This is a genomic window from Kitasatospora sp. NPDC127116 (assembly GCF_042677365.1).
Classification (GTDB): Bacteria; Actinomycetota; Actinomycetes; order Streptomycetales; family Streptomycetaceae; genus Kitasatospora; species Kitasatospora lactacystinica.
In genome coordinates, this window is sequence record NZ_JBHXTL010000045.1 from 1 (window position 1) to 57,671 (window position 57,671).

The window sequence follows — 57,671 nt, forward strand, 5'->3', positions numbered from 1 at the left end:
GCCGGCGCCCGTCCCCCGGTCACCGGCCGCACGGGCCCGTTCCGCGGCCGGCGCCCGTCCCGGGCGGCCGGCCGTTCTCGTCCGCCGGCCCTCCCCGGCGGGAGTCGAGGGGGAGCCGACGGCGGTCGTGGGGTCAGGTCCGCTTGCGGAACCGGGCGACCGCCAGCGGGGCGAAGATCGCGGTGACGGCGGCCGACCAGACCAGCACGATCGTCACCGGGTGGGCCACCGGGCCCTCGCCGTTGAGCAGGGCGCGGGAGGCGTCGGCCAGTGCCGACAGCGGGTTGACCTCGGTGAAGGACTTCAGCCAGCCGGGCATGGTGTCGGGCCTGGCGAAGATCGAGCTGCCGAACTGCATCGGCATCAGGACCAGCATGGCCACGCCCTGGACGGCCTGGGCGCTGCGCAGGGCCATGCCCAGCAGCATCGAGATCCAGACGATCGACATGCCGAACACCAGGGCCAGGCCGATGGTGGCCAGCACCTCCAGCGGTCCGGTCCGCACCTCGAAGCCGATGCACATCGCGAAGCCGATCAGGATCGCGAAGGAGAGCAGTCCGCGCAGGGTCTCGGCGACGATCTTGGACAGCAGGACCGAGGCCCGGCCGATCGGCAGGGTGCGGAAGCGGTCCATCACGCCGGTCTGGAAGTCGCTGTTGAGGCCGGTGCCGACGGCCATCGCGAGGGTGAGGCCGGTCTGTCCGAGCAGGCCGGGGATCAGGTACTGCTTGTAGTCGTCCTGGTTGCCGGCCATCGCGCCGCCGAAGACGTAGACGAACAGCACGGTGAAGACGATCGGCATCAGCACGGCGTCGAACATCGACTCCGGGTCGGCCTTGATCCGCATCAGGTTGCGCCGGGTCAGCGCGCCGACGTGGCGCAGGGTGCCGGCCAGGCCGATCCGGGAGTCCTCCGCCGGCGGCCGGGTGTCCCGGGCCCGGGAGGGGGTGAGCGTGGCGGTGGTCATGCGACGGGCTCCTTGGCGAGGCTGGGGGCGGGTACCGCGGCGGAGGCGGGCTTGCCGGTGATGGCGAGGAAGACCTCGTCCAGGCTGGGCACCTTGGTGTCGATGCCGGCGACGGCGAAGCCGCGGGTGCCGAGCACCCCGATCACCGCGGTCAGCTGCTCCTCGCCGGTGATCGGCACCGCGAGCAGGCCGGTGTCGGCGGAGAAGGTGGCGTTGAGGATGCCGCTCCCGTGCAGGCAGCGGGCCATCTCCGGCAGCTCGGCCGGGTCGGCCGGGCGGACCTGGAGGGTCTGGCCGCCGACCTTGGCCTTGAGCTCGGAGACGGCGCCGTTGGCGATCACCCGGCCGCGGTCGATGACGGTCAGCTCGTTCGCGAGCTGCTCCGCCTCCTCCATGTACTGGGTGGTCAGCAGCACGGTGCTGCCCTCGGCGACCATGCGCTGCACCTCGTCCCAGACCTCGTTGCGGGTGCGCGGGTCCAGGCCGGTGGTGGGCTCGTCCAGGTAGAGCACCCGGGGGCGGCCCGTCATGCTGGCGGCCAGGTCGAGGCGGCGGCGCATGCCGCCGGAGTAGGTCTTGGCGGTCCGCTTGGCGGCCTCGGTGAGCGAGAAGCGCTCCAGCAGCTCGGTGGCCCGGGCCTTGGCCTCCTTGCGGGGGAGGTCGAGCAGCCGGCCGATGAGGTAGAGGTTCTCGTACCCGGAGAGCAGCTCGTCCACGGAGGCGTACTGGCCGGTGAGGCCGATCGTGCGGCGCAGCTGCTTGGGCTGGCGCAGCACGTCGTAGCCGCCGACGAACGCGGTGCCGGCGTCCGGCTTGATCAGGGTGGAGAGGACGCGCACCAGGGTGGTCTTGCCCGCGCCGTTGGGGCCGAGCAGGGCGAGGACGGTGCCCTCCTCGACGGTGAGGTCGACCCCGTCGAGGGCCTTGGTCTCGCCGTAGTGCTTGACGATGCCGTGCACCTCCACGGCGTTCCGAGAGGTGGTTCCCCGGTCGTTCGGGGCTGTCGCGATTCGTGTCATGCCCCCAGGGTGTCGGCCCGCGCTGTCAGCTCCCTGTCGGCCGGCGCCGTGTGCTGTCAGGCCGCTGTCACCGGCCGCCGCAGGCGCTCCCCGGGCGCCGGACGCGGCCCCGGGTACGGCGGCGGCCGGGGGTACGACAGCGGCCCCCGCCCGGGTACGGCGGCGGCCCCCGGGTACGGCAGCGGCCCCGCTCCGAACCGGAACGGGGCCGCGAGGAGCGGGCGTCAGCGGAAGCTGTGCTCCGCCGCCGGGAAGGCGCCGGAGCGCACGTCCTCGGCGTACGCGCGAGCGGCGTCGCCGAGGACGGTCCGCAGGTCGGCGTACTGCTTGACGAACTTGGGCACCCGGCCGGCCGTCATGCCGGCCATGTCGGTCCAGACCAGCACCTGGGCGTCGGTGTCCGGTCCGCCGCCGATGCCGACGGTCGGGATCGCCAGCTGCTCGGTGGCCTGGGCGGCCAGCTCGGCCGGGACGGCCTCCAGCACCACGGCGAAGGCGCCCGCCTGCTGGACGGCCTTGGCGTCGCGCAGCAGCTGGTGCGCCGCCTCGTCGCCGCGGCCCTGGACGGGGTAGCCGCCGAGGGCGTGCACGGACTGCGGGGTGAGGCCGATGTGGGCCATCACCGGGACGCCGGCCTCGACCAGCAGCTCGATCGAGCGGGCGCTGCGCTCCCCGCCCTCCAGCTTGACCGCGCCGACCCCGGCTTCCTTCATCAGCCGGGCCGCGTTGTGCATGGCCTGCGCGGGGGACTCCTGGTACGAGCCGAACGGCAGGTCGGCGACGATCATCGCCCGTTCGGTGCCGCGGACGACGGCGGCGGAGAGCATCACCATCTGATCCATGGTCACCGGGACGGTGGTCTCGTAGCCGAGGTGGCAGTTGCCCGCCGAGTCGCCGACCAGCAGCACCGGGATGCCGGCCTCGTCGAACACGCCCGCGGTGAGGGCGTCGTAGGCGGTGAGCATCGACCACTTCTCGCCGCGCTGCTTGGCGGCGGCGAGGTCGCGGACGGTGACACGGCGGTTGGTGACCCCGCCGTAGAGGGTGGCGGTCGACGCCTGGTTCTGGGCAGGCGAAGGCGTAGAAGCGTTCATCGAACGGACTCCTGAAGGGTTGTCGTCTCGTGGCGCCGTACGGCGTCCCCGGATCACCTCCATGCTTGCACGCCCCGGCGCCCGCGCAAAGAGGGGTGCGGGCGTCCCGGTGCGATCCAGGACACACCGGGCGCGCGGGTCGTCCCCTGCCGGGGTGCGCGGGCGGCCGCCGAATTTGCCCGCTCTTTACGAAACGGATTCGTCTCGTATCGTATCGCCCGTTACCCTGGTGCGGGGGGTTACGAGACGTATGCGGCTCGGAATGCCCGCCAGTGCCACACCACCACGGACGGGAAACACCCATGACCACCGCAGCCGCGCCACCCCGCGTGCCGGAAGCCATCCACCGTCGGCGCTGGGCGATCCTCGGCACCCTGCTGCTCGCCCTGCTCGTCGTCGTGCTCGACAACTCGATCCTCAACGTCGCGATGAAGACCATCGCGACGCCCGCGCCGGTCGGACTCGGGGCCACCCAGAGCGACCTGGAATGGTCGATCAACTCCTACACCCTGGTCTTCGCCGGGCTGCTGTTCACCTCCGGCCTGCTCGGCGACCGGTTCGGCCGCAAGCGCGCGCTGCTGGCCGGCATGGTGGTCTTCGGCATCGCCTCGCTGCTGTCCGCGCTGGCCGCCTCGCCCGGTGAACTCATCGGCTACCGCGCCCTGATGGGCGTCGGCGGCGCGCTCGCGATGCCCGCCACGCTGGCGATCATCATGAACGTCTTCGAGCGCTCCGAGCAGCCCAAGGCGATCGGGATCTGGGCCGGCGCGGTCGGCCTGGCCATCGCCATCGGCCCGATCACCGGCGGCCTGCTGATCGAGCACTTCTGGTGGGGCTCGGTCTTCCTGATCAACGTCCCGATCGTGGTCGTCGCGGTGATCGCGATGGTGATCCTGGTCCCCGAGTCCAAGGACCCCAGCCCGGGCCGGATGGACCCGATCGGCGTACTGCTGTCGATCGTCGGCCTGGTCGCGCTGATCTACGGCATCATCAAGGGCGGCGAGCTGGCCGACTTCACCGCGGTCGAGGCCTGGGCGCCGACCCTGGTCGGCGTGGTCGCGCTGGTCGCCTTCGTCTGGTTCGAGCGCCGCACCGCGTTCCCCGCGCTGGACGTCACCTGGTTCCGCAACAAGGTGTTCAGCGCGTCCGTGGTGGTCGTCGGCGTGATCTTCTTCGCGCTGATGGGCGTCTCGTTCTTCGGCGTCTTCTACATCCAGAGCGTGCGCGGCTACAGCGCCCTCCAGGCCGGTGTGCTGATGCTGCCGCTGGCCGCCGCCCAGCTGGTGTTCGCCCCGCGGGCCCGGCTGGTGGTCGACCGCTTCGGCGTCGCCGCCACCGCGACCTGCGGCATGCTGCTGGTCGCGGTCGGCTTCGTCGGCTACGTCGTGCTGACCGCCACCACCCCGATCTGGGTGCTGGTCGTGCTCGGCCTGGTGATGGGCGCCGGCATGGCGCACGTCATGCCGCCGGTCACCGTCGCGATCATGGCCTCGCTGCCCCGGGAGAAGGCCGGCGCCGGCTCGGCCGTCAACAACACCTTCCGCCAGGTCGGCGGCTCGCTCGGGGTCGCCGTGCTCGGCGCGGTGCTCTCCACCGTCTACCGCGACGGGATGGCCGACACCCTGACCCACCTGCCCGAGGGCCTGCGCGACAAGGCCGGCGAGTCGCTGGAGGCCACCCTGGCCATCGCCGACCGCATCCCCGGCGGCCAGGCGCTGATCGCCCCGGCGAACGACGCCTTCGTCCACGCCATGCACGTGGTGGCCTCGCTCTCGGCGGGCGTCTCGGTGATCGGCGCCGTCGTCGCCTGGTTCCTGCTGCCGCGCCGCTCGGCCGCCCCCGCCGGCCCGGCCCCCGAACAGCGCGGCCAGGAACGCGAGGCCGCGGCCGCGGAGGCCTGACCAGCGGCCGGGCCCACCGTGACTGAGCGACAATGGCCCTGTCGCCCGGGTGCACCCCGGGCGGCAGGGCCTCGGTCCGGGGCGGGCCCCCGCCGCGGACCCACCGAGGGACACCCCACGGCGCCAGCGCCGCCGGGGAGAGCGAGGGAGAGACAGCGGGGATGAAGACGGACACGCCGACCGCCGACACCGGGCAGCACTGCGCGGAGGTGCGCCGTGGCCGGCCCCGGAGCGAGGCCGCCGAGCAGGCCATCTTCACGGCCGTCGAGGACCTGATGGCCGGCGGCACCGCGCTGTCCGAGCTCACCATCGAGGGCATCGCCGCCGCCGGCGGCGTCGGCAAGGCCACCATCTACCGGCGCTGGTCCAACAAGGAGGCCCTGCTGGTCGACGTGGTCAGCCGGCTGGAGGAGCCGCTGCCGGAGCCCACCGGCGCCGGCGCCCGGGCCGACCTGATCGCCATGGTCGACCACGTCCGCCGGCGCGGCCTGGCCAAGCGCACCCGCTGGGTGCTCAAGGCCGCCCTCGGCCAGATGCAGACCCTGCCCGAGCTGTACTCCGCGTACCGGGAGCGGGTGATCAAGCCGCGCCGGGAGGTCGGGCTCCGCCTGATCCGCCAGGCCGTCGACGAGGGCGTGATCCGCGACGACCTCGACCTGGAACTGCTCAACGACCTCCTGATGGGGCCGATCCTCTACCGCAGCATCCTGTGGGACGACTCCGACCTGGAGGACCCGGACCTGGCCCGCAAGCTGGTCGACTCCGTGCTCGAAGGCCTCGCACCCCGCTGACCCCGCCCGACCCGCGCCCGAACGTGGCCTCGCTCACCAAACCGGGCCGCGCCGGAACCCGCTCAGCGGGACCGACGTCTGTCCCGGCATAGGCTGAGCCGGACAATCGATCAAACCGGCACCGGTCCGGTGAGTGCCCGCCCGACGACGGGCCGGACACCGGAGCGGCGACGGCACGAGCGACGGGAGCCACTTCATGGCGCAGGCGGACAGGACCGAGCGGATCGCGGCCCCCGGGGGCGACGCCGACGGCCCGGCCCCCGCGGTGCGTCGCGGCGGCTTCCTCGGCCTGCGCCACTGGGGCCGGGACGCCCGCGGCAGCGGCACCTGGCGGCGCGGCCTGGTGGTCGCCGCGCTGGCCGTGCTCACCGCCGCGCTGCTCGCCTTCCACGCCGAGGTGCCCAACAGCGTCGGCAACCTCGGCAGCCTGCTGGAGACCTTCCTGCCCTGGCTGGGCCTGGCCGTCCCGGTGCTGCTGGTACCCGCGCTGCTGCGCCGCTCCGCCACCGCGCTGCTGGCCCTGCTGCTGCCCGTCGTGCTCTGGGTCAACCTGTTCGGCGGGCTGCTGTCCGACAAGAGCGGCGGCAAGGGCGACTGGACGGTGGTCAGCCACAACGTCGCCGCCGCCAACACCGACGTGCCGGGCACCGTCCGCACCCTGGTGGACTCCGGCGCCCAGATCGTCGCCCTGCAGGAGCTGGCCGGCCGGCAGCTGCGCTCGTACGAGACCGGGCTCGCCGGCGCCTACCCGTACCACACCGTGGAGGGCACGGTCGGGCTCTGGTCGAAGTACCCGATCGGGGACATCTCCCCGGTGGACCTGAAGATGGGCTGGACCAGGGCCTTCCGGGCCGAGGTCACCACCCCGCAGGGCCCGGTCGCCGTGTACGTGGCGCACCTGCCCTCGGTGCGGCTGAAGGCCGAGGGCGGCTTCACCGTCAACCAGCGGGACCTCAGCGCGCAGGCGCTCGGCAACGCGATCCAGTCCGAGCCGCTGAAGAAGGTCCTGCTGCTCGGCGACCTCAACGGCACCATGAACGACCGCAGCCTGGCGCCGGTCACCTCGCAGATGCGCTCGGCCCAGGGCGCCGCCGGCGACGGCTTCGGCTTCAGCTGGCCGGCCGCCTTCCCGATGGCCCGGATCGACCAGATCATGAGCAAGGGCGGGCTCACGCCGGTGGACTCCCGCACCCTGTCCCGGGACGGCAGCGACCACCTCGCGGTGGCCGCCACCTACCGGTACTCGGCGTAGCGGTCAGCCGCGCCGCCAGCGGTTGGTGATCGGCAGGCGGCGGTCCCGGCCGAAGTTCTTGGCCGAGACCTTCGGGCCCGGCGGGTACTGGCGCCGCTTGTACTCGGCGCTGTCGACCAGCCGGACCACCCGGTCCACCACGGCCGGGTCGAAGCCGTCCGCCACGATCGAGTCCCGGCCCTCGTCGCCCTCGATGTAGCGGGCCAGCACGCCGTCCAGCAGGTCGTAGTCGGGCAGCGAGTCGGTGTCCACCTGGTCCGGCCGCAGCTCGGCGGACGGCGGCTTGGTGATGGTGTGCTCCGGGATCGGCGGCACCTCGCCGCGCCGCACGGCCTCCTCGTTGCGCCAGCGGGCCAGCCGGAACACCAGTGACTTGTAGACGTCCTTGATGGGTCCGTAGGCGCCCACCGAGTCGCCGTACAGCGTCGAGTAGCCGACCGCCAGCTCGCTCTTGTTGCCGGGCGCGAGCACGATGTGCCCCTCCTGGTTGGAGATCGCCATCAGCAGGGTGCCGCGCAGCCGGGACTGGAGGTTCTCCTCGGCGAGGCCGGTCAGCTCGGTCGCCGCCAGGTAGGCGTCGAACATCGGGGCGATGGAGACGGTCCGCAGGGGCAGTCCGGTGCGGCGGGCCAGCTCGGCCGCGTCGTCCCGGGAGTGCTGGGAGGAGTAGCGGCTGGGCATCGAGACGCCGTGCACGTTCCGCGCGCCCACCGCGTCCACCGCGATCGCGGCCACCAGCGCCGAGTCGATGCCGCCGGAGAGGCCGATCAGCACCGACGAGAAGCCGTTCTTGGTCACGTACGCCCGGGTGCCGGAGACCAGCGCGGCCCAGATCTCGGCCTCGTCGGACCGCCGCGGCGCCACCCCGGCGGTGAGCCTCCCGGCGGGCGCGTCCTGCGGTTCGCCGCCCAGCTCGGTGCGGACCAGGTGCAGCCCGTCGCTCAGCAGCAGTCCGTCGGTGTCGTCCCCCGCGGCGGGCGGCAGGTCGAGGTCCAGCACCAGCAGGTGCTCCTCGAACTGCGGGGAGCGGGCCAGGACTTCGCCGCCCGCGCCGACCACGATCGAGTCGCCGTCGAAGACCAGCTCGTCCTGGCCGCCGACCATGTTGACGTACGCCAGGGTGCAGCCCGCCTCGGCCGCCCGGCGGCGCACCAGCTCCAGCCGCTGGTCGTCCTTGTTCCGCTCGTACGGGGAGCCGTTGATCACCAGCAGCAGCCCGGCGCCGGCCTCGCGGGCCGCGGTGACCCGGCCGCCGTCCTGCCAGATGTCCTCGCAGACGGCCAGCGCGACGTCCACCCCGTGCAGCCGCAGCACCGGCAGCTGGTCGCCGGGGACGAACCAGCGGAACTCGTCGAACACGCCGTAGTTGGGCAGGTGGTGCTTGGCGAACCGGGTCACCACCTCGCCCCGGTGCAGCACCGCGGCGCAGTTCTGCGGGGAGCCGGCCGGACGGTTGAAGCGCGGCGAGGCGTGCTCGGAGCGCCCGAGGTAGCCGACGACCACCGGGACCTCGCCCAGCCCCTCCGCGGCCAGGCGGCCGGCCAGCTCGACCAGCGCGGCGCGGGAGGCCTCGATGAAGGAGTGGCGCAGGGCGAGGTCCTCCACCGGGTACCCGGTGAGGGCCATCTCGGGGAAGGCGACCAGCTGCGCGCCGGCCTCCGCGGCCCGCTTGGTCCAGCGCACCACCTCGTCGCCGTTGCGGGCGAGGTCACCGACCCAGGGGTCGATCTGGCTCAGGGCGAGACGGAGATTGGGCATGCCCCGAGTGTAATCGTCCAACTGACGCGATGTCCTGGGCGGGAGCCTGCGGCGGGGGTCGGCGCTGCCGGGCCGGGCGGGGATCGGCCATGATGGGGGCAACCGCTTTACGAGGTCTTTCCACGGCCTCCGGGGCGTAACACGAGCGTAAAGAGCAGAGGTGAGACTGTCCCCATGGGCAAGCAGCAGCAGTTCGTGCTTCGGACGCTCGAAGAGCGTGACATCCGGTTCGTCCGGCTGTGGTTCACCGACGTGCTCGGGTTCCTGAAGTCGGTCGCGGTGGCGCCGGCCGAGCTGGAGCAGGCCTTCGAGGAGGGCATCGGGTTCGACGGCTCGGCGATCGAGGGCTTCGCCCGGGTGTACGAGTCCGACATGATCGCCAAGCCGGACCCGACCACCTTCCAGATCCTGCCGTGGCGCTCGGAGACCCCGGGCACCGCCCGGATGTTCTGCGACATCCTGATGCCGGACGGATCGCCGTCCTACGCCGACCCCCGGTTCGTGCTCAAGCGCACCCTGGAGAAGGCCTCCGAGCAGGGCTTCACCTTCTACACCCACCCGGAGATCGAGTTCTTCCTGCTGAAGAACCTGCCCGGCGACGGCACCCCGCCGATCCCCGCCGACCACTCCGGCTACTTCGACCACACCCCGCGCGGGGTGGGCCACGACTTCCGCCGACAGGCGATCACCATGCTGGAGTCGATGGGCATCTCGGTCGAGTTCTCGCACCACGAGGGCGCCCCCGGCCAGCAGGAGATCGACCTGCGCTACGCCGACGCGCTGTCCACCGCCGACAACATCATGACCTTCCGGCTGGTCATGAAGGAGGTCGCGCTGGAGCAGGGCGTGCACGCGAGCTTCATGCCCAAGCCGTTCTCCGAGCACCCCGGCAGCGGCATGCACACCCACGTCTCGCTGTTCGAGGGCGACCGCAACGCGTTCCACGAGTCCGGCGCCGAGTACCAGCTGTCCAAGGTCGGCCGGTCCTTCATCGCGGGCCTGCTGAAGCACGCCGCGGAGACCGCCGCCGTCACCAACCAGTGGGTGAACTCCTACAAGCGGATCTGGGGCGGCTCCCAGCGCACCGCCGGGGCCGGCGGCGAGGCGCCGTCCTACATCTGCTGGGGCCACAACAACCGCTCGGCGCTGATCCGGGTGCCGATGTACAAGCCGGGCAAGCAGGGCTCCACCCGGATCGAGGTCCGCTCCCTGGACACCGGCTGCAACCCGTACCTCGCCTACGCCGTCACCCTCGCGGCCGGCCTGAAGGGCATCGAGGAGGGCTACGAGCTCCCGCCCGGCGCCGACGACGACGTGTGGGCGCTGTCCGACTCCGAGCGCCGCGCCCTCGGCATCCAGCCGATGCCGCAGAACCTCGGCGAGGCCATCGACCTGATGCAGCGCAGCGAACTCGTCGCCGAGACCCTCGGCGAGCACGTCTTCGACTTCTTCCTGCGCAACAAGCGCCAGGAGTGGGAGGAGTACCGCTCCGAGGTGACGCCGTTCGAACTGCGGAAGAACCTCCAGGTGCTGTGAGCGGGTGACGGCCGCTCAAACCCCCGTCGGCCCGCTGTCGCCCAGGAGGGCGGCAGCGGGCCCTCCTATGGAGTGGACCTGCGACGGAATCGCCGCACCGGTGGCGGAATGTGATGCTTATGTGACGGAGGGTTGTGGTTCGACCGGCCTGCTCGTCCGTCCATCCTGAAAGAGGATCACATGATCTCCTCCGTCAGTCGTGCCTCCGCCACCCGTCTGCTCCTCCGCCGGACCTGCGTCGCGGGCGCCGCTGTCGCCGCCGTCGCCGGCCAGCTGCTGGCCGCCCCGACCATCGCCGACGCCCGCGGATCGGGCACGCCCTCCGGGCCGGAGGCGGGAGTCCAGCACGCACAGCAAGCCCAGCCCGCACAACGCGCGAAGCAGCGGGCCACCACGATCGCCGAGAACCAACTGCCGTTCACCACCCGCTTCGCGGGCGACTTCCGCGGCTCCATCACCCGGATCAGCAACTCGCTGATGACCTGCGACGAGACCAAGGCGCCGCTCGACCCGGAGCAGCCGCCCTGCCTGGACGCCCGCAAGGGCCTCGGCCCCAGGCCGATCAACAACAAGTACGAGATGAAGTACATCAACATCGACCCGGGCTCGGTCGGCCCGCTCGGTGACGCGATCTACTCCGCCAGCTCCGCCGACCTCGGCCTGATCGACGGCTCCCAGGTCAAGTACGCCCGGCTGTACTGGGGCGGCACCCGCGGCATCGACGACGTCGTGCTGCCGGAGAACCAGATCGACGAGGTGTACCTGAAGGTCCCGGGCGAGCCCGAGTACCGCAACATCGCCAACGACCAGCCCTCCATCGGCTACATCACCACCGACGTGGAGAGCAGCTACCAGGCCTCCGCCGACATCACCGACCTGGTCAGGCAGGCCGGCAACGGCACCTACACCGTCGCCAACATGGACTCGGTGGTGAAGCCGCACAGCTGGGGCGGCTGGACGATCGTGGTCGCCTACGAGAACGAGTGCAAGCCCTTCCGGCACGTCCACCTCTGGGACGGCTTCCGGGTCGAGCTGCCCGACAGCCCGCCGCGCGAGTTCGACCTCACCGGGCTGCAGACCCCGGCCGCCGGCCCGGTGGCGGGCAAGCTCGGCTTCGTGGTCTACGACGGCGACCTCAAGTGGACCGGCGACACCCTCGCCATCAAGTCCACCAACGGCCCCCTGGCACTCTTCTCGGACCTCAACCACGCCTCCAACGACGCGTTCAACTCCACCATCGAGGAGCTCACCCCGGCCGACCAGTTCGTCCGCACCCCGTACAACCGCAACAACTTCGGCTACGACTCCAACCGCTGGGACATCTCGCCGTTCCTGCGCAACGGGGACACCGACATCAAGGTGCTGTTCGACACCGACAAGGACGGCTACGACCTCGGCGTCTTCTACGCCTACGTCAACCTGGACGGCTCCACCGAGGGCTGATCCCCCGTCGCACCACGGCGCCGCTGCCGCCCCACCCGCACCGCGCGGGTCGGCAGCGGCGCCGCCGCGTCCCGGCCCCGGTCGGCGCCGCGCAGCAGCCGCTCGCAGGGGCGCTCCACCCAGCGGTACAGCACACCCGCGGCGGCCAGCGAACCGCCGGCCAGCAGCAGCCAGACACCGAACGTCGCGGCCCCCGGCGCCGGGCGGCCCTGGACGGACAGCCAGCAGCGGATGCCGATCTCGTGCACCAGGTACCAGGCGAACGACCACTCGCCGAGCCGGACGGCCGTGCGGCCCGCCAGCGGCCGGGGCGGGCACCCGGCGGCGTCGCGCCGGGCGGCGGCCGCCAGCAGGGCCGCGAACAGCGGCGCGGGGAGCAACTGGGAGGCGCTGTACGGGCCGTACCAGAGGGCGTCCGGGACGGCGGCGTGCCAGGGGACCAGCAGCAGGTGCCAGAGCGCCACGGCGGCGGCCGCCGGCAGGAGCCCCGGCCGCGCCGACCGCACCCGGGGGAGCGCGCCGTGCCGCACGGCCAGGCCGGTGACCACGCCGAGGACGAACTGCGGGGTCCGGGTCAGCGGCAGGTAGTCCAGCAGCCAGCCGCGCACCGCCGGGTCGGCGGGCAGCAGGGCGCCGGCCGCCCAGAGCACCGGGCCGAGCGCGGTGCACAGGGCCGCGAGCGGCAGCCAGGCGCGCCGGCGCGGGGCCAGCAGGCGCAGCAGCGGCGGGAACAGCAGGTAGAACCAGGCCTCGGCGCCCAGCGACCAGGAGGCCGGGTTGCCGCCGTACACGGTGGGCAGCGCCCACGGGTGCACCAGCGCCAGCGACCAGAGCGCGGCCACCACCGGCAGCACCGCGCCGATCGCCGCGTCCGCACCCAGGGACAGCACGGTGGTCAGCAGGTGCAGCGGCCAGATCCGGGCGAAGCGGCGGCGGGCGAAGGTCAGGGCCCCGGCCGGGGTGGACGAGGCCCCGTACGTCCAGGCCAGCACGAAGCCGGAGAGCACGAAGAAGAACGTCACACCCGAACGGCCGTACCAGGCGAGCGGGCCGAGCACCGGAAGCGTGCCCACCTTGTGGGAGAGGTGGTAGAGCACCACCAGCAGGGCCGCCCAGAAGCGCAGCCCGGTGAGCGAGGGCAGGCGGGCGGGGCCGGTCGTGGGCATCGGCGCTCCGGGGGAGGGGGCGGGGCCGCGGGCAGTGCTGCGGCGCCCGGCTGAACGAGCGCGGCCGGGACGAGGTCACGCCTACGGCGGTCGAGGGGCCGGCCGTGTCCACCCGGCGGGCGCGTCCGGCGGCGGACACCGGGGGCGCGTAGCCTGCTAGGGCCCTGAGGACGCGGGTGCGAGGACGGACGGAGGGGTCGATGGCGGTCGAGGAGCAGCGGGCCGGGAGCCGGGTCAGCCGGCCGGAGAACCGGCTGGTCCGGCGCGGGTTCACCGACCCGGCGCGGGCGGTGCGGCTGCTGGAGGGCCCCGGGCTGGAGGGCCTGGCCGACGACCCGCTGCTGCTGGACGCGCTCGGCGCCACCGCCGACCCCGACCTCGCGCTGCTCGGCCTGGCCCGGCTGCTGGAGGCCGCCGACGAGGCCGACCGGCACACCCTGCGCGACACCCTCACCACCTCCAAGCCGCTGCGCGACCGGCTGCTCGGCGTGCTCGGCGTCTCCACCGCGCTCGGCGACCACCTGGCCCGGCACCCGCACGACTGGCACGTGCTGGTCACCTTCGAACTGCGCGACATGCACCCCGGCCCGGAGGACTTCCGCCGCGCCCTCGCCGAAGGCGTCCGGGACGACGCCCTCGGCCCCGCCAACGCGCTGCGCGTCGCCTACCGCCGCTGCCTGCTCGCCATCGCCGCCCGCGACCTCACCGGCACCACCGACCTCGCGCAGACCGCCGCCGAACTCGCCGACCTGGCCGGTGCCACCCTCCAGACCGCCCTGGACCTCGCCGCCGAGCAGGACCCGGAGGCCGCCGCGGCCTGCCGGCTCGCCGTGATCGGCATGGGCAAGTGCGGCGGCCGCGAGCTCAACTACGTCTCGGACGTGGACGTGGTCTTCGTCGCCGAGCCGCGCGAGGGCGTGGACGAGCCGGAGGCGATCAGGGCCGCGACCCGGCTGGCCGCCGCCCTCACCCGGTTGTGCGCGGACACCACCGGCGAGGGCACGATCTGGCCGGTGGACGCCAACCTGCGCCCCGAGGGGCGCAACGGCCCGCTGGTGCGCACCCTCGCCAGCCACCTCGCCTACTACCAGCGCTGGGCCAAGACCTGGGAGTTCCAGGCGCTGCTCAAGGCCCGCCCGGTCGCCGGGGACGCGGAACTCGGCGCCGCGTACGTCGAGGCGCTCGCCCCGATGGTCTGGCAGGCCGCCGCCCGGGAGAACTTCGTCGCCGACGTGCAGCAGATGCGCCGCCGGGTGGTCGACTCCATCCCGGCCACCGAGCTGGACCGCCAGCTCAAGCTCGGCCCGGGCGGGCTGCGCGACGTCGAGTTCTCCGTGCAGCTGCTCCAGCTGGTGCACGGCCGCACCGACCCGGCGCTGCGCAGCGGCAACACCCTGGAGGCGCTGGCCGCCCTCTCCCGGGGCGGGTACGTGGGCCGGGCGGACGCCGCCTCGCTGGACGCCGCGTACCGCTTCCTGCGCTCGCTGGAGCACCGCATCCAGCTGTACCGGCTGCGCCGCACCCACCTGATGCCCACCGCCGACGAGGACCTGCGCCGGCTGGCCCGCTCGCTGGCGGCGCTGATCAACGACGACACCCGCGCCGACCCGGTGGCCGCGCTGCAGCGCGAGTGGAAGCGGCACGCGATGGAGGTCCGGCGGCTGCACGAGAAGCTGTTCTACCGGCCGCTGCTGGACGCCGTCGCCGAACTGCCGCAGGGCGCCACCGGGCTGAGCCCGGACGCGGCCCGGGCCCGGCTGGAGGCGCTGGGCTACGCGGATCCGGCGGCCGCGCTGCGGCACCTCAGCGCGCTCGCCTCCGGGGTGAGCCGCAAGGCCGCGATCCAGCGGACCCTGCTGCCGGTGCTGCTCGGCTGGTTCGCCGAGTCCGCCGATCCGGACGCCGGGCTGCTCAACTTCCGCCAGGTCTCCGACGCGCTCGGCCGCACGCCCTGGTACCTGCGGCTGCTGCGGGACGAGAGCGCCGCCGCCGAGCAGCTGGCCCGGGTGCTGTCGGCCGGCCGGCTCGCCCCCGACCTGCTGCTGCGCGCCCCCGAGGCGGTGGCCATGCTGGGCGATCCGCGCGGCCTGGAGCCGCGCGGCCGGGCGGCGCTGCAGTCGGAGGTGCTGGCCGCCGTCGGCCGGGCCGGGTCCACCCACGCCGCGGTGGCCGCCGCCCGCTCGGTGCGCCGCCGGGAGCTGTTCCGCACCGCCGCGGCGGACGTGCTCGGGCGGCTCGGGGAGGACCCCGCCGAGGCGCTGGACACCGCGGGGGAGGCGCTCACCGCGCTCAACGCCGCCACCCTGGGCGGCGCGCTGCGCGCCTGCGTCGCCGGGTGGGAGGCCGAGCACGGGGACCTGCCGACCCGGATCTCGGTGATCGCGATGGGCCGCTTCGGCGGCCACGAACTGGGCTACGGCTCGGACGCGGACGTGCTCTTCGTCCACGAGCCGCTGCTGGGCTCGCTGGAGGAGGAGGCGGCCCGGGCCGCCCAGGCGGTCTGCCACGAGCTGCGCACCCAGCTGGGCGCGCCCTCCACCGAGCCGCCGCTGCTGGTCGACGCCGACCTGCGGCCGGAGGGCCGCAGCGGCCCGCTGGTGCGCACCCTGGCCTCGTACGCGGCCTACTACCGGCGCTGGTCGCACGCCTGGGAGAGCCAGGCGCTGCTGCGGGCCGAGCCGGTGGCCGGGGACGAGGAGCTGGGCGCGCGGTTCCGGCAGCTGATCGACCCGCTGCGCTACCCCGGTGGCGGGGTGCCGGAGCGGGACCTGGTGGAGATCCGCCGGATCAAGGCGCGGATCGAGGCCGAGCGGCTGCCGCGCGGGGCCGACCCGACCACCCACACCAAGATCGGCCGGGGCGGGCTGGCGGACGTCGAGTGGACGGTGCAGCTGCTGCAGCTCCGGCACGGGCACGAGCTGCCGGCCCTGCGCACCACCCGGACCAGGGCGGCTCTGGCGGCCGCCGCGCGGGCCGGGCTGGTCGGGTCGGAGGACGCCGAGGTGCTGGACGCGGCCTGGGTGCTGGCCTCCCGGGTGCGGGCGGCGGTGATGCTGGTGCGCGGCCGGCCCGGGGACAGCTTCCCGGGGGAGGCCCGGGAGCTGGCCGGGGTGGCCCGCTACCTCGGGTACGGCTCCGGGCACAGCGGCGAGCTGCTGGACGACTACCGGCGGATCACCCGGCGGGCCCGGGGGGCGGTGGACCGGCTGTTCTACGGCTCCGGCTGACGGGCACGCGAAAGGGGCCCCGTGCGGGGCCCCTTCGACGTTCCGGGCGGCCGGCGTGGCGGGCCGGCGCGGCGCCGCTAGCGGCGTGCGCTGCTGACCGCGGGCTCGCTCCACTGCTCGGGCACGGTGACCGGCTGCTCGGCCGCCGTCTCCCGGGCGGGCACCCTGGGGAGTTTGTAGACCCACTCGTGGTAGAGCCAGCGGGCGGCGAGGAAGCCCACCGCCAGGCAGAGCTCGCCGCCGACGGCGTCCATCCAGAAGTGGTTGGCGGTGGAGACGATGACCACCAGGGTGGCGGCGGGGTACAGCAGGCCGAGCACCCGGACCCACGTCCGGCGGGCCAGGAAGAAGATCGCCAGGCCGCACCACATCGACCAGCCGATGTGCATCGAGGGCATGGCCGCGTACTGGTTGGAGACGTGCGCGGCGGGCCCGGAGGCCATCGAGCCCCAGGTCCCGTGGACCTTCACGGTGTCGATGAAGCCGCCGTCGGTCATCAGCCGGGGCGGGGCCAGCGGGAAGAAGTAGAAGCCGACCAGGGCGATCCCGGTGGTCACGAACAGCACGGTGCGGGCCGCGACGTAGCGCCCGGGGTGGCTGCGGTAGAGCCAGACCAGCACGCCGATCGTGATCACGAAGTGCAGTGTCGCGTAGTAGTAGTTCATCCCGGTGATGAGCCACCCGACGCTGTCCACGGCGTGGTTGATCGAGCGCTCGACGGCGATGCCGAGGTGCTGTTCCAGGTCCCAGATCCAGCGCGTGTGCTTCTGGGCTATCGCTTCCTGTTCGGGAACCGCGTTGCGCACGATCGAGTAGATCCAGTAGCTGATCCCGATCAGCGCCAGTTCGAACCAGATCCGCGGTCTGGCCGGCGACCGGCGCTGGGCGCCGATGCGGCCGCGCAGGACGGCGGTACGGGACTGTGCGGCACGGGTGGCTCCATCGGGCAGGCGGCCGGGGAGGGCCTTCGCTGCTTCGGAACCGCCACCACTGGCCGCGTCGGCGCGCCCGGCGTCGCCTCGCTGGATCTCGGTCGGTTCCCCCATGGACGGCAAGTCTGCCAGACCGCTCGTAGCCGTCCGCTCATCCTCTGGAAGTGGATTCTTCACCGGCTGTCCCCCTTGAGGGCTAGGGGCCGGCTCCCACCGGGGTAGGGGGTGCTCTGGGGTTCGGTGCGTACCGGTGGGACGGACATACGTCCCATTGTCACGCCCGTCGCTCCGAGGGAGTAATCGGGGTGGTCGGAGACGGTCGCCCACCTGGAAATTTCCCGGCACGAAACGGTTTCAGCATCTTGCTGAAACATATTGCAGGCCGCTAGCTTCCTGGGAAATCGATCGCCCCTTCCCCTAAGGGAGCCCTCAGTGGCCGATGCCCCGCTCCGTCCCCGACGGAGCACCGCCCGACGAACCACCGGCCGCCGCAGACCGCCGGGCCGCACCGCCGTCCTGCTGGCCGCCGCACTGACCGCCGCCACCCTCGGCGGCGCCCCCGCGGCCCTCGCCGCCGCCCCGCCGGCCCCGCCCTCGGACGCCGCGCTGGCGGCCACCGCAGGGCGGCACGACCTCACCCGCGAACAGTTCTACTTCGTCCTGCCCGACCGCTTCGCCAACGGCGACGCCGCCAACGACGGCGGAGGCATCACCGGCGGGCGGCTGGAGAACGGCTTCGACCCCGCCGACAAGGGCTTCTACCACGGCGGCGACCTCGCCGGGCTGATCCAGCGGCTCGACTACATCCAGGACCTCGGCACCACCGCGATCTGGATGGCCCCGATCTTCAAGAACAAGCCCGTGCAGGGCAGCGGGGCCGACGCCTCGGCCGGGTACCACGGCTACTGGATCACCGACTTCACCCAGGTCGACCCGCACTTCGGCACCAACGAGCAGCTCAAGGAGCTGATAGCCAAGGCGCACGCCCGCGGCATCAAGGTCTTCTTCGACGTCATCACCAACCACACCGCCGACGTCGTCGACTACGCCGAGAAGCAGTACGGCTACCGCTCCGCCGGCGCCTACCCGACGCTCGACGCGGACGGGAACCCGGTGGACGAGACCGCCGTCGCCGACGCGGGAGCCCCCTGGCCGCGGACCACCAAGGACTCCTTCCCCTACACCCCGGTCTTCCGCACCCCGGCCGACGCCGGGGCCAAGACCCCGTCCTGGCTCAACGACCCGGCGCTCTACCACAACCGGGGCGACTCGACCTTCGTCGGCGAGTCCGCCACCGAGGGCGACTTCAGCGGCCTGGACGACCTCGACACCCAGAACCCCAAGGTGGTGAAGGGCTTCGAGAAGGTCTACCAGCAGTGGGTCAAGGACGCCGGCGTGGACGGCTTCCGGATCGACACCGTCAAGCACGTCAACATGGCCTTCTGGCAGCAGTGGGCGCCCGCCCTCAAGGACTTCGCCGCCAAGCAGGGCAACAAGAAGTTCTTCATGTTCGGCGAGGTCTACTCCGGGGACCCGGCGGTCACCTCGCCGTACGTCACCAAGGGCAGGCTCCAGGCCACCCTGGACTTCCCGTTCCAGGGCGCGGCCCGCTCCTACGTCTCCCAGGGCGGCTCGGCACGCGGCCTCGCCGACGTCTACGGCCAGGACTACCGCTACACCGGCGCCGACACCGACGCGTACGAGCTGCCGACCTTCCTCGGCAACCACGACATGGGCCGCTTCGGCTCCTTCCTGCTCGCCGACAACCCGGGCGCCGACGACGCCACGCTGCTGAAGAAGGACCGGCTCGGCAACGAGCTGCAGTTCCTCACCCGCGGCCAGCCCGTCGTCTACTACGGCGACGAGCAGGGCTTCACCGGCGCGGGCGGCGACAAGGACGCCCGGCAGGACCTGTTCGCCTCGAAGACGGCCTCCTACAACGGCGACCGGGTGCTCGGTGGCCCCTCCGGCCCGGCCGACCGCTACGGGCAGGGCGGCGAGCTCTACCAGGGCATCGCCGGGCTGGCCCGGCTGCGCCGCGACAACCCGGCACTGGCCGACGGCGCCCAGGTCGAGCGGTACGCCGCCGACGGCGCGGGCGTGTACGCCTTCTCCCGGATCGACGCCGGGCAGCAGGTCGAGTACCTGGTCGCGGTCAACAACGCCGCCGAGGCGAAGACCGTCACCCTGGACACCTTCTCGGCGGGGACGGGCTTCGACCGGATCTACCCGTCCGCGGGGGACCGGATCACCAGCGGCGCCGACCGCAGGGTGACCGTCACCGTGCCGGCGCTGTCCTCCGTCGTGTTCAAGGCGGGAGCCCGGCTCGCGGCCGTCGGCCCGGCTCCGCAGCTCGCGGTGCGGCCGCCGGCGGACGGTTCGAGCGGACTCGTCACGGTCGGTGCGAAGGTCGACGGCGGTGGCTTCGACCGGGTGAGCTTCGCCGCCCAGATCGGCAACGGGCCCTGGCAGACCCTCGGCACGGCCGACAACGGCGTCTACAAGGTCACCCAGGACCTCGGCGCCGTCGCCCCCGGCACGGTGGTCCGCTACAAGGCCGTCGTGCAGGACTCCGGCGGCCACCTGCGCTCCGCCACCGCGAGCTTCACCACCGGCGCCCCCGCACCGAAGCCGGCGCCCACCGCGGGCTCCCGCCCGTACGCCGTCGTCCACTACAACCGGCCGGACGGCGACTACGACGGCTGGAACCTCTACGCCTGGGGCGACCTCGCCGACGGCGAGGCCACCCCGTGGCCGGCCGGGCACGCCTTCACCGGGCGGGACGCGTACGGCGCCTTCGCCTACGTGCGGCTGAAGCCCGGCGCCTCGGACGTCGGGTTCGTCGTGGAGAAGGACGGCGTCAAGGACGTCGACGCCGACCGGCACCTCGACGTCGGCAGCACCGGGGAGGTGTGGCTCAAGCAGGGCGACCCGGCGGTGCGCACCGCCGACCCCGGCCCGGGCAACACCCAGCCCGCGAACACCGCCGTCATCCACTACAACCGGGCCGACGGCGACTACGAAGGCTGGGGACTGCACGACTGGACCGGCGCGGCCACCCCGACCGACTGGGGCAAGCCGCTGGCGCCGGTGCGCCGCGACGCCTTCGGCGCCGTCTTCGAGGTGCCGCTGGCCCCCGGGGCGACCAGCCTCAGCTACATCCTGCACAAGGGCAACGACAAGGACCTGCCCGCCGACCAGTCGCTGGACCTCGCCGTCAACGGCAAGGAGGTCTGGATCCTCGGCGGCCGCGAGGGCTACCTGCTGCCGCAGAACCCGGCCGCCTCCGCGCAGATCGACCTCACCGGGGCCAGGGCCCAGTGGATCGACGCGAGGACCGTCGTCGTCCCGGCGACCTACGGCGCGGGCGACGAGGCCCTGGCCGGCGGCACCAGCGCCCAGCTGGTGTACGACCCGGCCGGCGGCATCAAGGCCGACAAGGGCGTGCTGACCAAGCCCGGCCAGTGGCTGCGGCTCACCCCGGTCAAGGGCGGGCCGACCGACGCCCAGAAGGCGAAGTACCCGCACCTGGCGGGCTACCGGGCCTTCACCGTGGACGCCCGGGACGCCGCCCGCGTCCCGGCCGCGCTGCGCGGCCAGCTGCTGTTCACCGAACACCTGCCCAGCGGCGCCGTCCTGGCCGCCACCGGGGTGCAGATCCCGGGCGTGCTGGACGACCTGTACGCCGGGCGGACCGGCAAGGTGGACTTCGGGCCGGCCCACTACAACGGCAAGGTGGCGCTGTCGCTGTGGGCGCCGACCGCGCAGGAGGTCTCCGTCCAGGTCTTCGACAGCGCCACCGGGGGCACCCCGAAGACGCTGCCGCTGAAGCTCGACGACGAGACCGGGGTGTGGGAAGTCGTCCGTGACAAGCGCGAGTTGGACGGCAAGTACTACCTGTACCAGGTGAAGGTCTGGGCGCCCTCGACCCAGCAGCTGGTGGTCAACACCGTCACCGACCCGTACTCGGTGGCGCTGTCCACCGACTCCCGGCGCAGCCTGGTCGCCGACCTCGACGCCAAGGAGCTCAAGCCCGCGGGCTGGGACGACCACGCCCGCCCGCAGGCCGTCGCGCCCGCGCAGCAGCAGATCCAGGAGCTGCACGTCCGGGACTTCTCGGTGGAGGACCCCACCGTCCCGGCCGCCGAGCGCGGCACCTACCTGGCGTTCACCGAGTCGAACTCGGCCGGCATGCGGCACCTGCGGGAGCTCGCCGATGCCGGGGTGACCACGATCCACCTGCTGCCGACCTTCGACATCGCCACCGTCCGGGAGAACCGGGCCGACCAGAAGCTGCCGGCCTGCGACCTCAAGTCCCTTCCCCCGGACGGCCCGAAGCAGCAGGAGTGCGTGGCGGCCGTCGCCGCCGACGACGCGTACAACTGGGGTTACGACCCGCTGCACTACAACGTGCCGGAGGGCTCCTACGCCACCGACCCCGGGGGGACGGCGCGCACCGTGCAGTTCCGGCAGATGGTGCAGGCGATGCACGCGGCCGGGCTGCGGGTGGTGCTCGACGTGGTCTACAACCACACCGCGGCCGCGGGCCAGGCCGAGCACTCGGTGCTGGACAAGGTGGTCCCCGGCTACTACCAGCGGCTCGACGCCGACGGCAGGGTGACGACGGACAGCTGCTGCGCCGACACCGCGCCCGAGCACGCCATGATGAACCGGCTGGTGGTCGACTCGGTGACGCTGTGGGCGCGCGAGTACAAGGTGGACGGCTTCCGCTTCGACCTGATGGGCCTGGACCCGAAGTCCACCATGCTGGACGTGCAGTCCGCGCTGCGGAGGATGACGCCGGACTCGGACGGCGTGGACGGGAAGAACGTCTTCCTGTACGGCGAGGGCTGGAACTTCGGCGCGGTCGCCGACAACGCCCGGTTCGAGCAGGCCACCCAGGCCAACATGGCCGGCACCGGCATCGCCACCTTCGACGACCGGATCCGGGACGCCGCCCGCGGCGGCAACTTCATGCTGAACTCCGCCCCGCAGCAGGGCTTCGCCTCGGGCCTGTACACCGACCCGAACGGCTCGGCCGCGAACGGCACCCCGGAGGAGCAGAAGGCCCGGCTGCTGCACGGGATGGACCAGCTGAAGGTCGGACTGACCGGCAACCTGGCCGGCTACTCCTTCACCGACAGCTCCGGAAAGCCCGTCACCGGCGCCCAGGTCGACTACAACGGCGCCCCGACCGGGTACGCGGCGAAGCCCGGCGAGGCGGTGGAGTACGTGGACGCCCACGACAACACCGACCTCTTCGACGCCCTCGCGTACAAGCTGCCGACCGGCACCGCGCCCGCCGACCGGGCCCGGATGCAGGCGCTCGCGCTCTCGCTGACCACGCTCACCCAGGGCGCGGGCTTCGCCCAGGCCGGCAGCGACCTGCTGCGCTCCAAGTCGCTCGACTCCAACTCCTACGACTCGGGGGACTGGTTCAACGCGATCCACTGGGACGCCGCGGACGGCAACGGCTGGGGCCGCGGCCTGCCGATGGCGAAGGACAACCAGGAGCAGTGGACGGCCGCGCGGTCCCTGCTGGCGAACCCGAGGCTGACGGTGGGCGCGGCCGACATCCGGGCGGCCTCGGCGCAGTACCAGGAGTTCCTGCGGATCAAGCGGTCCTCGCCGCTGTTCTCGCTGCCGAGCCTGGCCGCCGTCCAGCAGCGGCTCTCCTACCCGCTCTCCGGCACCGCCGGTGAGACGCCCGGGGTGATCACCCTGCACCTGGACGGCACCGGGCTGCCGGGGGCGGAGAAGGGCATCACGGTGGTCTTCAACGCCACCCCCGCGGCGCAGGCGCAGACCGTGCCGGCCCTGCGGGGCACCGGCCAGGCGCTGCACCCCGTCCAGGCGGGCGGGGCGGACCGGGTGGTGCAGCGGTCCGGCTTCGAGGCCGCGACCGGCACCTTCACCGTGCCGGGCCGAACCGTGGCGGTGTTCGTCCAACACTGATTCGTACACTGCGACAACTCCCGGGCTCCGTACCACTGTTCAGGTGGTGCGGGGCCCGGCTCCGGTTCGGGGACGGCAAGGTTCCGTTCCGGACGCACAATGGCCGAAAACCGTTGATGGCACGGCCGGAACTGTGATGTGCCGGGTCCGCCGGGCGCTGGCGGCCGCTCTCCGCGGGGGGAAGCGGCCCTGAGTGCTGGTCACCGACCGTCGGCAGTGATCGAACTTTGTCCGGGGCATGAAAACCGTGTTCACGAGTTCGTCACGGGGTAACACAACTGACGAACCGTCCTGCATACGGTTTCGGTAATGAATCGGCCAATCCGTGGCATGCATCTGTCATTAACCGCTCGGTAGCTGCCACGATTCCCCCGGCTGTAGACGAGGGGGCCCCACCCCCCGGTGCAGCTGTTCCAGTTCAGGTGCAGCGCGTCCCGACCCTGCAAACGAGTTGTGAGCAACGCATCCGCACTCCCGTCGTACCCGGCGGGGGCCCCCACTGCGCCGCAACCGCGGCCCAGGTTTCTCTCCACCGTGCGCGACCCAGCGCCGGTCGGAAAAGGAGTCCGCATGTCCCGTTACGCTCACGCCCGGAAGGCGGCGGTTGTCATGGCCGCCTCCACCGCGCTGCTGGTCACCGGCATACCGGTGATCGCCCAGGCGGCCACGCCGGACGCGCCGGCCGCCGTCGCGGCCCAGCAGGCGAGCCGCGCCCAGCTGATCTCCGCCGCGAACCAGCAGACCGCCTCCCTCGCCCAGACCCTGGGCCTGAGCGGCACCGAGAAGCTGGTCACCAGGGACGTCATCCAGGACGCGGACGGCACCCGCCACCTGCGGTACGAGCGCACCCTCGACGGACTGCCCGTCCTGGGTGGGGACCTGGTGGTGCACCAGGCGCCCACCGGTGCGACCAAGAGCGTTGACCGGGCCAGCACCGCCTCGCTGAGCGGTGTGAGCACCACGCCGAAGCTGGCCGCGCCGGCCGCGCAGAGCGCCGCGCTCGCCGCCGAGTCGGGCACCGCGGTCGACACCGCGCCGCGCCTGGTGGTCTGGGCCGGGGACAACACCCCCCGGCTGGCCTGGGAGACCGTCGTCTCCTCCACCAAGTCGGACGGCACCCCGAGCAAGATGCACGTCGTCACCGACGCCACCAGCGGCCAGGTCATCCAGCAGTGGGACGGCATCGAGACCGGCTCCGGCAAGGGCGTCTTCGTCGGCAACGTCACCATCGGCACGACCCAGTCGGGCTCGACGTTCCAGATGAAGGACACCACCCGCGGTGGGATGTACACCACCAACCTGAACCACGGGTCCTCGGGCACCGGCACGCTGTACAGCAAGGCGACCGACACCTGGGGCGACGGCACCGTCAACAACGGCGAGTCCGCCGCGGTCGACGCCCACTTCGGCGTCGCGGCCACCTGGGACTACTACAAGAACACCTTCGGCCGCAACGGCATCCGCAACGACGGTGTCGGCGCCTACAGCCGCGTCCACTACGGCAACAACTACGTGAACGCGTTCTGGGACGACTCCTGCTTCTGCATGACGTACGGCGACGGCAGCAACAACACCGCGCCGCTCACCGAGCTGGACGTCGCGGGCCACGAGATGAGCCACGGCGTCACCGCGGCCACCGCCAACCTGACCTACTCCGGCGAGTCCGGCGGCCTCAACGAGGCCACCTCGGACATCTTCGGCACCATGGTCGAGTTCTCCGCCAACATCCCCACCGACAACCCCGATTACCTGATCGGTGAGTTGATCAACATCAACGGCGACGGCACCCCGCTGCGCTACATGGACAAGCCGTCCAAGGACGGTGCCTCGGCCGACTACTGGTCCTCCACCGTCGGCAACAAGGACGTCCACTACTCGTCCGGCGTCGCCAACCACTTCTTCTACCTGCTGTCCGAGGGCAGCGGCGCGAAGGTCATCAACGGCGTCAGCTACGACTCGCCGACCCAGGGCAACATCACGGTCACCGGCATCGGCCGGGACAAGGCCGCGGCCGTCTGGTACCGCGCGCTGACCACCTACATGACCTCCAGCACCAACTACGCCGCGGCGCGCGTCGCGACGGAGAAGGCGGCCACCGACCTGTACGGCGCCGGCAGCGCCGAGCTGACCGCGGTCAGCACCGCCTGGGCGGGCGTCAACGTCGGCACCGCGCCCAGCGGCGGCGTCACCGTCACCAACCCGGGCAACCAGTCCACCGCCGTCGGCGGTGCGGTGAACCTCCAGGTCAGCGCCACCGGTGGCACCGCCCCGCTGACCTACACCGCGACCGGCCTGCCCACCGGCCTGTCGATCTCCTCCTCCGGCGCGATCACCGGTACCGCCTCCACCGCGGGCACCTACAACGTGACCGTCACGGCGAAGGACTCGGCCGGCAAGACCGGCAGCACCAGCTTCACCTGGACCGTCTCCACCGGTGGCGGCAGCTGCACCCCGGCGCAGCTGCTGGGCAACGCGGGCTTCGAGACCGGCACCGCCACCCCGTGGACGGCGTCCAGCGGCGTGGTGGACAACAGCTCCTCCCAGGCGGCCCACGGCGGCTCCTGGAAGGCGTGGATGAACGGCTACGGCTCGACCCACTCGGACTCGCTGTCGCAGACGGTGAGCATCCCGTCGGGCTGCAAGGCGACGCTGAGCTTCTGGCTGCACATCGACACCGCCGAGTCGGGCAGCACCGCGTACGACAAGCTGACCGTGTCGGTCAACGGCACCGCGCTGAAGACCTACTCCAACGTGGACGCCGCGGCCGGCTACCAGCAGCGCACCTTCGACCTGTCGGCCTACGCGGGCCAGACGGTCACCGTGAAGTTCGCCGGGACCGAGGACGCCTCGCTCCAGACCAGCTTCGTGATCGACGACACCTCCGTCCAGACCGGCTGACCCCGGGCCGGCTCCTGACGGGCCGGTGAACCAGGACAGGTGAGGGGCCCGGCGGCTACGGCCGCCGGGCCCTTGTCGTGCCGTCCGGGGTTTCGGCCGAGGTCTTGACGGCCCTCGCGGGCGCCTCTAGGTTCGGCGCTGCAAGTTTCCGGCAAGTTGCAGAAACTTCCTGCAGGCTTCACCTCCGGCTGCCCCACCCCAGCCACCCCCTCAGGAGACGACGTGGTCACCACCGCCCCCACCCTGCCCCGGCCCTCGGCCGGGAGGACCCCCAGGCCCGCCCGCGCGGCCGGTGCGCTCGCCGCCTCGGCGGCGCTCGCGCTCTCGCTCGGCACCTCCCTGGGCGCCCCCGCCGCCCAGGCCGCCCCGCCGGCCAACAACGGCAAGGACGTCACCGCCACCCTCTTCGAGTGGCGCTTCGACTCCGTCGCCCAGGCCTGCACCTCCACCCTCGGCCCCAAGGGCTACGGCTTCGTCGAGGTCTCCCCGCCGCAGGAGCACATCCAGGGCGCGCAGTGGTGGACCTCCTACCAGCCGGTCAGCTACAAGATCGCCGGACGGCTCGGCGACCGCACGTCCTTCAAGAACATGGTCGCCGCCTGCCACGCGGCCGGCGTCAAGGTGATCGCCGACGCGGTGGTCAACCACATGTCGGCGGGCTCCGGCACCGGCACCGGCGGTACCGCGTACACCAAGTACACCTACCCCGGCACCTACCAGGACCAGGACTTCCACACCTGCCGCCAGCCGATCACCAACTACCAGGACCGCGGCAACGTCCAGAACTGCGAGCTGGAGAACCTCTCCGACCTGAACACCGGCAGCGCGTACGTCCAGACCACCATCGCGCACTACCTGGACGACCTCGCCTCGCTCGGCGTCGACGGCTACCGGATCGACGCCGCCAAGCACATCGCCGCCGCCGACCTCGCGGCGATCAAGGCCAGGATGGCCAACCCCGCGGCCTACTGGGTCCAGGAGGTCATCTACGGCGCCGGCGAGCCGGTCCAGCCCACCGAGTACACCGGCACCGGCGACGTGGACGAGTTCCGGGTCGGCACGGACCTCAAGCGGATGTTCACCACCGACAAGCTCGCCAACCTCAGCGGCTGGGGCGCCTCCTGGGGCTACCTGCCGAACGGGCAGGCGCGCGCCTTCGTCGACAACTGGGACACCGAGCGCAACGGCTCCACCCTCAACTACACCTACGGCAACACCTACACGCTGGCCAACGTCTTCCTGCTGGCCTCGCCGTACGGCGCCCCCGACATCCACTCCGGCTACTCCTTCGCCAACAAGGACGACGGCCCGCCGAACGGCGGCACCGTCAACGCCTGCTACCAGGACGGCTGGAACTGCACCCACGCCTGGCGGCAGATAGCCAACATGGTCGGCTTCCGCAACGCGGTGGCGGGCACCGGAGTGACCGACTGGTGGTCCAACGGCGGCAACGCGATCGCCTTCGGACGCGGCAACAAGGGCTACGTCGCGATCAACCACGAGGGCGGCGCGATCACCCGGACCTTCCAGACCGGGCTGCCGGCCGGCACCTACTGCGACGTCCAGCACGGCGACCCGCAGTCCGGCGGCGGCTGCACCGGCCCGACGTACCAGGTGGGCGCCAACGGGCAGTTCACCGCGACGGTCGGCGCCGGCGACGCGGTCGCGCTGTACGTCCAGTCCGGCGCGAGCGTCTCCGGCGCCTCCTTCAACGTCAACGCGACCACCTCGGTCGGGCAGAACGTCTACGTGGTCGGCGACGCGGCGGCGCTCGGCGCCTGGGACCCGGCGAAGGCCCTGCCGCTCTCCTCGGCCGGCTACCCGGTCTGGTCGCTGGCGCTGTCGCTGCCGGCCGGCACGTCCTTCCAGTACAAGTACGTCCGCAAGGACGCGAGCGGCGCGGTCACCTGGGAGTCCGGCGCCAACCGGACGGCGACGGTGCCCTCGGGCGGGACCGTCGCGCTGAACGACACCTGGCGGCCGTGAGCCGCGGGCCCAGGCCCGCCCCGGATCCCCGTCGGCCCGTTCCGGCGGGGATCTCCCGCGAGGGCGACCGGGAGGCGGGCGGCGCGGCCGTCCGTCACCCCCGCCCGATGTACGGCATGGCCGTCGCCAGCACGGTGGCGAACTGCACATTGGCCTCCAGCGGCAGCCCGGCCATGTGCCGCACGGTGCGCGCCACGTCGGCCACGTCCATGGTCGGCTCGGGGGCGATCCGGCCGTCCGCCTGACGCACGCCCGCGCCCATCGCCGCCGTCATGTCGGTCGCCGCGTTGCCGATGTCGATCTGCCCGCAGGCGATCCGGTACGGGCGGCCGTCCAGCGACAGCGACTTGGTCAGGCCGGTGACGGCGTGCTTGGTCGCGGTGTAGGCGATCGAGTGCGGGCGCGGGACGTGCGCGGAGATCGAACCGTTGTTGATGATCCGGCCGCCCTGCGGGTCCTGCGCCTTCATCTGCCGGAACGCGGCCCGGGCGCAGAGGAAGGCGCCGGTCAGGTTGAGGTCGACGACGGCCCGCCAGTCCTCGACCGACAGCTCCTCCAGCGGGACGGCCGGGCCGAAGGCGCCGGCGTTGTTGAACAGCAGGTCCACCCGGCCGTGACGCCCGGCGGCCGCGGCGAACAGCGCGTCCACCGCCTCCGGGTCCGTGACGTCGGCCGGCACCACGTCGGCCGGGGCGGCGCAGAGCCGGGCGGTCTCCCGCAGCGCTCCGGGCCGCCGGCCGGCCAGCACCGTCCGCCAGCCGTCCGCGGCCAGTTCGACCGCCACGGCGCGGCCGACGCCGCTCCCGGCTCCGGTGACGACGGCGATCCGCTGGTTCATGGCACCCTCCTCGATGACTGTTCCCGGTCGGCCCTGGGCGTGCCCTGGAGATCGTCGCGGACCGGCGACCCGCCGTCACTGGTCAAAGCCACCAAAATCCGGACGGCTCGGCGGGAGCCCGGCGGCCACCCCCGCCATCCGACCCCCGCCGACCGGGGGGAGTGGTGAAGGCCTTTACCCGATCGCGAACAAACATTGGATTTCCGGTGGCCACCGCGCAACCGGGCCACCCGGGCCCACGTCATAAGATCGCAGGAAGGCGCACCCCCGCGAGGGGCGGCGCGCCATCGCTCCGGGGGACGCACCAGCGCTGTGCCCCCGGTCTGTCCGGCCCCACCGGGGGGCCGCCGCCCGGTCAGACGGACCGGGCGCGACATCGGTCGGAGAGTCCTCACCGTGCTTAGGCAGTCGTCCCGTTCCCGCGCCGTCCTGTCCGGCGCCGCCGTGCTCGCCCTGGCCGCCTCGCTCGCGGCCTGCGGGAGTTCCGGCGGTGGGAAGGGGGACAGCGCCAAGAGCGCCACCCCGGCCGGCGGCAGCAGCTCGGCGGGCAGCCCGAGCGCCGGCGGCACCAGCCCGGCCGCGACCGGCACCGCCACCGCGGCCTCCTCCGGCAAGGTGCTGATGCCCACCGGGCCCGCCGCCGCCCTCAACAAGGTCCGGGACACCGGCGCCGGCCCGATCATGATGACCAAGGTGACCGGCGCCAAGTCCGGCGTCACCGGCCAGGTCTGGGTCTGGCTGCCGCCCGAGTACAACGACCCCAAGTTCGCCAAGACCGGCTTCCCGGTGCTGACCCTGTTCGCGGGCGGCCAGAGCAACGGCTACAACACCTGGACCGACAACCAGCTGCCGATCCAGGAGGAGAACGAGCGGCTGGTCAAGGAGGGCAAGTCCCACCCGTTCATCATGATCATGCCGGTGCAGAACTTCAACAGCGACGAGAAGAACGCGCTGGACTGCTCCGACATCCCGGGCCAGCCCAAGATGGCCACCTGGATGGCCGAGGACCTCCCGGACTTCGTCCGCGCCAACTTCCGCACCGTGAAGGGCCGCGACGGCTGGGGCGTGATGGGCGCCTCCACCGGCGGCTTCTGCAGCGCCAAGCTCGCCCTCCAGTACCCGCAGGTCTACAAGGCCGCGGTGCCGATCGACGGCTACTTCATCCCGGACTCGGGGCTGTGGAAGGGCCACGACGCGGAGCGGGCCGCCAACAACCCGGACGTGCTGGTCGCCCAGGGCAAGGCCGACGTGAGCATGCTGGTCACCGCGGGCGGCGCCAACCCGTACGAGACCAAGGTGGTCAAGAGCTGGGTGGACAAGGCGGTCCCGCCGGTGAGCCTCCAGTACCACGAGCAGCCCGGCGGCAAGCACCTGACCTCGGACTTCAAGAAGATGATCCCGGACACCCTGGTGTGGCTCTCCGCCCACCTGGCGGGGCCGGCGGCCGACTGAGGGCCTGCCCTTCGGCTGCCCGTGCTGCCCGTGCTGCCCGTGCTGCCCGTGCTGCCCGCGCTGCTGCCGCACTGCTCGGACTGCCGCACTGCTCTCACCCGTACCGCCGGTGCCGGGACGCGTTCGCGCTCCCGACGCCGGCGGTCCTGCTTTCCGGCGGCTCCGAGCGGGTCGCGCCGCCCGTCCGCAGGCCCGTGACCTGCGCGTCAATCGGACATTGATTCGCTTCTGATCGACTGCGAGCACCTTGGCTGGGGCGGTCCTCCACCGGCCGCCACCACCCGCCGTGCCCCAAGCCGTGAAGAGAGTGCCATGCCGATCCACCTGGTGCCCCAGCCCGTCCCCACCGTGCCCGCGCAGGGCAAGTCCGGAGCCGCCTCGCTGGGCGCGGACGCGTACGGACGGGTCGCGGCCGACGAGCCGGCCGTCCTGCGGTTCTCCGGGCTCCGCCTGGTGCACGCCGCGCTGCGCCGGGACCTCGCCCGGCTGCCCAACGCGCTGCGGCTGCTCCAGCCCGACGAGGACGACAAGGGCGAGGCCCTGCTGCGGCACTGGAACTTCATCACCGCGATGCTCACCTGCCACCACGAGCAGCAGGACACCCGACTGTGGCCGATCGTGCGCCGCTTCGCGCCCGAGCTGCGGCTGCTGCTCAACTGGCTGGAGGACGACCACCACAACCTGGACCACTCCTTCACCCGGGTCACCACGCTGGTGCGGATCGCCAGCCGGGACACCGGCAGCGCCTGGCCGGTCGCGTACGCGATGGAGGACCTCGCGGCCCGGCTGGAGACCCACCTGCGGATCGAGGAGCGGCAGTTGCTGCCCCGGATGGAGCGGGTGATCGCCGACGGCTCCCGGCTCGGCGGGCTGGGCGAGCTGCTGGATCTGCTGCGCCTGGCCGACGGCCCCGGCACGGCGGACGCGCTGGCCTGGCTCCTGGAGGGCGTGGAGCCCGAACTGGTCGAGCGGCTGCTGGCCGAGTGCGACGACGACGTGGCCCGCAACTGGCCGCACTGGCACGCGACCTACCAGCGCTGCACCTCGCCGCTGTGGGGCCCGCCGGACGCTCCGGCCGCCGGCGCCGGTCTCGGCCTCGACGGCCTGGGGCGCATCGCGGACTGACTCCGGGGCTCTTCGCGGGCCCTTGATCTACGCGCGTGGCATGAGCCGGAGGCAGGGGACGGTGGCATATGCCGAGCCGGTCCCCAGTGCGGGGAAGAGCTCAACTCCCCACTCCCCCTAGGGGATTAGACCCACCGCTCTCGGGGTCGGGCCGCCCCGGCCGCTCCGGGCCGCACCAGGGAAGGCGTCACGCCGACGGCTGATGGCGGGCCGTGCCCGCCGCACTACCGTCGACCGCATGACCACAGCGCGCAGCACACCCGGCCCGCACCGCACCCGCCCCGGGACCCGCCTCCGACGCGGCCCCGCGTTCTTCGTCGCCGGCGCCGTCCTGGTGCTCGGCGCCGGACTGACCGCCTGCGAGGGCGGCGTGGCCCTCTGCCTGGACGACCACAAGTGCACCGTCGGCATCAAGACCGACAAGGCCGACGGCACCAAGACCGTCAAGGTCTTCGGCGGCGACAACCCGATGAGGATGACCGTCGGCCACATCGGCGACAACTCGGCCGAGGTGACCGTCGGCGACGACAGGAAGACCGCCACCAAGGACTCCGAGACCTCTGTCGGCGGCGTCAGGATCACCCTGCGCAAGACGAACAAGGACGACCACTACGCCGAAGTGCACATCGAGCGGGACTGACCGCCCCGCCACGACGAAGCGCCCCGCCACGACGAAGCGCCCCGCCACGACGAAGCGCTCCCCGGCGCCCAGGGCGTCCCCGACGCCGCGCCCTGATCCGACAGGACCCACAGGACACGCCCTACCCCGGCAGGCGGTTGAGCCACTCCATCGGGGCGACCCGGATCGCCGCGTGCGGCGAGCCGTCCCACTCCGCCGGAAGCCCGACCGCCTCCAGTGCGGCGACCACCGCCCGCCCGACCTCCACCGTCCGGCGCTCCGACACCTCGGCCGTCTCCTCCCCGGCGCGGAACCCGCCGTAGCGCAGCATCAGCCCCCGCCCGGCGGCCGCCGCCTCGGTGTCCTGCTGGTGGAAGAAGACGAAGCCGACCGAGTCCGTCCCGGCCTCGCCGCCGATCTCCGCGTAGCCGCAGCCCGCGCAGCAGGTGAAGTCCATCGCCGCGACGATGCCCCGGTCCTCCAGCGCGTCGAAGGCGTCCGCCAGCCGGTCCACGTCAGTGGTCTCCGGCCAGGCCGCCTGCTCGGCCAGCCGCTCGGTCCACAGCGGGGCGAGGATCCGCTCCGCCTCCTCCTGCGTCAGCCCCTGGTCGTCGAGGTGCTCGACCAGGGACCCGGCCATCTCGTCCGGCTCCTGGAAGCCGCACCGGATCAACTCGCGGGCCCGCTCCTGGGCTTCGCGCAGCACGTCGGGGGTGGGAACCGTCTCCTCGGTCATGCCCGCATCCTCGCACCCGCCACCGACAACGCCCGGGCCTGCGGTGCGACGCCCGGGCCTCCGGCGCCGCCGTCCCGACACCGCCCTGCTACCGTCCGCCGGTGACTTCTCTGCTGCAACCACCGCTGATCACCCGGCTGCTGGCCGCCGAGCGCATTCTGATCGCCGGAGCCGGCGGCGGCTTCGACGTGTACGCGGGGCTGCCGATCGCCCTCGCCCTGCGGGCCGCGGGCAAGGAGGTGCACCTGGCCAACCTCTCCTTCACCCACCTCTACGGCCTGCCCCTCGACGTCTGGGCGGAGCCCGACGTGGCCCGGATCGGGCCGGACACCGCCGCCCCCGAGGGCTACTTCCCGGAGCGCACCCTGGCCCGCTGGCTGAACCGGCACGGCATGCCCGACACCGTGTGGGCCTTCCCGACGGTGGGCGTGCAGCCGCTGCGCGAGGCCTACCGCGCGCTGGTCGCCCGCCTGGGCGTGGACGCGATCCTGCTGGTCGACGGCGGCACCGACATCCTGATGCGCGGCGACGAGGTCGGACTCGGCACCCCGGAGGAGGACATGGCGAGCCTGGGCGCGGTGGCCGGCCTGTCCGAGGTGCCCGAGCGGCTGGTCGCCTGCCTCGGCTTCGGCATCGACGCCTACCACGGCGTCAACCACTCCCTGGTGCTGGAGAACCTCGCCGCGATCGACCGGGCCGGCGGCTACCTCGGCGCCTTCTCCATCCCGCGCGACAGCCGGGAGGGCGTGCTCTACCTGGACGCCGTCGAGCACGCCAGGGCCGCCTTCCCGGACCACCCCAGCATCGTCAACGGATCGGTGGCGGCGGCGCTGCGCGGCGAGTTCGGCGACGTCCGCTTCACCGAGCGGACCAAGGACGAGCAGCTCTTCGTCAATCCGCTGATGACGCTCTACTTCGGCGTCACGGTCGAGGCGCTGGCCGCCGAGAACCGGTACCTGGACCGGCTGGAGCACACCGTGGTGACCCGCCAGATCGCCACCGTGATCGCCGAGTTCCAGGACGAGCTGCCCCGCCAGCGGCCGCCCCGGCAGTTCCCGCACTGACCCGGAGCGCGGGCGCGGACGCGGAACGCCGGTCAGAACGCGGCGAGCCGGAACTCCAGGTTCCCGAACCGCACCTGGTCGCCCGGGCCGACCCGTACGCCGCCCGCTATCCGGCGCCCGTTCACATGGGTGCCGTTGGTCGAGCCGAGGTCGTACAGCACCCAGCTGCCCTGCTCGTGCCGCAGTTCGGCGTGGTGCCGGGACACCGAGGCGTCGTGCAGCCGCAGTCCCGAACCGGGGATCCGGCCGATCGTCAACTGCCCGGCCCCGGCCTGCGGCAGGCTCAGCCCCGGCAGCCGCTCGGTGCGCCAGGCCCGGCCAAGCCGGTCGCCGAAGGCGGACGCCCGCCCGACCGTGCGCAGCACGAAGCGCTCGACCGGCCCGCCGGTGGGCAGCCCGGCCACCGCCGCGTCCAACTCGCCGCGGCTGGTGGCCTGCAGGACGATGTCCATCCGGCCGAGGAAGGTGTCGTGCGAGAGTCGCCCGCTGCCCGCGCCGTCCCGCAGCACCCCGAGCGCCTGGTCCCGCTCGGCGTCGGAGGGTCGGACCGCGCCGGTCGGACCGGCCGCGCCGGTGGGGAGCTCAGGAGTCGTCATGGCCAAATTGTCGGCGCGGCCGACTCAGGCTGTCCAGATCACGCCGTGCACGGGCGCGGGGTTCGTACGTCACGGCAGTCCAGACGCCCTTTCCGGCCGGGCGGTTCCGCGTGTTCCGGGCCGCCCGGGGCGGGGTGCTCCGGCCGTGCCGCCCGGCCAGTTCCGGGGCGCCGTACGGGCCGTCAGTCCTTGCGGGCGGCGGCCAGGATCTTCTCCGCGGTGTGCAGGAACCGGGAGGTGACCGTGCCCCGGTAGGCCTTGCCGAACATGTCCTTGGTGACCCACTTGCCGTCCCGGAGGTGGATCACCACGTACGCGGCCCCCGGGTCGGCGCCGAGCACCTCGACGTCGCCCTTCGGCGAGCGGTACGGGAAGGTGAATCCGCCCGGCAGCGGCTCGGAGAGGAAGGCGACGACCAGCCGGACGTCCGGTGTCATCTCGACGCCCCGGAAGGGCTCGGCGGCGAGCAGGCCGGCCACCTCGTCCACCGTCCGCAGCAGCGCCGGCACGGGGTACCCGAGCGCCTGCTCCAGGTGCTCCTCGATCCGCGCGGTCAGCGCCGCGCGGTCCGGCTCGTCGGTGCTGAAGAAGACGTTGCCGCTCTGGATGTAGGAGCGGACGTTGCCCAGGCCGAGCTCGGTGAACAGCGCCCGCAGCCGCTCCATCCGCACCGTCCGGCCGCCGACGTTGACGGCCCGCAGGAAGGCGATGTACGTGGTCGTGGTGGTCACCCGGCCAGTGTGGCACCGGCCACCGACAGCGGCCCGGCGCCCCCGGTCCGCAGGACCGCCCCGCCCGGCCGCCCGCTGGCGCGTCCCGCGTGCTGTCGCGTGCCGCCCGCCGTCCTGCCCGCCCGCCTTCGGGTCCCGGCCCCCGCCCGTCCGGTCGTCCGCGCACGGCGGCCGTCGGTGCCGGGTGCCAGACTGGCGCCATGGCTACCTGGCAGGATTTCGAGCACGAGGCCCCCGATCTGGCGCCCCTGGTCCGGGCCCGGTTCGAGGCGAACAAGCACCACGTCATGGCGACGCTGCGCAAGGACGGATCGCCCCGGGTCAGCGGCACGGAGGTCGAATTCGTCGGAGCCGACCTGTGGATCGGGTCGATGTACGGCGCGGTCAAGGCGCGTGACCTCCAGCGCGACGCCCGCTTCGCACTGCACGCGCACCCGGGGGACGAGACCATGGCCGGCGGGGACTCCAAGGTCTCCGGCAGGGCGGTGGAGGTCACCGACGAGACCGAACTCGCCGCCTTCGCCGCCGATCTGCCCGAGGCGCCGCCCGGCCCGTTCCACGCGTTCCGGCTGGAGCTCGACCAGGTGGTGCACACCTCCGTGGAGGGCGACCACCTGCTCGTGCACAACTGGCACCCGGGTCGGCCGGTGGAGCGGATCCAGGTCCACTGACCGGCCGATCCGGCCGCAAGGCCCCTACGGCAGGACGGACTTGAGGGCCTCGGGGGTGCGGGCCACGACGGCGTGCCCGTCGTCCGCGGTGATGATCGGGCGCTGGATCAGGATCGGGTGCTCGGCCATCGCCGCGATCCAGCGGTCGCGCTCACCCGCCTCCCGGGGCCAGCCCTTCATCCCCAGGTCCTTCGCGACCTGTTCGTCGGTGCGGGTGATGTCCCACGGCTCCAGGCCCAGACGCTCCAGCACCTGTACCAGCTCGGCCGCGGTGGGCGGCTGCTCCAGGTAGCGCCGCACGGTGTACTCGACTCCGGCGCCGTCCAGCTCGCCGAGTGCGGTCCGGCACTTGCCGCACCGCGGGTTGATCCAGATCTCCATGCCGGTCACCCTACCGAGCCGTCCGCGCCCGCCCCGCCGCGCCGCGCGCATCGGCCCGCCCCGCCCCGCCGCGCGATTCCGGTGGGTACGGGAACTCCGCCGCGCCCGACGGCGGTTGACCGGACAGGAAGCGTGATCTCGGGAGGGGAGCACCGGATGGACGGCGCGGCGATCATCGAACAGCTGATGACCACGGAGGTCAGGACCGATCCGTACCCGCTGTACGCCAGGGCCCGAGAGCTGGGCCCGGTGGTCCCGGCCGGGGACGGCATGTTCGTGGTGAGCGGCTACGCGGCGGTCAACAAGGTGCTGCGCACGCCCGCCTTCGGGGTGGCGACCGCCGAGATGATGGCCGGACTGGCCCCCGAGTACGCCGTGCACTCCTCGCTGGCCCTGTTCGGCCGCTCGATCCTCCAGCGCAACGCCCCCGACCAGCCCCGGGTCCGCTCGCTGATCGCCTCGGTGTTCACCGCCCGCCGGGTCGCCGCGCTGCGCCCGGCCGTGGAGACGGCGGTCGACCGGCTGCTGGACGGCATGGCCGAGCAGGGCGCCGACGGCTCGCCGGTGGACTTCATGGACGCCTTCGCCTTCCGGCTGCCGGTCGGGGTGATCTGCGAGCTGCTCGGCGTCCCCGAGCAGGACCGCTACCGCTTCCGCGACCTCGCCTCCGACCTGACCGTCGCGCTGGAGATCATCCAGGACCTGGACGAGCTGGCCGCCGCCGACGAGGCCGCCGACGAGCTGGCCCGCTACTTCACCGAGCTGGCCGCCGAGCGACTGGCCCGGCCGCAGGACGACCTGGTCACCGACCTGGCCCGGATCGCCGCCGCGGACGACGAGCGGCTCTCCGCCGAGGAGCTGCTGGCCAACCTGGTGCTGCTGCTGGTGGCCGGCTTCGAGACCACCACCAATCTGCTCGGCAACGGCCTGGCCCTGCTGTTCCGCCACCCCGAGGCGGCCGCCGGGCTGCGCAGCGGCGCGATCACCCCGGCCGGGTTCACCGACGAGGTGCTGCGCTTCGACTCCCCGGTGCAGGCCACCGGCCGGGTCGCGCTGGAGGAGGGCCTGAGTGTCGAGGGCCTGCCGATCCCGCCCGGCCACGCGGTGACCCTGCTGATCGGCTCGGCCAACCACGACCCGGCCCGGTACGAGCGCCCCGAGGTGTTCGACCCGACCCGCACCGACAGCCAGCCGCTCAGCTTCGGCGGCGGCACCCACTTCTGCCTGGGCTCCCAGCTGGCCCGGCTGGAGGCCGAGGTCGCGGTGCCCGCCCTGCTCGACCGCTTCCCCCGGCTCGCCCCGGGCGGCGTCCCGACCCGGCGCGACCGCCTGGTGCTGCGCGGCTACGAGACCCTGCCGGTGACCGTTCGGTGACCGTCCGGTGACGCGCGGTCCCCGGGGTCGGGGATTTGGCTCCTCCGGCCCCGGGGACCGGGACGTTCGGCCGTTCGTGGCTGGGCCGTTCGTGGGAGAGCATGGAGGGACGAAAGCGGCCAATCCGGACCGATCACCCGGAACGGCCACCTGCCAGGAGGTCCCACCGTGCGCACAGCACCCCGCCCGCCGCGCCCCGCGGCGCTGGAACCCAGGGTTCCGCGCTGGGTGCCCTGGCTGCCGGTGCTCCTGCTGGTGCTGGACCTGGTCGCCGAGGCCGTCGTCCCGGACGCCGTCGCCGCCGGCTTCCTGCTCACCGCACTGCCCGTGGTGGCCGCCTTCAGCTACGGCCCGGTGCTGACCGCCGTCACGACGGCCGGCTCCCTGGCTCTCCAGCTCGGCCTGGCGCTGCGCGCGGACCACGTCAACGAGCAGCACCACGTCTGGGTCTACATCGCCACCCTGCTCTCCGGCGTCATGGGCACCGCGCTGTCCTGGCAGCGCACCCGGCAGAACCGCAACCTGCTCCAGGCCCGTACGGTCGCCGAGACCCTGCAGCGCACGGTGCTGCGTCCGGTGCCCGAGCGGGCCGGCGGGCTGCGGGTGGCCGGCCTCTACCGCCCGGCCCAGGCCGACGTGCTGGTCGGCGGCGATCTGTACGAGGTCTGCGACACCCGCTTCGGCGTGCGGGTGCTGCTCGGTGACGTCCGGGGCAAGGGCCTGGGTGCGGTCCGCACCGTCGCCGACGTCCTAGGCGCGTTCCGGGCGGCCGCGTACGACACCCCCGGGCTGGTCGAACTCGCCGACCAGCTGGACCGCGCGGTGCTGCGCGACGCCGCCGACCGCGGCGACGACGAGCTGTTCGTCACCGCCGTCCTGCTCCAGTACCGGCCCGGCTCGGACTGCGTGGAGATCGTCAACCGCGGTCACACCACCCCGCTGCTCCTCGGCGGGGGCGGCATCACCCCGGTGTCCTGCGCCGACGAGCTCCCGCTCGGCCTCGGCCACCTCGGCCCCGCCGACGAGCGCAGCAAGGCGGTCGCCGTGGCGCTGCCCCCGGGCCACACCGTCCTGCTCTACACCGACGGCGTCAGCGAGGCCCGCGACACCGCCGGCGCCTTCTACCCGCTGGCCCCCCGCCTCGCCGCCCTCGGCACCACCGCCCCCGACCGGGTGGTCTCCTTCCTGGCCCAGGACGTCCACCGGTACGCCGGCCTGCTCGCCGACGACCTCGCCGTCCTCGCCCTCACTCCGGACGTCCCGTAGGCCCGGACCACTCCCAGAGGTTCGCGAACAGCTCCGCCTGCTCCCGGGCGTCGTCCAGGGCGTGGTGCGTGTGCGGCAGGTCCGGCAGCAGCTCCGGCGGCATCGACCGCTTGCCGATCCCGGCGAACGGCACCCCGGCCCGCGCCGCGTACAGCGTCTTCAGATCCAGGCAGCCGGAGTGCCCGAACGGGCTGGAGCCGGTGAACCGCACCAGGTACCAGTGGAGGAACTGCCAGTCGTACACCGCCGGGTAGCCCACCATCACCGGCCGGTACCGCTGCCCGCCCGGCCCGCGCCGCACCCCCTCCACCCAGCGGCCGAACTCCCGCATCGCCGCCGCCGGATCGGCCCCGTCCGCCTGCAGCGCCGCCCGGTCCAGCCCCGACACCGCCAGCGCCTCCGGGACGTACTCCGCGCTGATCGGCCGCAGCTCCCGGTAGAACGCCGCCGCCCCCGCCGGCGGCCGCCGGAACCCCTCCCCGTCGTGCCGGCCGGCCACCACGGCCCCGAAGCTCAGCATCGAGTACGGCCCCGGGATCGGCCCGTCCGACTCCACGTCCACCGACACGTACACCGTCGGGGTGACCTTCTCCCTGCGTCCCATGGCCCCCATCCAACTCGGCCCGGCAACCGCTTTTCCGGCCCTCGTCCTTCCTGTCGCCCGTCGCCCGTCGTTCTTCCCGCCACCCGTCGCCCCGGTCACCCGGACGGGCCCGCCGGGGATGCCCCCGGGCGCGGGAGTGCGCAGGCTGCTGGCAACGACCGGGCCCGACCGGGCCCGGGGTGGACGGCCCCTGGGCCGTGTCTGACAATTGCCGCCGGGTGCGGCACGGGAGGACGAGATCGACAGGACACGGACGGCGGACCACGCCGGGGGAGCGGGCGCGACGCTGCTCGCCCGCTGCGCCCTGCTGACGGTCGCGGGGGCCGTCGGGGTGCTGCTCTTCGCGCTGGGGGAGGGCGGGCTGCTGGTGCTCGGGGCCGGGCTGCTCGGACTGGTCGTCTGGGCCGCCGGCGTCTGGTGGTTCCTGGCCTACCGGGGCGCGGTCCGGGTGTTCGGGCTGCTCGTCGCGATCGCGGCGCCGGTCGCGGTGCTGGTGTTCTTCGCCCACCACCGGCTGTGGCTGACGGCCCTGCTCCTCGTCCTGGTCTGGGGCATCGCGCTGGCCCTCGCCCGTGCCGCGCTGCGCCGCGCCCGCCCGGAGCCGCCGATGCGGGGGCGTGCCGTGCCCCGGCCGCTGCGACCGGTCCTGATCATGAACCCGAAGTCCGGCGACGGGAAGGTCGGCCGCTTCGGGCTCGTCGAGCGGGCGGAGGGACTCGGCGCCCGGGTGGTCCTGCTCGACCCCGCCGCCCCCGCCGACGTCGCCGAGCTGGCCCGCACGGCCGTGGCCGAGGGCGCGGACCTGCTCGGCGTGGCGGGCGGCGACGGCACCCAGGCGCTGGTCGCGGCGGTCGCCGCCGAGCACGGCCTGCCGTTCCTGGTGATCTCCGCCGGCACCCGCAACCACTTCGCCATGGACCTCGGCCTCGACCGCGACGACCCCTCCCGCTGCCTGGACGCGCTGACCGACGGCGAGGAACTGCGGGTCGACCTCGGCGAGGTCGCGGGCCGGGCCTTCGTCAACACCGTCTCCTTCGGGGTGTACGCCGACGTCGTGGAGCGCCCCGAGTACCGCGACGCCAAGGCCGGCACCGCGCTCGGCCTGCTGCCGGACCTGCTGGTCGGCGAGGGCGTACGGCGGGTCGACGTGAGGGCCGACGCCACCGCGCTCACCGCCCAGCAGGCGCTGCTGGTCAGCAACAACCCGTACGGCTCGACGGACGACCTCGGCATCGGCGGCCGCCGACCCCGGCTCGACAGCGGCCTGCTCGGTGTCCTGGGCATCCGGGTGGAGGGCGCGGCACAGGCCGCGGACCTGGCCGTGCGCGGCACGCAGTCCACCGGGCTGACCGCGCTGACCGCGCGGCGGGTGGAGGTGACCGCGGAGGAGGACGAGATCCCGGTGGCGGTCGACGGCGAGACGCTGCGGATGCACGTCCCGGTCGTGTGCACGCTGCGCCCGCGGGCCCTGCGGGTCCTGGTGCCGCGCGACCGCCCCGGCGTCCCCGCCCCCGTGCCGTCCGTGAACTGGCGCCGGCTGGCCGCCCTCGCGTTCGGCCGCTCCGACCCGACTGCGGAGGGGCCGACCCGTGACTGACCACCCGGACCACGACGCCACCCCTCCCGTCCCGCCGCCCGTACCGCCGTCCGTCCCGCCTCCCGTCCCGCCGTCCGTCCCGCCGTCCGTACTCACCGACCTGCGGGCGCTCGACGGAGCCGTCTACGCGGCAGTCGCCGCCACCTCCACCCCGACGCTCGACTCCGCGCTGCGCCGGCTCTCCAGGGCCGCCGACCACTCGAAGATCTCGTTGGCCGTCTCCGCCCTGCTCGCCCTGCGGCCCGGCCGCCCCCGGCAGGCGGCGGTGGCGGGGGTCGGCGCGGTGGCGCTGGCCTCGGTGGCGGCGAACCTGGTCGGCAAACAGCTGGTCCACCGCCCCCGGCCCGACCGGGAGCTGGCGAGGGTGACCGTCGGCCGGCAGGTGGCGATGCCGGAGTCGGCCTCCTTCCCGTCCGGGCACACGGCCTCGGCGACGGCCTTCGCCACCGCCGTCGGCGTGCTGCTGCCACCGCTGGCGCTGCCGCTCGGCGCGCTGGCGACCGCGGTCGGCTACTCCCGGGTCCACACCGGCGTGCACTACCCGGGGGATGTCGCGGCGGGCGCGCTGCTCGGCTTCGCGGCCGCCGTGGCGTCCCTGGCCGTCGTCCGGACCGTGCCGCCGAGCCTCCCGGAGTGAGCGGGCTTCCGGGCCTGCACCGGGCAATTGAACGTGTGTGCGCTATCTTCTGCCGTGAGCATTTTCCCCCGGCAACGATCAGGTTCCTCGGGCCGCCGCAAGTCCGCCAAGGGCGGCCGTCTCGCGGTCCTGGACGGATTGCGCATCCTGGCCGCGCTGATGGTGGTCTTCCACCACTACGTCGGCTACGGCGGCGGTACCAAGCCCGAGGACAGTGCCTGGGGCAAGCCGGTCGATCAGGTGTTCCACCGCGCTTCCTTTCTCGGCGCCTATCTGTGGACCGGCATCTGCCTGTTCTTCGTGATCAGCGGCTTCGTGATCTGCATGAGCAGCTGGGGCCGTCCGGTGGGCGACTTCGTCCGCTCCCGGGTCATCCGGCTCTACCCCGCGTACTGGTTCGCCGTCCTGCTCACCACCGCGGTCGTGACGGTGTGGCCGCTCGTGCGCCAGCCGCTCCCCTCGGAGCAGGTGCTCGCCAACCTGACGATGTTCCAGGAGGGCCTGGGCATCAAGGACGTCGACGCCGTCTACTGGACGCTCTGGATCGAGCTGCGCTTCTACCTGCTGTTCGCCATCGTGGTCTGGCGGGGCGTGACCTACCGGCGGATCGTGGCCTTCTGCTCGATCTGGACGGTCGCCGGCATCGTCGCGGCGAGCACCAAGTGGCCGGTGCTCGACTTCTTCGCGATGTCTCAGGTCTCCTCGTTCTTCGTCGCCGGCCTCGCGCTCTACCTGGTCCACCGGTACGGTCCCAACCTCATGCTCTTCGGCATCGTCGGGATCAGCTGGATCCTCTCGGTGCTTTACACCATCCAGCACCAGAAGGACGTGAACCCCTACCTCGGCCGCGTCGACCTGCCGACCTGGCCCGCCGTCCTGCTGACCAGCCTCTCCTACCTCGTCATGATCGTGGTCGCCCTGGGCTGGGGATCCCGGATCCAGTGGCGCTGGCTCACCTTCGCCGGCGCCCTCACCTACCCCCTCTACCTGCTCCACGAGACCATGGGCTGGACCGCCCTGCGCGCCCTCCACGAGCGCGACGTCAAGCCCTGGACGGCGGTCGCCGTCGTCACCGCCGGCATGCTCGTCGCCTCCTGGCTGGCCCACCGCCTCATCGAGAAGCCCCTGACACCCCGTCTCAAGACGGGCATGACCAGGAGCATCGACGAGCTCCGCGCCGCCGAACCCCTCCCCCCGCAGCCCGCCCCGGCGCCGGCCCGGGCCCCCGGCGTCCTGGAAACCGTCACCACCCCCTGGGCCACCGCCTTCACCCCCAGGGACACCCACCCGCCGCAGCAGCACACCCCCGACTCCTACTGACCTCGCCCCACCCCCGCGCCCGGAAACAGCACGCGCCGGGCGGCCGGCCCGACCTCCGTCGAACCGCCCGCCCGGCGCGTACTGCCAGCCCCGCGGCCCTCTACAGGTCGTAGTAGAGCTCGAACTCGTGGGGGTGGGGGCGCAGGGCGATCGGGGCGATCTCGTTGGTGCGCTTGTAGTCGATCCAGGTCTCGATGAGGTCCGGGGTGAAGACGTTGCCGGCGAGGAGGTACTCGTGGTCGGCTTCCAGGGCCTCCAGGACGGCGGGGAGGGAGGAGGGCACCTGGGGGACGTTGGCGTGTTCCTCGGGGGCCAGCTCGTAGAGGTCCTTGTCGACCGGCTCCAGCGGCTCGATCTTGTTGCGGATGCCGTCGAGGCCGGCCATCAGCATGGCGGCGAAGGCCAGGTAGGGGTTGGAGGCCGGGTCCGGCGCGCGGAACTCGATGCGCTTGGCCTTGGCGTTGGAGCCGGTGATCGGGATGCGGATCGCGGCCGAGCGGTTGCGCTGCGAGTAGACCAGGTTGACCGGCGCCTCGAAGCCCGGCACCAGGCGGTGGTAGGAGTTCACCGAGGGGTTGGTGAAGGCCAGCAGCGAGGGGGCGTGCCGCAGCAGCCCGCCGATGTAGTAGCGGGCGGTGTCGGAGAGGCCGGCGTAGCCCTGCTCGTCGTAGAAGAGCGGGGTGCCCTCGCTCCACAGCGACTGGTGGACGTGCATGCCCGAGCCGTTGTCGCCGAAGATCGGCTTCGGCATGAAGGTGGCGGTCTTGCCGTTCCGCCAGGCGACGTTCTTGATGATGTACTTGAACAGCATCAGGTCGTCGGCGGCGTGCAGCAGGGTGTTGAACTTGTAGTTGATCTCGGCCTGGCCGGCCGTGCCGACCTCGTGGTGCTGGCGCTCGACCTCCAGTCCGGCCTTGGCGAGCTCCAGCGACATCTCGGCGCGCAGGTCGGCGAAGTGGTCGACCGGCGGGACGGGGAAGTACCCGCCCTTGTACTTGACCTTGTAGCCGCGTACGTCGCCCTCGGCGGCGCCGCTGTTCCAGGCACCGGCCTCCGAGTCGATGTGGTAGAAGGACGCGTTGGCGCTGGTGTCGAAGCGGACCGAGTCGAAGACGTAGAACTCGGCCTCGGGCCCGAAGAACGCGGTGTCGGCGATGCCGGAGGAGGCGAGGTAGGCCTCGGCCTTCCTGGCGACGTTGCGCGGGTCGCGGCTGTACGCCTCGCCGGTGACCGGGTCCTGGATGAAGAAGTTGATGTTGAGGTGCTTCTCGGCCCGGAAGGGGTCGAGGCGGGCCGTGGCGAGGTCCGGCACCAGGGCCATGTCGGACTCGTGGATGGCCTGGAAGCCGCGGATCGACGAGCCGTCGAACATCAGGATCTCGGACGGGTCGAAGGTCGCCGCAGGTACGGAGAAGTGCTGCAGGACGCCCGGCAGGTCACAGAAGCGGACGTCGACGAACTTCACGTCGTTGTCCTGGATGAACTGCTTCACTTCGGCGGCGTTGTTGAACATCCATCCTCCTCGGCGTGCGAATTGGGCTCACCATAGGAATGGGTCGTTTCCACTCGGTGACCCGCTCGTTTCCTAGATGTTAACCACGGCTGCCGGGTGGCTGGCAAAGATGTACGGGACGGTACAAATCGCCCTGCCCGGCTGGGCGCCCTCCCGCAAGTGGTCTGGACCACTTGGAAAGGTGCCGGAACGACGATTCACCCGGTCGGGGGTGATGCCCCGACCGGAGGGGAGCCGGTGGCGGCGTACGCCGTCAGCCCGGTTAGTGTGGATTCGTGGACACCAGAGAAGCGTTGGGATCGTGGATCGACGGCCCCCGGGCGGCCGCCGAGAAGATGGGTGCCGACTTCGGCCACCGCGGCGAGCGCCTCGGGCTGCCCAAGGAGGGCCCCGGCTCGATCGCCGGCCCCGGCCGCCGGATCGGCGCCCTGTTCGTGGACGGCTGGCTGGTCGCCCTGATCTCGTACGGGCTGATCGCCCGCGGCGACCAGGCCGAGGCCAACCTGTGGACCAGCCCGCTGTTCTTCCTGGTCGCGTCCCTGCTGCTGGCCACCACCGGCACGACGGTCGGCAAGCGGCTGTTCGGCCTCCGGGTGGTCCGGCTGGACGGCCGCCGCGCGACCATCCCGCAGGTCCTGCTGCGCACCCTGTTGCTCTGCCTGGTGGTGCCGCCGCTGGTCTGGGACCGCGACACCCGCGGCCTGCACGACAAGGCGGTCGGCACCGTCGAGGTCCGGATCTAGCCTCCGGTCGGGGTCGGGATCCAGCCTCCGGCCGAGATCCGGCCCCCGGCCCCGGCCCTGGTCGAGGCCGGGATGCACCCCCGACGCCGTACGAACGTCGGAACGGCCCCGCCGCGGAAGCTCCGCGGCGGGGCCGTTCTCGTGTCGTCAGGGGCGGGGGAGGATCAGCGGGCCTGGCCGCCCTTGGGCATCCGGGCGCCCTTCGGCATCGGACCCTTGGGGATCGGCGCCTTGGAGAGCAGGTCGCCCAGCGCGCGCAGGCGGTCGTTGGTCTCGGTGACCTGGGCGGCGGTGATGGCGCGGGGCAGGCGCATCAGGTGGATCTGGAGCTTCTTCAGCGGGATCTCGCCCTCGCCGTTGCCCACCACGATGTCGTGCACCGGCACGTCGCCGACCACACGGGCCATCTTCTTCTTCTCGGAGGCCAGCAGCTGGCGGACCCGGTTCGGGTTGCCCTCCCCGATCAGCGCGATGCCGGCCCGGCCCACGGCGCGGTAGACCGCGTCCTGGTTACGGGTGACCGCCACCGGGGTGCTGTTGGAGCTCCAGCCGCGCCGGATGTTGTTCAGCACCGCGGCGACTGCCCCCGGCTGCCCCTCCATCTGACCGAACGCGGCGCGCTCGGCCCGGCGCCCGAAGACGATCGCCATGGCCAGCACGGCCACGATGAAGCCCAGGATGCCCAGGTAAACGGGATGCTCGATCGCGAAGCCGATGGCGAGGAACACGCCGAAGGTCAGCAGGCCGACGCCGGCGATGATCAGGCCGATCTTGGTGTCGACCTTCTTGGTCATGGTGTACGCCAGGCGGATCTGCTTCAGTCGCCCGGGGTTCTCGGATGTTTCCCTCGCCATAACGCTCATGGTACGTGGCACGGGTACGGGATATCCAAGCCCGGGTACCCGTTCGCCCCAACCGTGACCCGTGTGCCCGCACGCCGTCGCACAGAGCGACGCCGGGGGGCCCTGCGACGTCGAAGCGTTATCGCCGATGGCGACGCCGATCCGTTGCCGCCGGAGCACTGCCGCCGACGCCGATGCGTCATCGCCGGAGCGCTACCGCCGGACCGGCCGCGGCTGTGCCGTCCGGGCCGCCGCGTCGTCGTGCCTGCGGTCCGCCGCGTACCGGCGGTTCTCGCACACCGCCGCCCACGCGTTGCGGCGCGCGTGCCGCTGGCCGGGAGCGAGCAGGACGCTCTCGGCGAACCGCAGCGCCACCCCCACCGACCGGATCCGCATCTGAACCCGCATGCCGAACAGCTCCTCTCGTGGCTGAGAAGAATCGAACGCTCACCAGGCGTCCAGAGTCCCCACCCCGTGTTACCAGCCCGTGACCAGCCAGTCAAAGCGTGGTGAAAACCGGAAGGGCGGAGCCGAAGCTCCGCCCTTCCCGTGGCTCGAACCGATCGGTGGACCGGGAGGCCGCCGTCGGACCGCCGTCACACGCGTGATCGGACCGCGATCAGACCGCGATCAGACCGCGGCCTGCGCGCGCCGCTCCAGCGCCTGCCGGTACAGCCGGCCGGCCCGGTACGAGGAACGCACCAGCGGGCCCGACATGACGCCGGCGAAGCCCAGCTCCTCGGCCTCCTCCTGGAGCTCGACGAACTCCTGCGGCTTCACCCAGCGCTCGACCGGGTGGTGGCGCAGCGAGGGGCGCAGGTACTGGGTGATGGTGATCAGCTCGCAGCCGGCGCCGACCAGGTCGGCCAGCGCCTGGCTGACCTCCTCGCGGGTCTCGCCCATGCCCAGGATCAGGTTGGACTTGGTCACCAGTCCGGCCGCACGCGCCTGGGTGATGACGTCCAGCGAGCGCTCGTAGCGGAACGCCGGGCGGATCCGCTTGAAGATCCGCGGCACGGTCTCGACGTTGTGCGCGAGCACCTCGGGGCGGGAGGAGAAGACCTCGGCCAGCTGCTCGGGCACCGCGTTGAAGTCGGGGATGAGCAGCTCGACGCCGGTGCGGCCGGCCTCGCGGGCGGCGGTCATCGCGTGCACCTGGCGCACGGTCTCGGCGTACAGCCAGGCGCCGCCGTCCTCCAGGTCGTCACGGGCGACGCCGGTGATGGTGGCGTAGTTGAGGTCCATCGTGACGATGGACTCGGCGACCCGGCGCGGCTCGTCGCGGTCGAACTCGGCGGGCTTGCCGGTGTCGATCTGGCAGAAGTCGCAGCGGCGGGTGCACTGGTCACCGCCGATGAGGAAGGTCGCCTCGCGGTCCTCCCAGCACTCGAAGATGTTGGGGCAGCCGGCCTCCTGGCAGACCGTGTGCAGCCCCTCCTTCTTCACCAGCGACTGGAGGGCGTTGTACTCCGGGCCCATCTTCGCGCGGGTCTTGATCCACTCGGGCTTCCGCTCGATGGGGGTCTCGCTGTTGCGGACCTCCAGGCGGAGCAGCTTCCTGCCGTCGGGCGCGACAGCGGACACGTGCGACTCCTAGAACTAGACGGGGTACCCCCAGGGTACGCCTGTGGTTGTACGGCCTTCGCCGGGCCTGCCGCCCTGCAATCGCAGGGCAACATGGCTACCGGTCGGTAGATTCCCAGCGGCCGCCGGCAGTTTCGGCGGCCGTCGGCGGAAGGTGCGTCGGCGCTGCCCGGCGGGTCAGTGGCCGAGGACCGGTTCCGGCAGCTCGGCGAGGACGTCCGCCAGGTGCCGTTCGACCACCGGCGCGGCCTCGGCGGCGGACAGTCCGCGCCGCAGCTCGCCGGTGAGCGAGGCGACGCCCGCGTCCCTGATGCCGCACGGCACGATCTTGTCGAACCAGGTCATGTCCGGGTCGCAGTTGAGCGCGAAACCGTGCATGGTCACCCCGCGGGCGACCCGCACGCCGATCGCGGCGAGCTTGCGGTCGTCACCGCGCTGGCCGGCGTTGGAGGGCGCGTACTCGGGGCCGGCCAGGCGCGGGTCGATGCCCAGCGGCAGGCCCATCCGCAGGGTCAGCCTGCCGATGTCCACCACCTGCGCCGGATCCACCACGGCGTCCGGGATGGACTCGCCCAGCACCCAGACGCCGCTGCGGCCCTCGACCCGGGTGGACCCGATGCCGAACTCGCCGGCGGTGCGGATCAGCGCCTCCTCCAGCCGGCGGACGTAGGCGATGACGTCGATCGGGTCGGGCAGCTTGACGATCGGGTAGCCGACCAGCTGGCCGGGGCCGTGCCAGGTGATCTCGCCGCCCCGGTTGACCTCGACCACCGGGGTGCCGTCCAGCGGCAGGTCGGCGGGGTTGGTGCGCTTGCCCATGGTGTACACCGACTGGTGCTCCAGGAGCAGCACGGTGTCGGGGATCTCGTCCGCGACCCGCAGCGCGTGCAGCCGCTGCTGCTCCTCCCAGGCCTCCTGGTAGGGCACGGTGCGCTCACCTATGCCCATGCGAACAAAACGCACGTTCTCGCTCACCGTTGCCGCTCCTTGCCGGGCGTTCGAGACCAACCTCGCCACTGTACGCCCAGCCCGGTCGAACCCCCTCGGCCGCCCATGAGCAGCGGACCTGCCGGGTCCGGCCGTCCTGCCGGGGTTGGTCGCCCGGCCCGGGGGCGGCGGTCGGCAGCGGCCCGGCCCCGGGACAGCGGTCGGCAGCGGTCGGCGGCGGCCCGGCCCGGGGCGGCAGCCCTCCCCGGGCGAGCCGTCGGCCTGTTCGGGCTCAGCCGCCCGCGAGCAGCTGCAGCCGCAGCGCGAGCTGGAGCTCCAGCGACCGCTCCGGCTGGTTCCAGTCCCGCCCGAGCAGCGCCTCGACCCGGTCCAGCCGCTGGACCACGGTGTTCACGTGGACGTGCAGCTCGTCCTTGGCCCGGGTCAGGCTGCCGCCGCAGTCGAAGTAGGCGCGCAGGGTGCGGACCAGCTCGGTGCCGCGCCGGGCGTCGTACGCGAGGAGCGGGCCGAGCGTCGCGCCGACGAAGCCGTCCACGTCGTGGCCGTCGCCGAGCAGCACGCCGAGGAAGCCGAGCGCCCGGGCCGAGGCGCCCTCCCCGGCGCGGCCGAGCACCCGCAGCGCCCGGAGGCAGCGCACGCCCTCGCCGTAGGAGGCGGCCAGCGCGGCCGGCCCGGCGGCCGGCCGGCCGGCGCCGACGGTGACCGGGAACCCGGCCAGCCGGGCCAGCCGTTCGGCGGCCTGCCGGGCGGTCTCCTCGGGGTCGTCGGTGCCGCCGCTCTCGACTGGCGCCAGCAGCACCACCGTCTCGGCGTGCTCGGCGCTGACGCCCCGGGAGCCGAACAGGTAGCGCCGGGCCGCACCGGCCAGCCGTGCCCGGTCGTCGGCCTTCCCGTCGGCGGGCTCCGCGACCAGCACCAGGTGCGGCCGGGCGAGGTCGACGCCGAGCCGGCGGCCGCGCGCGGTGAGCCCGCCCGGGTCCCGCTCGGGGGCGGTCAGCAGGTCGGTGAGCAGTTCGCCGCGGACCCGGTTCTCGGTTTCGGCGACCGAGCGGCGCAGCAGCAGGAGCAGCGCGGTGACGACGCTGGCCCGCTCGAACAGCCGCCGGTCGGCGTCGTCGAGGTCGGGCCGGCCGCGCAGCACCATGGTGCCGAGTGCGTCGTGTCCGGCCAGCACCGCGCAGACCCACTGCTCGCCGTGCCGTACGGACCGGCCCTCGGCGCGGGAGGCGGCGACCGCCTCGGCCAGTTCGGCGGCGGGTGCGGAGCGGCCGGCCAGCGGTTCGCCCTCGGCGTCCAGGACCGCTATCTCCCCGCCCAGCAGGGCGGCCACGGCGGCGGCGACGTCCGGCACCTCGGCGCCGCGCAGCACCAGGTCGGTGAGCCGGTCGTGCGCCTGCTCGGCGCGCTGCACGGCGGAGGAGTGGGCCCGGACCAGCTCGTTGGCTGCGTTCAGCTCGGCGAGCGCGGCCCGGGTGTCGGCCAGCGACTTGGCGGTGTCCAGGGCGATCGCGGCGTGCGCGGCCAGCGAGCAGAGCAGCGCGACCTCGTCGGGGGAGAAGGCACGCGGCGTGCGGTCGGCGGCGAACAGGACGCCGATGACCTGACCGCCGAGCAGCAGCGGCACCCCGATGATCGCCACCAGGCCCTCGTCCAGCACACCGGCGTCGATCGTGCCGGTGTGGTGGAAGCGTTCGTCGGTGCGGTAGTCGGGGGTGGCGTACGGGCGGGCGGTCTGGGCGACCAGCCCGCCCAGGCCGTCGCCGAGGCTGAGCCGCAGGGTCTGGAACAGGACGGAGACCGAGCCGTCGGTGACCCGCATGTAGGTGTCGCCGGCGCCCTCGTCCGGCAGGGTCAGGTACGCGGTGTCGGTGCCGAGCAGCATCCGGGCCCGGCGGACGATCGCCTGGAGCACGGCGTCCAGGTCCCGGGAGGCGGCGAGGTCCCCGGCGGTGTCGAACAGGGCCGTCAACTCGGCTTCGCGCCGCCGGTGTTGACGCAGGGTGCGGTGGACGCGCAGGGCCTGCCAGGTGGCGTCGTCGATCTCGGCGAGGACGGCGGCCGGCGCCCCGCGGCGGCGGGCGTCGGCCAGCACGTCGGCGAAGTCCTCGGTGGCGGCTCCGGAGGCGAGCAGGTCGAGCAGCCGCCGCAGCGCGGGCGCGGCGTTTTCGTGAGGGTGGTTCATGGTGCGTGCTGCCAATCGGCGTCGGTTCCGTCGGTTCCGAGAAACCGTGATCGTATCGGCTCGCCCCTCAGGCGACGGCGGGCTTTTCGGCCGAGGCGGTGCCCGGCTCCCGGCCGTCCCGGCCGTCCCGGCCGTCCCGGTTGTCCCGTCCCTCGACGTCCATGAGGTCCTGCCCCCTGGTCTCCCGGCCGCACAGCACCGCCAGCACGGTGATCGCCGCCGCGATGGCGACGTACACCGCGATGGGCGTGGAGCTGCCGTAGTCCTTGAGCAGCGCGGTGGCGATCAGCGGCGCCGGGGCGCCGGCCGCCACCGAGGAGAACTGGGCGCCGATCGAGGCGCCCGAGTACCGCATCCGGGTCGCGAACAGCTCGGAGAAGAAGGCCGCCTGGGGCGCGTACATGGCGCTGTGGAAGACCAGGCCGACGGTCACGGCGGTGACCAGCGAGCCGAAGGACTTCGTGTCGACCATCCCGAAGAACACGAAGGCCCAGGCGCCCACCCCGACCGCGCCCACCAGGTACACCGGCCTGCGCCCGACCCGGTCGGACAGCGCGCCGAACAGCGGGATCAGCGCGAACTGGATCGCGGAGGCGATCAGGACGGCGTTCAGCGCGGTCTGCTTGGAGAAGTGGGCGTGGGTGACGGCGTAGGTGAGCACGAACGTGGTCATCACGTAGTAGGAGATGTTCTCCGCCATCCGCGCGCCCATGGCCACCAGCACCTCCCGCCAGTGGTCCCGCAACACCTCCACCAGCGGCAGCCGTTCGGCCGTGTTCCGCTCCTCCTGGCGCTTGTGCTGCGCCGCCAGCGCCTCCTTGAACAGCGGCGACTCGTCCACCGCGAGCCGGATCCACATCCCGACCACGACCAGCACCGCCGACAGCAGGAACGGCACCCGCCAGCCCCACGCCAGGAACGCCGCGTCCGACTGCACCGCCGTCATCAGCGACAGCACCCCGGCCGCCAGCAGGTTCCCGGCCGGCGCCCCGCCCTGCGGCCAGGACGCCCAGAACCCGCGCCGCCGCTGGTCCCCGTGCTCCGACACCAGCAGCACGGCGCCACCCCACTCGCCGCCGAGTGCGAAGCCCTGCACCAGCCGCAGCACCGTCAGCAGCACCGGCGCCGCGACCCCGATCGAGTCGTACGTCGGCAGCAGCCCGATCGCCGTGGTCGACCCGCCCATCAGCAGCAGGCTCACCACCAGCAGCTTCTTCCGTCCCACCCGGTCCCCGAAGTGACCGAACACCAGCGCCCCGAGCGGCCGTGCCGCGAACCCGATCGCGTAGGTCAGGAAGGACAGCAGCGTCCCGGTCAGCGGATCGCTGTGCGGGAAGAACAGCTTCCCGAACACCAGCGCCGCCGCCGTTCCGTACAAGAAGTAGTCGTACCACTCGATGGTCGTGCCGATCAGGCTCGCAGCCACCACTCTCGGGAGTGAACTGCTCGCCGCCGTACCTCGTGCGGAGGTGCTCATGGCCACCACTTCCAGAACCAGGGGGGAGACGATGTCGCCACAAGGTAGGAAGCACCCGACCCCGGGACTATGTGGACGGCCCACACAGTCCCGGGGTCGAATGTGCCTTCCTGTCCTATGAGAGGGGAGGCCTGACCGCCGGGCGCTCCCCGCTCAGTGGGCGGTCCAGCCGCCGTCGACGGGGAGGCTGGCGCCGGTGATGTAGGAGGCGGTGGGGGAGCAGAGCCAGAGGGCGAGTTGGGCGACCTCGTCGGGTTCGATGAGGCGCTTCACGGCGGTGCGGTCGAGCATGATCCGCTCGACCACCTCGTCCTCGGGGATGCCGTGGGCGAGCGCCTGGGCGGCGATCTGCTTCTCCACCAGGGGAGTCCGGACGTAGCCCGGGTTGATGCAGTTGCTGGTGACGCCGTACGGCGCGCCCTCCAGGGCGACGGTCTTGCTGAGGCCCTCCAGCGCGTGCTTCGCGGTGACGTACGCGGACTTGAAGGCGCTGGCGCGCAGGCCGTGGACGGAGGAGACGTTGACGACCCGGCCCCACTCCTGCTCGTACATGTGGGGCAGGGTGCGGCGCAGGATGCGGAACGGGGCCTCGACCATGACGCGCTGGATGAGCGTGAAGCGGTCGGGCGGGAACTCGTGCACGGGCGCGACGTGTTGGAGGCCGGCGTTGTTGACGACGATGTCGGCGTCGTCCGGCAGGGCGTCCACGGCCCCGGGGTCGGCGAGGTCGGCGACGATCGCGCGGCCGCCGATCCGCTCGGCGAGTTCCTCGGCCGGGCCGGCCGCGAGGTCGACGACGTAGACCCGGGCGCCGGCCCCGGCGAAGGCCTCGGCGCAGGCCCGGCCGATGCCCGAGGCGGCCCCGGTGACCATGGCCGTGCGGCCGGCGAGCGGGCGGGCAGTAGAGGTGTCCATGGCCGAGAACGGTAGGAATCCGGCGGCCCCGCTCCCATGTGGCGGAACGCCACAGCAGTCCGTTGGGCTGTGGTGCTGTCCGCCATGACACCGGAGCGGGGTCCGAACGGTGGATCGACCCTCGGAGAGGCCCTCGGAGAGGCCCTCGGAACGGCCGGTGGTTCGACCCCGGACGACCAAACCCGAGATGGCCCCGCTTCCCCGAAATGGGCGCGGTTGCTTCACCCGTTCGGTGGATTGCTCGGTCAGATCCACCCATAGCGCCCGAATGCTCGCTACATTCACGCCGATTCCCGACAGGGGGCGCCGCCCCGGGCCGCCGAAGTGCTGGTGAAGCCCGGTGCGACGTCCGAGAGGTGTTGACAGACATGCCCCAACGGCCTGCAACCGACAGCCCGGCGTACGGACCGCTCGACCCGCTCGGCCAGCACCGAGGGACGGTCGGCCGGACCCTTCCGGACGCCCCCGACGCCCTGACCGCCGACACGCTGACCGCCGACGCCCCGGACGCCGAGGACCGGCGGCTGCCGGTGCAGGCCACACCCGACCGGCACGAGAACCCCGCCGCGCCCGTGCCCGGCCCTCCCCGCGGCCCCGGCCACTCCGGCCCGGCCCCGCAGAACGGCCAGCTCGCGGCGCTGATCGAGGAGGCCGGCTTCTCGCACGCGGGCCTCGCCCGCCGGGTCGACCAGCTCGGCCTGGAGCACGGCCTGGACCTGCGCTACGACAAGACCTCGGTCACCCGCTGGCTGCGCGGCCAGCAGCCGCGCGGGGCCACCCCGGCGCTGATCGCCGAGGTCTTCACCCGCCGCCTCGGCCGCCGCCTCACCGCCCAGGACCTCGGCCTGGACGCCTGCGCCCCGGTCTACGCCGGCCTGGAGTTCGCCGAGACGCCGCAGGAGGCGGTGGACATCGTGGCGAGCATGTGGCGCAAGGACAACGGCCCGCAGTCCGAGCTGCGCCGGATCGCCTTCACCCCGGCCGGCCTGGTCGTCCCCAGCCGGGACTGGCTGATCGGCCGCACCGACGAGCGGGTCGCCCGGGACGGCTCCACCCTGACCCGCTCGGACGCCGCCGCCGGCCCGCCGTCCGGCAGCGCCACCTCCGCGGCCATCACCGGCGCCCCGGCGCCGGGCGCGCCCGGCGCGTCCCCCGGGAGCCCGGCACGCGGCCCCGCCCCCGGCGTCCCCGGGGCCCCCACCGCCCGCAGCACGGCCGGGACCACCGGCACCGCCCCCACCATCGGCCGGGTGCCGATCCAGAGCCGCCGGCCGCCGGTCGCCGTCGAACCGCCGTACACCGACCCGGCCCGCGAGTCCCGCCCCACCCTGCGGGTCGGCCGCGGCGACATCGCCGCCATCCGCGCCGTCGGCGACCTCTTCCGCGCGCTCGACCACGCCTACGGCGGCGGCCACGCCCGCCAGGCGCTGGTCCGCTACCTGGAGAGCGAGGCCGAGCCGATGCTGCGCGGCCGCTACGGGGAACAGATCGGCCGGGCCCTGTTCGGCGCGGTCGCCGACCTCACCAGGCTGGCCGGCTGGACGTCCTTCGACATCGCCGCGCACGGCCTCGCCCAGCGCTACTTCGTCCAGGCGCTGCGCCTCTCCCAGGCCGCCGGGGACCGCGCGCTCGGCGGCTACGTGCTGGTGACGATGAGCCAGCAGGCCGTCCACCTGGGCCACGGCCGGGAGGCGGTCCAGCTCGCCCGGGTCGCCCAGCAGGGCGTGGGCACCGCCGTGCCGCCGGTCGTCCAGTCGCTGATGCACGCCGCCGAGGCGCGCGGGCACGGGCTGCTGGGCGACGTCCGGTCCTGCACCACCGCCCTGGTGCGCGCCGAGCGCTCCCTGGCGGCGGCCCGGACGGGCGACGAACTGCCCTCCTGGGCGCGGTACTTCGACGAGGCCCAGCTCTCCGACGAGTTCGCCCACTGCTACCGCGACCTCCAGCAGTGGCGGACGGCCGCGCAGCACGCCGAGAAGTCGCTGCGGCTGCGCTCGCCCGCCTACGCCCGCAGCCGGATCTTCTGCCGTCTGGTGCTGGCCACCGCCCGGCTCGGCATGGGGGACCTCGACGAGGCCTGCACCATGGCCACCGACGCGCTGCGGGCGGCGGGGGAGATGCGCTCGGCCCGCTCGCTGGAGTACGTCCGGGACTTCCACCGCCGCCTCACCCCCTACCGCGGCAGCCCGGTGGCCCGCGCCTTCGAGGAGACGGCCCGGCAGGCGGGGGTGATCTGACCGAAGGGCGGGTGGGGCCCGCCCCACGCACCCGGCGCACGGAGGTCCGGGCCCAGCGGCCCCGGCCCGGACCTCCGGCCGTTCCGCGGCGGCCGTCACCGGCGCGGAGCGGCCCGCGGACGGGCGGGAACGGCCGGGAACGGCCGGGAACGGCGGCAGGAACACGGGCACCGGCCACGCGGTGCCCGTCGTTCCGGCGGGGCGCCGCGACGCCCGCCGAGGCCGAGGAGCCGGCCGATGCCGCTCGCCGTGCCCGCGCCTGTGCCCGGGCGCGGGCCCGGTCGTCAGGCCGCCGCCTCCGCCTCCCGGGCGTCGGCGGGGACACCGAGGTCGCCCAGCACCGCCTGTGCCGCCCGCCGCCCGGAGACCAGCGCGCCCTGCACGGTGCTGGTGTCCCGGTGGTCCCCGGCGACGTACAGCCCCGCCAGCAGCCGCACCGGGCGGCGGGGGTTGTGCGGCGGCGGCATCGCGGGCAGCGCGTCCGGGACGTGCCGCACGCCGAGGAACTGCCAGCCCGACGTCGAGCCGCCGTACAGCTCGGCCAGCCGGGTCCGGACGGCCGGCTCCAGACCGGCCGGGCCGCCCACGTCGAAGGCGCGCCGCCCGAGCACGGTGGTGGCGATCAGCGACTGGCCGGCCGGGGCGTAGGACGGGTGCAGCTCGCTGAGCACCAGTGAGTGCGAGACCAGCGGCGGGTGCCCGTTCGGCCGGTCGCCGTCGAGCAGCAGGACGGCCTCGCCCAGCGGGGCGGCGTCGGCGGCGTGGTAGAAGGTCGTGACGGGGTGGAAGTCCGGTAGCCGCAGCCCGGGCAGCAGTTCGGCGGCGGAGCGGGCGTCGGTGGCGACGATGACGGCCTGGGCGCCGATCCGCCCGTGCGCGGCGGTCTCCACGCCGTCCGCGGCGATCGAGGTGACCCGCACCCGGGTGCGGACGGTGCCGGCGGGGAGGGCGGCGGCCAGTTGGGCCGGTACCGCCGCGATCCCGGCGGCGGGCAGACAGAGCCGCCCGCGCGCGTACGAGCGCAGCACCAGGTCGGCGACCCGGCTGCTGGTCCCGAGCGCCGGATCGGAGAGCAGGGCGCTGAGCAGCGGTCGCAGGAAGCCGTCCACGGTGCGCTGGGCCAGGCCGTGGCCGGTCAGTGCGCGGGCGGCGGTGGTCTCCGGACGGGCCTGGAGCCGGCCGACCGGGGTGGCGGCGAGCCGGCCGAGCCGGCCCGCCAGCCGGGCCTTGTCCAGCGGGCTGCCGAGCGGGGACCGGGCGGCGGCCTGCCGGGCGACGGTGAGCTGGGGGTCCCCGGCGCGGTACCGGCGGCCGGCGCTGTGCACCAGCACGCCGGGCGCGAGCGGGCGCAGGTCGAGGCGGTCGAGGTCGAGCGTGCGGCGCAGCTCGGGGAAGGCGGTGTTCAACAGGTGACTGCCGTCGTCGAGCCGGAATCCGTCCTGTTCGCGGGTGGCCATCCGGCCACCGATCCGGTCGGTGGTCTCCAGGACCTGAACGGTGAGGCCGTGGCCGGTGAGCGCGCGGGCGGCGGCCAGGCCCGCGAGTCCGGCGCCGACCACGACGACGTCCGGGTCGGACGGCCGGCGGGCGCGGCGGGTGAAGTCGTACGTGGGCACTGGGGTGCTCCCTCCCTGGTCCCGGGGCTCCGGCCGACGCAGGCAGCGGGGTGCCGGGACACGGTCCGTGGAGGGTGATGCCCAGTCAGTGTGAGCATCAGACAAGCGCATCGGGCCGGATCCGAAGGCCGCGGAGGGTCCTGAGGCATCGGGCGGGGGAGTGGTCACGGACAGTGCGCCGTGGTGGCCGGGTTCGGGGGTCGGTGGGCGCGTACGGTCACCGGGGGCGTGCGACGCGCCCACCATGTGCTCCCGTGCGCCCCCTCCTCGGGCCCCCTCGGGCCCCGCTCGGCATATGCCGCTGGCCAGGGCGGATACCGTCGTCGGAGTACGTACGGGCTTCGCGCGACCCGCGCGCCCGCCTACCCTCCCGGCGCGCGCAGCCACCCCGCGCGCCCGCCGCCCAGCACCCGCCCCAGGGGCCGCACCGACCCGCGCACCCGCCCCGCCGACCGCACCCGCCTCGCCGGCCAGCACCCGGCACCCGGCACCCGCTCCGCGCGTGCCCCTGACGCCGCCCCGCGCACCCGTCACATCGCGGCGAGCACCGCCGAGTACACGTCCGGGTGGGTGAAGCGGAAGCCCGCGTCCAGCAGCCGTCGCGGCACCACCCGGTGGCTGCCGACCACCTCGATCGCCAGCTCGCCCAGTACCGCCTTGAGCACCGCCTCCGGCACC

43 protein-coding genes (1 of these 43 running past the window's edge) are annotated in these 57,671 nt (G+C 73.3%); 21 read left to right on the top strand and 22 right to left on the bottom strand.

Going from position 1 to position 57,671, the window contains the following annotated elements; translation table 11 throughout:
- Positions 1 to 133: 133 nt before the first annotated feature.
- The 3 genes from ACFVHV_RS19590 to panB form a co-directional block, all read right to left on the bottom strand.
- Positions 134 to 967 (bottom strand): ABC transporter permease, encoded by an 834-nt coding sequence (locus ACFVHV_RS19590; RefSeq protein WP_359896930.1) that lies wholly within the window; start codon positions 965 to 967, stop codon positions 134 to 136.
- Complete coding sequence (locus ACFVHV_RS19595; RefSeq protein WP_380352377.1) at positions 964 to 1,986, bottom strand: ATP-binding cassette domain-containing protein; 1,023 nt, start codon at positions 1,984 to 1,986, stop codon at positions 964 to 966. Before ACFVHV_RS19595 ends, ACFVHV_RS19590 begins: the two co-directional genes overlap by 4 nt.
- A 224-nt stretch (positions 1,987 to 2,210) precedes the next feature.
- Positions 2,211 to 3,080, bottom strand: a complete 870-nt coding sequence (gene panB / locus ACFVHV_RS19600) for a 3-methyl-2-oxobutanoate hydroxymethyltransferase (protein ID WP_359896934.1) — start codon at positions 3,078 to 3,080, stop codon at positions 2,211 to 2,213.
- 302 nt (positions 3,081 to 3,382) lie between these two features.
- On the opposite strand from panB, the gene ACFVHV_RS19605 reads away from it, so the two are divergent.
- From ACFVHV_RS19605 to ACFVHV_RS19615, 3 genes are all read left to right on the top strand, one after another.
- Positions 3,383 to 4,981 carry an MFS transporter gene (locus ACFVHV_RS19605; RefSeq protein WP_359896936.1) on the top strand — a complete coding sequence of 533 codons (1,599 nt, stop codon included), beginning with the start codon at positions 3,383 to 3,385 and terminating at the stop codon, positions 4,979 to 4,981.
- Positions 4,982 to 5,142: 161 nt separating this feature from the next.
- The gene (locus ACFVHV_RS19610) at positions 5,143 to 5,772 is read left to right on the top strand and encodes a TetR/AcrR family transcriptional regulator (RefSeq protein ID WP_359896938.1); all 630 of its coding nucleotides are present in this window, start codon (positions 5,143 to 5,145) and stop codon (positions 5,770 to 5,772) included.
- 196 nt (positions 5,773 to 5,968) lie between these two features.
- Entirely contained in the window at positions 5,969 to 7,024 is a 1,056-nt protein-coding gene (locus ACFVHV_RS19615) for an endonuclease/exonuclease/phosphatase family protein (RefSeq protein ID WP_380352379.1), read from the top strand.
- Between the two features lie 3 nt (positions 7,025 to 7,027).
- On the opposite strand, the gene ACFVHV_RS19620 is transcribed toward ACFVHV_RS19615, so the two are convergent.
- Entirely contained in the window at positions 7,028 to 8,782 is a 1,755-nt protein-coding gene (locus ACFVHV_RS19620) for an NAD+ synthase (protein WP_359896942.1), read from the bottom strand.
- Positions 8,783 to 8,956: 174 nt separating this feature from the next.
- Between ACFVHV_RS19620 and glnA (ACFVHV_RS19625) the strand changes: the two genes are divergently transcribed.
- Together glnA (ACFVHV_RS19625) and ACFVHV_RS19630 are read left to right on the top strand one after the other, a co-directional pair.
- Positions 8,957 to 10,318, top strand: a complete 1,362-nt coding sequence (gene glnA, locus ACFVHV_RS19625; protein ID WP_359896944.1) for a type I glutamate--ammonia ligase — start codon at positions 8,957 to 8,959, stop codon at positions 10,316 to 10,318.
- Positions 10,319 to 10,498: 180 nt separating this feature from the next.
- Positions 10,499 to 11,761 (top strand): hypothetical protein, encoded by a 1,263-nt coding sequence (locus ACFVHV_RS19630; RefSeq protein ID WP_359896946.1) that lies wholly within the window; start codon positions 10,499 to 10,501, stop codon positions 11,759 to 11,761.
- On the opposite strand, the gene ACFVHV_RS19635 is transcribed toward ACFVHV_RS19630, so the two are convergent.
- Positions 11,728 to 12,927, bottom strand: a complete 1,200-nt coding sequence (locus ACFVHV_RS19635) for an acyltransferase family protein (RefSeq protein ID WP_380352381.1) — start codon at positions 12,925 to 12,927, stop codon at positions 11,728 to 11,730. The two genes, ACFVHV_RS19630 and ACFVHV_RS19635, sit on opposite strands and share 34 nt — an antisense overlap.
- A gap of 200 nt (positions 12,928 to 13,127) precedes the next feature.
- Here ACFVHV_RS19635 and ACFVHV_RS19640 point away from each other — a divergent pair, with 200 nt between their 5' ends.
- Complete coding sequence (locus ACFVHV_RS19640; protein WP_359896949.1) at positions 13,128 to 16,154, top strand: bifunctional [glutamine synthetase] adenylyltransferase/[glutamine synthetase]-adenylyl-L-tyrosine phosphorylase; 3,027 nt, start codon at positions 13,128 to 13,130, stop codon at positions 16,152 to 16,154.
- Positions 16,155 to 16,231: 77 nt separating this feature from the next.
- On the opposite strand, the gene ACFVHV_RS19645 is transcribed toward ACFVHV_RS19640, so the two are convergent.
- Positions 16,232 to 17,200, bottom strand: a complete 969-nt coding sequence (locus ACFVHV_RS19645) for a phosphatase PAP2 family protein (protein WP_359896951.1) — start codon at positions 17,198 to 17,200, stop codon at positions 16,232 to 16,234.
- Between the two features lie 318 nt (positions 17,201 to 17,518).
- On the opposite strand from ACFVHV_RS19645, the gene pulA reads away from it, so the two are divergent.
- The 3 genes from pulA to ACFVHV_RS19660 all read left to right on the top strand — a co-directional run bounded on the left by pulA (position 17,519) and on the right by ACFVHV_RS19660 (position 27,925).
- Positions 17,519 to 23,041: a pullulanase-type alpha-1,6-glucosidase gene (gene pulA / locus ACFVHV_RS19650; protein ID WP_380352383.1), complete on the top strand. Its 5,523-nt coding sequence runs from the start codon at positions 17,519 to 17,521 to the stop codon at positions 23,039 to 23,041.
- A 570-nt stretch (positions 23,042 to 23,611) separates the two neighbouring features.
- Positions 23,612 to 25,939 (top strand): M4 family metallopeptidase, encoded by a 2,328-nt coding sequence (locus ACFVHV_RS19655; RefSeq protein WP_359896955.1) that lies wholly within the window; start codon positions 23,612 to 23,614, stop codon positions 25,937 to 25,939.
- A gap of 222 nt (positions 25,940 to 26,161) precedes the next feature.
- Positions 26,162 to 27,925 carry a carbohydrate-binding module family 20 domain-containing protein gene (locus tag ACFVHV_RS19660; protein ID WP_380352385.1) on the top strand — a complete coding sequence of 588 codons (1,764 nt, stop codon included), beginning with the start codon at positions 26,162 to 26,164 and terminating at the stop codon, positions 27,923 to 27,925.
- A 94-nt stretch (positions 27,926 to 28,019) separates the two neighbouring features.
- Here ACFVHV_RS19660 and ACFVHV_RS19665 read toward each other — a convergent pair whose 3' ends face one another.
- Positions 28,020 to 28,763 (bottom strand): SDR family oxidoreductase, encoded by a 744-nt coding sequence (locus ACFVHV_RS19665; protein WP_380352387.1) that lies wholly within the window; start codon positions 28,761 to 28,763, stop codon positions 28,020 to 28,022.
- Between the two features lie 396 nt (positions 28,764 to 29,159).
- Between ACFVHV_RS19665 and ACFVHV_RS19670 the strand changes: the two genes are divergently transcribed.
- From ACFVHV_RS19670 to ACFVHV_RS19680, 3 genes are all read left to right on the top strand, one after another.
- The gene (locus ACFVHV_RS19670; RefSeq protein ID WP_380352389.1) at positions 29,160 to 30,215 is read left to right on the top strand and encodes an alpha/beta hydrolase; all 1,056 of its coding nucleotides are present in this window, start codon (positions 29,160 to 29,162) and stop codon (positions 30,213 to 30,215) included.
- A gap of 312 nt (positions 30,216 to 30,527) precedes the next feature.
- A complete protein-coding gene (locus ACFVHV_RS19675; RefSeq protein WP_359896960.1) occupies positions 30,528 to 31,340 on the top strand; it encodes a hemerythrin domain-containing protein in 813 nt (270 codons plus the stop codon).
- Positions 31,341 to 31,578: 238 nt separating this feature from the next.
- Complete coding sequence (locus ACFVHV_RS19680; RefSeq protein ID WP_380352391.1) at positions 31,579 to 31,980, top strand: hypothetical protein; 402 nt, start codon at positions 31,579 to 31,581, stop codon at positions 31,978 to 31,980.
- Between the two features lie 121 nt (positions 31,981 to 32,101).
- Here ACFVHV_RS19680 and ACFVHV_RS19685 read toward each other — a convergent pair whose 3' ends face one another.
- Positions 32,102 to 32,695, bottom strand: a complete 594-nt coding sequence (locus ACFVHV_RS19685; protein ID WP_380352392.1) for a DUF6891 domain-containing protein — start codon at positions 32,693 to 32,695, stop codon at positions 32,102 to 32,104.
- A gap of 101 nt (positions 32,696 to 32,796) precedes the next feature.
- On the opposite strand from ACFVHV_RS19685, the gene ACFVHV_RS19690 reads away from it, so the two are divergent.
- Positions 32,797 to 33,759, top strand: coding sequence for a DUF1152 domain-containing protein (locus ACFVHV_RS19690; protein ID WP_359896965.1), 963 nt, complete (start codon positions 32,797 to 32,799; stop codon positions 33,757 to 33,759).
- Between the two features lie 32 nt (positions 33,760 to 33,791).
- Here the strand turns inward: ACFVHV_RS19690 and ACFVHV_RS19695 are convergent, their stop codons facing one another.
- Positions 33,792 to 34,355 (bottom strand): DUF1707 and FHA domain-containing protein, encoded by a 564-nt coding sequence (locus ACFVHV_RS19695; protein WP_359896967.1) that lies wholly within the window; start codon positions 34,353 to 34,355, stop codon positions 33,792 to 33,794.
- 182 nt (positions 34,356 to 34,537) lie between these two features.
- Positions 34,538 to 35,086 (bottom strand): DUF1697 domain-containing protein, encoded by a 549-nt coding sequence (locus ACFVHV_RS19700; RefSeq protein WP_380352395.1) that lies wholly within the window; start codon positions 35,084 to 35,086, stop codon positions 34,538 to 34,540.
- 200 nt (positions 35,087 to 35,286) lie between these two features.
- Here ACFVHV_RS19700 and ACFVHV_RS19705 point away from each other — a divergent pair, with 200 nt between their 5' ends.
- A complete protein-coding gene (locus ACFVHV_RS19705; protein WP_359896970.1) occupies positions 35,287 to 35,757 on the top strand; it encodes a pyridoxamine 5'-phosphate oxidase family protein in 471 nt (156 codons plus the stop codon).
- A gap of 24 nt (positions 35,758 to 35,781) precedes the next feature.
- On the opposite strand, the gene ACFVHV_RS19710 is transcribed toward ACFVHV_RS19705, so the two are convergent.
- Entirely contained in the window at positions 35,782 to 36,138 is a 357-nt protein-coding gene (locus ACFVHV_RS19710) for an arsenate reductase family protein (protein ID WP_380352397.1), read from the bottom strand.
- 132 nt (positions 36,139 to 36,270) lie between these two features.
- On the opposite strand from ACFVHV_RS19710, the gene ACFVHV_RS19715 reads away from it, so the two are divergent.
- Both ACFVHV_RS19715 and ACFVHV_RS19720 read left to right on the top strand, forming a co-directional pair.
- Positions 36,271 to 37,512: a cytochrome P450 gene (locus ACFVHV_RS19715; protein ID WP_380352399.1), complete on the top strand. Its 1,242-nt coding sequence runs from the start codon at positions 36,271 to 36,273 to the stop codon at positions 37,510 to 37,512.
- Between the two features lie 168 nt (positions 37,513 to 37,680).
- Positions 37,681 to 38,778, top strand: a complete 1,098-nt coding sequence (locus ACFVHV_RS19720; protein WP_359896975.1) for a PP2C family protein-serine/threonine phosphatase — start codon at positions 37,681 to 37,683, stop codon at positions 38,776 to 38,778.
- Here ACFVHV_RS19720 and ACFVHV_RS19725 read toward each other — a convergent pair.
- Positions 38,759 to 39,382 (bottom strand): exonuclease, encoded by a 624-nt coding sequence (locus ACFVHV_RS19725; RefSeq protein WP_359896978.1) that lies wholly within the window; start codon positions 39,380 to 39,382, stop codon positions 38,759 to 38,761. The two genes, ACFVHV_RS19720 and ACFVHV_RS19725, sit on opposite strands and share 20 nt — an antisense overlap.
- A 238-nt stretch (positions 39,383 to 39,620) precedes the next feature.
- Between ACFVHV_RS19725 and ACFVHV_RS19730 the strand changes: the two genes are divergently transcribed.
- The 3 genes from ACFVHV_RS19730 to ACFVHV_RS19740 are packed head-to-tail and all read left to right on the top strand — an operon-like array spanning position 39,621 to position 42,936.
- On the top strand, positions 39,621 to 40,979 hold the full coding sequence (locus ACFVHV_RS19730; RefSeq protein ID WP_380352412.1) for a diacylglycerol/lipid kinase family protein: 1,359 nt from the start codon (positions 39,621 to 39,623) through the stop codon (positions 40,977 to 40,979).
- Positions 40,972 to 41,616 carry a phosphatase PAP2 family protein gene (locus ACFVHV_RS19735; protein WP_380352401.1) on the top strand — a complete coding sequence of 215 codons (645 nt, stop codon included), beginning with the start codon at positions 40,972 to 40,974 and terminating at the stop codon, positions 41,614 to 41,616. Before ACFVHV_RS19730 ends, ACFVHV_RS19735 begins: the two co-directional genes overlap by 8 nt.
- A gap of 54 nt (positions 41,617 to 41,670) precedes the next feature.
- Positions 41,671 to 42,936, top strand: coding sequence for an acyltransferase family protein (locus ACFVHV_RS19740; RefSeq protein ID WP_380352403.1), 1,266 nt, complete (start codon positions 41,671 to 41,673; stop codon positions 42,934 to 42,936).
- 100 nt (positions 42,937 to 43,036) lie between these two features.
- Here ACFVHV_RS19740 and glnA (ACFVHV_RS19745) read toward each other — a convergent pair whose 3' ends face one another.
- Positions 43,037 to 44,449, bottom strand: a complete 1,413-nt coding sequence (glnA, locus tag ACFVHV_RS19745) for a type I glutamate--ammonia ligase (RefSeq protein WP_359896989.1) — start codon at positions 44,447 to 44,449, stop codon at positions 43,037 to 43,039.
- A gap of 275 nt (positions 44,450 to 44,724) precedes the next feature.
- Between glnA (ACFVHV_RS19745) and ACFVHV_RS19750 the strand changes: the two genes are divergently transcribed.
- Entirely contained in the window at positions 44,725 to 45,192 is a 468-nt protein-coding gene (locus ACFVHV_RS19750; protein WP_359896991.1) for an RDD family protein, read from the top strand.
- Positions 45,193 to 45,356: 164 nt separating this feature from the next.
- Here ACFVHV_RS19750 and ACFVHV_RS19755 read toward each other — a convergent pair whose 3' ends face one another.
- From ACFVHV_RS19755 to ACFVHV_RS19785, 7 genes are all read right to left on the bottom strand, one after another.
- Positions 45,357 to 46,055 carry a DUF4191 domain-containing protein gene (locus tag ACFVHV_RS19755; protein WP_380352414.1) on the bottom strand — a complete coding sequence of 233 codons (699 nt, stop codon included), beginning with the start codon at positions 46,053 to 46,055 and terminating at the stop codon, positions 45,357 to 45,359.
- A 192-nt stretch (positions 46,056 to 46,247) separates the two neighbouring features.
- A complete protein-coding gene (locus ACFVHV_RS19760; protein WP_359896994.1) occupies positions 46,248 to 46,442 on the bottom strand; it encodes a hypothetical protein in 195 nt (64 codons plus the stop codon).
- Positions 46,443 to 46,664: 222 nt separating this feature from the next.
- Complete coding sequence (lipA, locus tag ACFVHV_RS19765; protein WP_359896996.1) at positions 46,665 to 47,618, bottom strand: lipoyl synthase; 954 nt, start codon at positions 47,616 to 47,618, stop codon at positions 46,665 to 46,667.
- A gap of 177 nt (positions 47,619 to 47,795) precedes the next feature.
- Positions 47,796 to 48,566: a lipoyl(octanoyl) transferase LipB gene (gene lipB, locus ACFVHV_RS19770; RefSeq protein WP_380352416.1), complete on the bottom strand. Its 771-nt coding sequence runs from the start codon at positions 48,564 to 48,566 to the stop codon at positions 47,796 to 47,798.
- Positions 48,567 to 48,837: 271 nt separating this feature from the next.
- Positions 48,838 to 50,748 carry a GAF domain-containing protein gene (locus ACFVHV_RS19775; protein WP_359896998.1) on the bottom strand — a complete coding sequence of 637 codons (1,911 nt, stop codon included), beginning with the start codon at positions 50,746 to 50,748 and terminating at the stop codon, positions 48,838 to 48,840.
- A gap of 67 nt (positions 50,749 to 50,815) precedes the next feature.
- The gene (locus ACFVHV_RS19780; protein ID WP_380352405.1) at positions 50,816 to 52,225 is read right to left on the bottom strand and encodes an MFS transporter; all 1,410 of its coding nucleotides are present in this window, start codon (positions 52,223 to 52,225) and stop codon (positions 50,816 to 50,818) included.
- Positions 52,226 to 52,378: 153 nt separating this feature from the next.
- Positions 52,379 to 53,140, bottom strand: coding sequence for a 3-hydroxybutyrate dehydrogenase (locus ACFVHV_RS19785; protein WP_359897001.1), 762 nt, complete (start codon positions 53,138 to 53,140; stop codon positions 52,379 to 52,381).
- 368 nt (positions 53,141 to 53,508) lie between these two features.
- Between ACFVHV_RS19785 and ACFVHV_RS19790 the strand changes: the two genes are divergently transcribed.
- The gene (locus ACFVHV_RS19790) at positions 53,509 to 55,377 is read left to right on the top strand and encodes a regulator (protein WP_359897003.1); all 1,869 of its coding nucleotides are present in this window, start codon (positions 53,509 to 53,511) and stop codon (positions 55,375 to 55,377) included.
- 284 nt (positions 55,378 to 55,661) lie between these two features.
- On the opposite strand, the gene ACFVHV_RS19795 is transcribed toward ACFVHV_RS19790, so the two are convergent.
- Positions 55,662 to 56,993: an FAD-dependent oxidoreductase gene (locus ACFVHV_RS19795; RefSeq protein WP_359897005.1), complete on the bottom strand. Its 1,332-nt coding sequence runs from the start codon at positions 56,991 to 56,993 to the stop codon at positions 55,662 to 55,664.
- A 530-nt stretch (positions 56,994 to 57,523) separates the two neighbouring features.
- Positions 57,524 to 57,671 carry the final stretch of a TIGR01777 family oxidoreductase gene (locus tag ACFVHV_RS19800; RefSeq protein ID WP_359897007.1) on the bottom strand. The gene runs 758 nt beyond the window's last position, so the window shows 148 of its 906 coding nt (coding positions 759–906); its start codon lies beyond the right edge, outside the window; it ends in the stop codon at positions 57,524 to 57,526.

What these genes read in the sequence shown, in the direction of transcription:
- ACFVHV_RS19590 (WP_359896930.1), bottom strand. Translation starts at nt 967, where the DNA reads ATGACCACCGCCACGCTCACCCCCTCCCGGGCCCGGGACACCCGGCCG.
- ACFVHV_RS19595 (WP_380352377.1), bottom strand. Translation starts at nt 1,986, where the DNA reads ATGACACGAATCGCGACAGCCCCGAACGACCGGGGAACCACCTCTCGG.
- panB (WP_359896934.1), bottom strand. Translation starts at nt 3,080, where the DNA reads ATGAACGCTTCTACGCCTTCGCCTGCCCAGAACCAGGCGTCGACCGCC.
- ACFVHV_RS19605 (WP_359896936.1), top strand. Translation starts at nt 3,383, where the DNA reads ATGACCACCGCAGCCGCGCCACCCCGCGTGCCGGAAGCCATCCACCGT.
- ACFVHV_RS19610 (WP_359896938.1), top strand. Translation starts at nt 5,143, where the DNA reads ATGAAGACGGACACGCCGACCGCCGACACCGGGCAGCACTGCGCGGAG.
- ACFVHV_RS19615 (WP_380352379.1), top strand. Translation starts at nt 5,969, where the DNA reads ATGGCGCAGGCGGACAGGACCGAGCGGATCGCGGCCCCCGGGGGCGAC.
- ACFVHV_RS19620 (WP_359896942.1), bottom strand. Translation starts at nt 8,782, where the DNA reads ATGCCCAATCTCCGTCTCGCCCTGAGCCAGATCGACCCCTGGGTCGGT.
- glnA (WP_359896944.1), top strand. Translation starts at nt 8,957, where the DNA reads ATGGGCAAGCAGCAGCAGTTCGTGCTTCGGACGCTCGAAGAGCGTGAC.
- ACFVHV_RS19630 (WP_359896946.1), top strand. Translation starts at nt 10,499, where the DNA reads ATGATCTCCTCCGTCAGTCGTGCCTCCGCCACCCGTCTGCTCCTCCGC.
- ACFVHV_RS19635 (WP_380352381.1), bottom strand. Translation starts at nt 12,927, where the DNA reads ATGCCCACGACCGGCCCCGCCCGCCTGCCCTCGCTCACCGGGCTGCGC.
- ACFVHV_RS19640 (WP_359896949.1), top strand. Translation starts at nt 13,128, where the DNA reads ATGGCGGTCGAGGAGCAGCGGGCCGGGAGCCGGGTCAGCCGGCCGGAG.
- ACFVHV_RS19645 (WP_359896951.1), bottom strand. Translation starts at nt 17,200, where the DNA reads ATGGGGGAACCGACCGAGATCCAGCGAGGCGACGCCGGGCGCGCCGAC.
- ACFVHV_RS19655 (WP_359896955.1), top strand. Translation starts at nt 23,612, where the DNA reads ATGTCCCGTTACGCTCACGCCCGGAAGGCGGCGGTTGTCATGGCCGCC.
- ACFVHV_RS19665 (WP_380352387.1), bottom strand. Translation starts at nt 28,763, where the DNA reads ATGAACCAGCGGATCGCCGTCGTCACCGGAGCCGGGAGCGGCGTCGGC.
- ACFVHV_RS19675 (WP_359896960.1), top strand. Translation starts at nt 30,528, where the DNA reads ATGCCGATCCACCTGGTGCCCCAGCCCGTCCCCACCGTGCCCGCGCAG.
- ACFVHV_RS19680 (WP_380352391.1), top strand. Translation starts at nt 31,579, where the DNA reads ATGACCACAGCGCGCAGCACACCCGGCCCGCACCGCACCCGCCCCGGG.
- ACFVHV_RS19685 (WP_380352392.1), bottom strand. Translation starts at nt 32,695, where the DNA reads ATGACCGAGGAGACGGTTCCCACCCCCGACGTGCTGCGCGAAGCCCAG.
- ACFVHV_RS19695 (WP_359896967.1), bottom strand. Translation starts at nt 34,355, where the DNA reads ATGACGACTCCTGAGCTCCCCACCGGCGCGGCCGGTCCGACCGGCGCG.
- ACFVHV_RS19705 (WP_359896970.1), top strand. Translation starts at nt 35,287, where the DNA reads ATGGCTACCTGGCAGGATTTCGAGCACGAGGCCCCCGATCTGGCGCCC.
- ACFVHV_RS19710 (WP_380352397.1), bottom strand. Translation starts at nt 36,138, where the DNA reads ATGGAGATCTGGATCAACCCGCGGTGCGGCAAGTGCCGGACCGCACTC.
- ACFVHV_RS19725 (WP_359896978.1), bottom strand. Translation starts at nt 39,382, where the DNA reads ATGGGACGCAGGGAGAAGGTCACCCCGACGGTGTACGTGTCGGTGGAC.
- glnA (WP_359896989.1), bottom strand. Translation starts at nt 44,449, where the DNA reads ATGTTCAACAACGCCGCCGAAGTGAAGCAGTTCATCCAGGACAACGAC.
- ACFVHV_RS19755 (WP_380352414.1), bottom strand. Translation starts at nt 46,055, where the DNA reads ATGAGCGTTATGGCGAGGGAAACATCCGAGAACCCCGGGCGACTGAAG.
- ACFVHV_RS19760 (WP_359896994.1), bottom strand. Translation starts at nt 46,442, where the DNA reads ATGCGGGTTCAGATGCGGATCCGGTCGGTGGGGGTGGCGCTGCGGTTC.
- lipB (WP_380352416.1), bottom strand. Translation starts at nt 48,566, where the DNA reads ATGGGCATAGGTGAGCGCACCGTGCCCTACCAGGAGGCCTGGGAGGAG.
- ACFVHV_RS19775 (WP_359896998.1), bottom strand. Translation starts at nt 50,748, where the DNA reads ATGAACCACCCTCACGAAAACGCCGCGCCCGCGCTGCGGCGGCTGCTC.
- ACFVHV_RS19780 (WP_380352405.1), bottom strand. Translation starts at nt 52,225, where the DNA reads ATGAGCACCTCCGCACGAGGTACGGCGGCGAGCAGTTCACTCCCGAGA.
- ACFVHV_RS19785 (WP_359897001.1), bottom strand. Translation starts at nt 53,140, where the DNA reads ATGGACACCTCTACTGCCCGCCCGCTCGCCGGCCGCACGGCCATGGTC.
- ACFVHV_RS19790 (WP_359897003.1), top strand. Translation starts at nt 53,509, where the DNA reads ATGCCCCAACGGCCTGCAACCGACAGCCCGGCGTACGGACCGCTCGAC.